The 57,671-nt window shown below is 44.0% G+C and carries 52 protein-coding genes and 1 tRNA gene (1 of these 53 running past the window's edge); 22 read left to right on the plus strand and 31 right to left on the minus strand.

The genetic code is table 11. The features are described 5' to 3' along the window. Positions 1-202 precede the first annotated feature (202 nt). Positions 203-1,822: a Na/Pi cotransporter family protein gene (locus AY607_RS04290; RefSeq protein ID WP_064101873.1), complete on the plus strand. Its 1,620-nt coding sequence runs from the start codon at positions 203-205 to the stop codon at positions 1,820-1,822. Here the strand turns inward: AY607_RS04290 and AY607_RS04295 are convergent. The 4 genes from AY607_RS04295 to AY607_RS04310 form a co-directional block, all read right to left on the minus strand. Continuing rightward, positions 1,788-3,167: a dihydrolipoyl dehydrogenase gene (locus AY607_RS04295; protein ID WP_064101874.1), complete on the minus strand. Its 1,380-nt coding sequence runs from the start codon at positions 3,165-3,167 to the stop codon at positions 1,788-1,790. The two genes, AY607_RS04290 and AY607_RS04295, sit on opposite strands and share 35 nt — an antisense overlap. 80 nt (positions 3,168-3,247) lie before the next feature. Then, positions 3,248-4,429 (minus strand): hypothetical protein, encoded by a 1,182-nt coding sequence (locus AY607_RS04300; RefSeq protein WP_064095241.1) that lies wholly within the window; start codon positions 4,427-4,429, stop codon positions 3,248-3,250. Between the two features lie 204 nt (positions 4,430-4,633). Then, complete coding sequence (locus AY607_RS04305) at positions 4,634-5,056, minus strand: beta-lactamase hydrolase domain-containing protein (protein WP_064101875.1); 423 nt, start codon at positions 5,054-5,056, stop codon at positions 4,634-4,636. Beyond that, positions 5,049-5,384, minus strand: coding sequence for a TIGR01244 family sulfur transferase (locus AY607_RS04310; RefSeq protein ID WP_064095239.1), 336 nt, complete (start codon positions 5,382-5,384; stop codon positions 5,049-5,051). The genes AY607_RS04305 and AY607_RS04310 overlap by 8 nt, the downstream gene beginning before the upstream one ends. Positions 5,385-5,511: 127 nt before the next feature. Here AY607_RS04310 and AY607_RS04315 point away from each other — a divergent pair, with 127 nt between their 5' ends. From AY607_RS04315 to AY607_RS04325, 3 genes are all read left to right on the plus strand, one after another. Beyond that, positions 5,512-6,408 (plus strand): alpha/beta hydrolase, encoded by an 897-nt coding sequence (locus AY607_RS04315; protein ID WP_064101876.1) that lies wholly within the window; start codon positions 5,512-5,514, stop codon positions 6,406-6,408. Beyond that, positions 6,409-6,840 carry a thioredoxin TrxC gene (gene trxC, locus AY607_RS04320; protein WP_064101877.1) on the plus strand — a complete coding sequence of 144 codons (432 nt, stop codon included), beginning with the start codon at positions 6,409-6,411 and terminating at the stop codon, positions 6,838-6,840. 74 nt (positions 6,841-6,914) lie between these two features. Then, positions 6,915-7,286, plus strand: coding sequence for an acyl-CoA thioesterase (locus AY607_RS04325; protein WP_218955192.1), 372 nt, complete (start codon positions 6,915-6,917; stop codon positions 7,284-7,286). A gap of 56 nt (positions 7,287-7,342) precedes the next feature. Here AY607_RS04325 and AY607_RS04330 read toward each other — a convergent pair whose 3' ends face one another. Then, entirely contained in the window at positions 7,343-7,846 is a 504-nt protein-coding gene (locus AY607_RS04330; protein ID WP_064095235.1) for a DUF4442 domain-containing protein, read from the minus strand. A gap of 25 nt (positions 7,847-7,871) precedes the next feature. Continuing rightward, positions 7,872-8,360, minus strand: coding sequence for a YajQ family cyclic di-GMP-binding protein (locus AY607_RS04335; protein ID WP_064095234.1), 489 nt, complete (start codon positions 8,358-8,360; stop codon positions 7,872-7,874). A 91-nt stretch (positions 8,361-8,451) separates the two neighbouring features. Between AY607_RS04335 and AY607_RS04340 the strand changes: the two genes are divergently transcribed. Then, the gene (locus AY607_RS04340) at positions 8,452-8,766 is read left to right on the plus strand and encodes a rhodanese-like domain-containing protein (RefSeq protein WP_064095233.1); all 315 of its coding nucleotides are present in this window, start codon (positions 8,452-8,454) and stop codon (positions 8,764-8,766) included. A gap of 96 nt (positions 8,767-8,862) precedes the next feature. Here AY607_RS04340 and mnmC read toward each other — a convergent pair whose 3' ends face one another. From mnmC to AY607_RS04360, 4 genes are read right to left on the minus strand one after another with little or no spacing between them, the layout of a single operon-like run. After that, the gene (gene mnmC / locus AY607_RS04345; protein ID WP_064095232.1) at positions 8,863-10,761 is read right to left on the minus strand and encodes an FAD-dependent 5-carboxymethylaminomethyl-2-thiouridine(34) oxidoreductase MnmC; all 1,899 of its coding nucleotides are present in this window, start codon (positions 10,759-10,761) and stop codon (positions 8,863-8,865) included. A gap of 39 nt (positions 10,762-10,800) precedes the next feature. Beyond that, a complete protein-coding gene (locus AY607_RS04350; RefSeq protein WP_064095231.1) occupies positions 10,801-11,310 on the minus strand; it encodes a hypothetical protein in 510 nt (169 codons plus the stop codon). Between the two features lie 5 nt (positions 11,311-11,315). After that, positions 11,316-11,618, minus strand: a complete 303-nt coding sequence (locus AY607_RS04355; RefSeq protein ID WP_064095230.1) for a YciI family protein — start codon at positions 11,616-11,618, stop codon at positions 11,316-11,318. A 28-nt stretch (positions 11,619-11,646) separates the two neighbouring features. Next, on the minus strand, positions 11,647-12,258 hold the full coding sequence (locus AY607_RS04360) for a septation protein IspZ (protein WP_064095229.1): 612 nt from the start codon (positions 12,256-12,258) through the stop codon (positions 11,647-11,649). Between the two features lie 44 nt (positions 12,259-12,302). Here AY607_RS04360 and AY607_RS04365 point away from each other — a divergent pair, with 44 nt between their 5' ends. Next, positions 12,303-13,154: a PHP domain-containing protein gene (locus tag AY607_RS04365; RefSeq protein WP_064101878.1), complete on the plus strand. Its 852-nt coding sequence runs from the start codon at positions 12,303-12,305 to the stop codon at positions 13,152-13,154. 80 nt (positions 13,155-13,234) lie between these two features. Here the strand turns inward: AY607_RS04365 and AY607_RS04370 are convergent, their stop codons facing one another. Together AY607_RS04370 and radC are read right to left on the minus strand one after the other, a co-directional pair. Then, a complete protein-coding gene (locus AY607_RS04370; protein ID WP_064095227.1) occupies positions 13,235-14,146 on the minus strand; it encodes a bestrophin family protein in 912 nt (303 codons plus the stop codon). Between the two features lie 64 nt (positions 14,147-14,210). Continuing rightward, entirely contained in the window at positions 14,211-14,912 is a 702-nt protein-coding gene (radC, locus tag AY607_RS04375; protein ID WP_064095226.1) for a RadC family protein, read from the minus strand. 113 nt (positions 14,913-15,025) lie between these two features. Here radC and coaBC point away from each other — a divergent pair, with 113 nt between their 5' ends. Both coaBC and AY607_RS04385 read left to right on the plus strand, forming a co-directional pair. Further along, on the plus strand, positions 15,026-16,300 hold the full coding sequence (gene coaBC, locus AY607_RS04380; RefSeq protein ID WP_064095225.1) for a bifunctional phosphopantothenoylcysteine decarboxylase/phosphopantothenate--cysteine ligase CoaBC: 1,275 nt from the start codon (positions 15,026-15,028) through the stop codon (positions 16,298-16,300). 233 nt (positions 16,301-16,533) lie between these two features. Then, a complete protein-coding gene (locus tag AY607_RS04385; protein WP_064101879.1) occupies positions 16,534-17,046 on the plus strand; it encodes a hypothetical protein in 513 nt (170 codons plus the stop codon). A 51-nt stretch (positions 17,047-17,097) separates the two neighbouring features. Here AY607_RS04385 and dusA read toward each other — a convergent pair whose 3' ends face one another. The 3 genes from dusA to aspT form a co-directional block, all read right to left on the minus strand. Beyond that, the gene (gene dusA, locus AY607_RS04390; protein ID WP_064101880.1) at positions 17,098-18,123 is read right to left on the minus strand and encodes a tRNA dihydrouridine(20/20a) synthase DusA; all 1,026 of its coding nucleotides are present in this window, start codon (positions 18,121-18,123) and stop codon (positions 17,098-17,100) included. A 468-nt stretch (positions 18,124-18,591) separates the two neighbouring features. Beyond that, positions 18,592-20,193, minus strand: coding sequence for a bifunctional aspartate transaminase/aspartate 4-decarboxylase (locus AY607_RS04395; protein ID WP_064095222.1), 1,602 nt, complete (start codon positions 20,191-20,193; stop codon positions 18,592-18,594). A 54-nt stretch (positions 20,194-20,247) separates the two neighbouring features. Then, positions 20,248-21,933, minus strand: a complete 1,686-nt coding sequence (aspT, locus tag AY607_RS04400; RefSeq protein WP_064101881.1) for an aspartate-alanine antiporter — start codon at positions 21,931-21,933, stop codon at positions 20,248-20,250. Positions 21,934-22,891: 958 nt separating this feature from the next. Between aspT and AY607_RS04405 the strand changes: the two genes are divergently transcribed. Then, positions 22,892-23,536 (plus strand): HEPN domain-containing protein, encoded by a 645-nt coding sequence (locus AY607_RS04405; RefSeq protein WP_064101882.1) that lies wholly within the window; start codon positions 22,892-22,894, stop codon positions 23,534-23,536. A gap of 13 nt (positions 23,537-23,549) precedes the next feature. On the opposite strand, the gene AY607_RS04410 is transcribed toward AY607_RS04405, so the two are convergent. Then, positions 23,550-24,737, minus strand: a complete 1,188-nt coding sequence (locus AY607_RS04410) for an MFS transporter (protein WP_064101883.1) — start codon at positions 24,735-24,737, stop codon at positions 23,550-23,552. A gap of 984 nt (positions 24,738-25,721) precedes the next feature. Here AY607_RS04410 and AY607_RS04415 point away from each other — a divergent pair. From AY607_RS04415 to AY607_RS04425, 3 genes are read left to right on the plus strand one after another with little or no spacing between them, the layout of a single operon-like run. Further along, positions 25,722-26,849 (plus strand): Re/Si-specific NAD(P)(+) transhydrogenase subunit alpha, encoded by a 1,128-nt coding sequence (locus tag AY607_RS04415; protein WP_064095218.1) that lies wholly within the window; start codon positions 25,722-25,724, stop codon positions 26,847-26,849. 11 nt (positions 26,850-26,860) lie between these two features. Further along, entirely contained in the window at positions 26,861-27,184 is a 324-nt protein-coding gene (locus tag AY607_RS04420; RefSeq protein ID WP_064095217.1) for a proton-translocating transhydrogenase family protein, read from the plus strand. A gap of 3 nt (positions 27,185-27,187) precedes the next feature. Then, positions 27,188-28,633 carry an NAD(P)(+) transhydrogenase (Re/Si-specific) subunit beta gene (locus AY607_RS04425; RefSeq protein ID WP_064095216.1) on the plus strand — a complete coding sequence of 482 codons (1,446 nt, stop codon included), beginning with the start codon at positions 27,188-27,190 and terminating at the stop codon, positions 28,631-28,633. A gap of 260 nt (positions 28,634-28,893) precedes the next feature. On the opposite strand, the gene rsfS is transcribed toward AY607_RS04425, so the two are convergent. The 5 genes from rsfS to AY607_RS04450 all read right to left on the minus strand — a co-directional run bounded on the left by rsfS (position 28,894) and on the right by AY607_RS04450 (position 34,820). Further along, on the minus strand, positions 28,894-29,301 hold the full coding sequence (gene rsfS, locus AY607_RS04430) for a ribosome silencing factor (RefSeq protein WP_064095215.1): 408 nt from the start codon (positions 29,299-29,301) through the stop codon (positions 28,894-28,896). A gap of 81 nt (positions 29,302-29,382) precedes the next feature. Next, positions 29,383-30,171: a hydroxypyruvate isomerase family protein gene (locus AY607_RS04435; RefSeq protein ID WP_064095214.1), complete on the minus strand. Its 789-nt coding sequence runs from the start codon at positions 30,169-30,171 to the stop codon at positions 29,383-29,385. A 39-nt stretch (positions 30,172-30,210) separates the two neighbouring features. Next, complete coding sequence (locus AY607_RS04440) at positions 30,211-31,080, minus strand: NAD(P)-dependent oxidoreductase (RefSeq protein WP_064101884.1); 870 nt, start codon at positions 31,078-31,080, stop codon at positions 30,211-30,213. A 36-nt stretch (positions 31,081-31,116) separates the two neighbouring features. Then, entirely contained in the window at positions 31,117-31,905 is a 789-nt protein-coding gene (locus AY607_RS04445; RefSeq protein ID WP_064101885.1) for a crotonase/enoyl-CoA hydratase family protein, read from the minus strand. Positions 31,906-32,012: 107 nt separating this feature from the next. Continuing rightward, positions 32,013-34,820 (minus strand): ATP-binding protein, encoded by a 2,808-nt coding sequence (locus AY607_RS04450; protein ID WP_064101886.1) that lies wholly within the window; start codon positions 34,818-34,820, stop codon positions 32,013-32,015. Positions 34,821-35,179: 359 nt separating this feature from the next. On the opposite strand from AY607_RS04450, the gene cysM reads away from it, so the two are divergent. The 5 genes from cysM to AY607_RS04475 all read left to right on the plus strand — a co-directional run bounded on the left by cysM (position 35,180) and on the right by AY607_RS04475 (position 41,423). Further along, on the plus strand, positions 35,180-36,100 hold the full coding sequence (cysM, locus tag AY607_RS04455; protein ID WP_064101887.1) for a cysteine synthase CysM: 921 nt from the start codon (positions 35,180-35,182) through the stop codon (positions 36,098-36,100). A gap of 16 nt (positions 36,101-36,116) precedes the next feature. Continuing rightward, a complete protein-coding gene (locus tag AY607_RS04460) occupies positions 36,117-36,935 on the plus strand; it encodes a 3'-5' exonuclease (RefSeq protein ID WP_064101888.1) in 819 nt (272 codons plus the stop codon). 6 nt (positions 36,936-36,941) lie between these two features. Next, entirely contained in the window at positions 36,942-38,330 is a 1,389-nt protein-coding gene (gene rlmD / locus AY607_RS04465; RefSeq protein ID WP_064095208.1) for a 23S rRNA (uracil(1939)-C(5))-methyltransferase RlmD, read from the plus strand. Between the two features lie 32 nt (positions 38,331-38,362). Then, complete coding sequence (locus AY607_RS04470; RefSeq protein ID WP_064095207.1) at positions 38,363-40,672, plus strand: RelA/SpoT family protein; 2,310 nt, start codon at positions 38,363-38,365, stop codon at positions 40,670-40,672. Between the two features lie 100 nt (positions 40,673-40,772). Beyond that, a complete protein-coding gene (locus AY607_RS04475; RefSeq protein ID WP_064101889.1) occupies positions 40,773-41,423 on the plus strand; it encodes a hypothetical protein in 651 nt (216 codons plus the stop codon). A 59-nt stretch (positions 41,424-41,482) separates the two neighbouring features. Here the strand turns inward: AY607_RS04475 and secF are convergent, their stop codons facing one another. The 7 genes from secF to queA all read right to left on the minus strand — a co-directional run bounded on the left by secF (position 41,483) and on the right by queA (position 48,867). Further along, on the minus strand, positions 41,483-42,457 hold the full coding sequence (secF, locus tag AY607_RS04480; protein ID WP_171254909.1) for a protein translocase subunit SecF: 975 nt from the start codon (positions 42,455-42,457) through the stop codon (positions 41,483-41,485). Between the two features lie 8 nt (positions 42,458-42,465). Beyond that, positions 42,466-44,364: a protein translocase subunit SecD gene (secD, locus tag AY607_RS04485; protein ID WP_064095204.1), complete on the minus strand. Its 1,899-nt coding sequence runs from the start codon at positions 44,362-44,364 to the stop codon at positions 42,466-42,468. A gap of 51 nt (positions 44,365-44,415) precedes the next feature. Next, entirely contained in the window at positions 44,416-44,745 is a 330-nt protein-coding gene (gene yajC / locus AY607_RS04490) for a preprotein translocase subunit YajC (RefSeq protein ID WP_064095203.1), read from the minus strand. 101 nt (positions 44,746-44,846) lie between these two features. Then, the gene (gene tgt, locus AY607_RS04495; RefSeq protein WP_064101890.1) at positions 44,847-45,977 is read right to left on the minus strand and encodes a tRNA guanosine(34) transglycosylase Tgt; all 1,131 of its coding nucleotides are present in this window, start codon (positions 45,975-45,977) and stop codon (positions 44,847-44,849) included. 217 nt (positions 45,978-46,194) lie between these two features. Next, on the minus strand, positions 46,195-46,764 hold the full coding sequence (locus AY607_RS04500; protein WP_064095201.1) for a LemA family protein: 570 nt from the start codon (positions 46,762-46,764) through the stop codon (positions 46,195-46,197). A gap of 23 nt (positions 46,765-46,787) precedes the next feature. Next, positions 46,788-47,816, minus strand: coding sequence for a hypothetical protein (locus AY607_RS04505; RefSeq protein WP_064101891.1), 1,029 nt, complete (start codon positions 47,814-47,816; stop codon positions 46,788-46,790). 16 nt (positions 47,817-47,832) lie between these two features. Beyond that, complete coding sequence (gene queA, locus AY607_RS04510; RefSeq protein WP_064101892.1) at positions 47,833-48,867, minus strand: tRNA preQ1(34) S-adenosylmethionine ribosyltransferase-isomerase QueA; 1,035 nt, start codon at positions 48,865-48,867, stop codon at positions 47,833-47,835. Between the two features lie 167 nt (positions 48,868-49,034). Here queA and AY607_RS04515 point away from each other — a divergent pair. Beyond that, positions 49,035-49,121: transfer RNA gene (locus tag AY607_RS04515), tRNA-Leu, on the plus strand. Between the two features lie 233 nt (positions 49,122-49,354). On the opposite strand, the gene AY607_RS04520 is transcribed toward AY607_RS04515, so the two are convergent. Further along, on the minus strand, positions 49,355-51,592 hold the full coding sequence (locus tag AY607_RS04520) for an NADP-dependent isocitrate dehydrogenase (RefSeq protein WP_064095198.1): 2,238 nt from the start codon (positions 51,590-51,592) through the stop codon (positions 49,355-49,357). Positions 51,593-52,075: 483 nt separating this feature from the next. Between AY607_RS04520 and AY607_RS04525 the strand changes: the two genes are divergently transcribed. Both AY607_RS04525 and AY607_RS04530 read left to right on the plus strand, forming a co-directional pair. Beyond that, positions 52,076-52,585: a DUF1543 domain-containing protein gene (locus AY607_RS04525; RefSeq protein WP_064101893.1), complete on the plus strand. Its 510-nt coding sequence runs from the start codon at positions 52,076-52,078 to the stop codon at positions 52,583-52,585. Between the two features lie 136 nt (positions 52,586-52,721). Further along, positions 52,722-53,714 (plus strand): DUF2804 domain-containing protein, encoded by a 993-nt coding sequence (locus AY607_RS04530; RefSeq protein WP_064095196.1) that lies wholly within the window; start codon positions 52,722-52,724, stop codon positions 53,712-53,714. A 58-nt stretch (positions 53,715-53,772) separates the two neighbouring features. Here AY607_RS04530 and AY607_RS04535 read toward each other — a convergent pair whose 3' ends face one another. Next, the gene (locus AY607_RS04535; protein WP_064095195.1) at positions 53,773-54,651 is read right to left on the minus strand and encodes a metal-dependent hydrolase; all 879 of its coding nucleotides are present in this window, start codon (positions 54,649-54,651) and stop codon (positions 53,773-53,775) included. A gap of 142 nt (positions 54,652-54,793) precedes the next feature. Between AY607_RS04535 and AY607_RS04540 the strand changes: the two genes are divergently transcribed. Then, positions 54,794-55,831: a helix-turn-helix transcriptional regulator gene (locus tag AY607_RS04540; protein WP_064095194.1), complete on the plus strand. Its 1,038-nt coding sequence runs from the start codon at positions 54,794-54,796 to the stop codon at positions 55,829-55,831. A gap of 49 nt (positions 55,832-55,880) precedes the next feature. On the opposite strand, the gene AY607_RS04545 is transcribed toward AY607_RS04540, so the two are convergent. Next, complete coding sequence (locus AY607_RS04545) at positions 55,881-57,215, minus strand: Na+/H+ antiporter NhaC family protein (RefSeq protein ID WP_064095193.1); 1,335 nt, start codon at positions 57,213-57,215, stop codon at positions 55,881-55,883. Between the two features lie 365 nt (positions 57,216-57,580). On the opposite strand from AY607_RS04545, the gene trpA reads away from it, so the two are divergent. After that, positions 57,581-57,671, plus strand: partial view of a tryptophan synthase subunit alpha gene (gene trpA / locus AY607_RS04550; protein ID WP_064095192.1) — the beginning only. It continues 713 nt past the right edge of the window; the window shows 91 of its 804 coding nt (coding positions 1-91); its start codon is at positions 57,581-57,583; the stop codon falls past the right edge of the window.

Here is a 57,671-nt window from a genome sequence, read left to right on the forward strand (position 1 = left end):
CCCATGTGAGAGTAAGTCATCGCCAGCTCATTATTCGAAACACCCCCGGTCTAAAGGCCGGGGGTGTTTTTTTAGGCCTGGAGTTTATAGTAAAATTAAATATAGTAAAAATAATATTCTGAATTTACTCAAGGTTATTTACTATTTTTAAACTAGCCTGATTGTGTTTTAATCGTTTAAAGCTTAAAACCTAGGAATCTGCGTGTTGGAGGTATTTGCACAGCTATGTGGCGGGATTGGTTTATTCCTGCTTGGCATGACTTTAATGACCGATAGTCTTAAAGATATTGCAGGTGAAACATTAAGACAGTGGTTAGGGCGGTTTACAGGTTCTCCTTTTAAAGCAATGATTTCAGGGATTGCTTTAACCTTGATAGTGCAATCTTCTACAGCCACAACTTTAGCAACTATTGGCTTTGTCAGCGCGGGAGTTCTTACTTTTTCGCAGGCCATTGGTGTCATTATTGGCGCCAATATCGGTACTACCAGTACGGGCTGGATGGTGGCTTTTCTGGGGTTAAAGTTTTCTATCGGGCAAATAGCTTTACCTCTGATTGCCATAGGTGCTTTACTTAAAATATTAGCCCATGGACGTACAGCACTCACCGGCCTGGCACTTGCAGGCTTTGGACTGATTTTCTTTGGAATTGACTTGCTTCAGGTCGCAATGTCAGGTGTCGCAGAGCATCTTGACCTTTCAGTTTTCTCCACCAAAAGCGTTGCTTCCAAATTATTGTTGGTACTTTTTGGTTTGATCATGACTGTGGTTTTACAGTCTTCCAGTGCTGCGATTACGGCGACACTTGCTGCATTGGCAAGTCAGGCCATTCAGCTTGATCAGGCTCTAATGCTCGTTATTGGCCAAAATGTTGGAACTGTCGCAACTGCAGTGCTCGCATCTTTTGGTGCAAATGCGAATGCAAAACGAACTGCTGCTGTGCATGTCTGTTTTAATGTCGTGAGTGCAATTTTTGCATTTTGTATTTTAGTTCCTTTATTTTTATGGTTTCATCAACCGCAGCATTTTTTATCCAGCTGGGATAATGTGGTAATTGTGGCTGCCTTTCATACTGCTTTTAGTGTATTTGGTGCCTTATTTTTTATGCCATTGATCGGGCCTTTTGAACGGCTGTTGGTTAAATATATTCCTGCACATGAAGATTCATTATTACAAGCTTTGGATGATGCCAGTTTGGCTGTACCTGCAGTAGCCATTAATACAGCAGAAAAAGTAATTTTTAAAACAATAGCAACCCAATATTTTTGGATACTCAAGGCCATCAAGTCGGCTGAACTGGTTTCGGCGAATGAATTAAAACAGCAGGATGAATTAATTTATAAGTTACAAGATTATTTAGAAAAAATTATTGTGCCGGAAAATAGTCAAGATCAAGCCCGGCTATTTAGCTTGTTGAGGATCCTGGTTTATCTAAAAGTATTACGTAGTGACCTAGAAAATCTGGAGTATGTTTTAAATATCCGAACCCAACCTGCAATCTATCAGATTGCCCTGGATTTTATCCAGATAGTAGAAAATGAAGGAAATATTCGGCTGGGCCTGTCTTCATCTGATGATCTTCAACAACTCTATATAGAGCTGGAAAATTTAAAGCAATGGAGTAAACAGCATCATGCTGAATTACGAGAAAAAATAAATAGTTATGCCTCTACTTATCAGCTGAATGCAGTCAAGACCTTGGAGTTGTTGGCTGCTCAGCGCTGGTTGGAACGCCTAATTTCACATAGTCTCCGTCTGGTGAATGTGCTAAAAGAGCGCCAACAATCTCTTAGGGTTGCTGAAGCTGACGACGAGCATGTTTAAGTGCAGATCTGAGACCTTCCTCTAGCGTCGGGTGGTAAAAAGGTTTGGCAAGGATTTGATGAATATCCTGATCGGCATCTATGGTCCAGGCAAGAAGATGGGCAAGATGTTCGGCTTGAGAACAGAACAGTTCTGCGCCTAATAATTTGCCTGATTTTTTATCAATATAAACTTCAATGCCTCCCTTATTTTCAGCAAGTACCAGTGCACGACCTTGATTTTCATAGGAGGCAAATCCTCGAATAAACTCAATATTTTGTTGTTCTAACTGTTTAAAACTTTGCCCGACAATAGCCATTTCTGGGTAACAAAATACGATTGCCAATGGGGTGAGCACTGGAATCGGTTTGACTTCAGGATAATTTAAACAGTTATGAACCACCTCTTTACCGGCATGAGCAGCCTCGTGTTGAATGGGGGCATCAGGGGCGGCATCACCCACTATAAATATTGGCATATCTGCGAGTTGTTTGGTTTTTTTATTAATGGGCAGTTTCTTTAGATCAGTAAAGCTCGGGTCTAACTGGTCTAAGCCCAAGCGATCCAGATTACTCTGACGTCCTGTAGCACCCAGAACATAGTCAACCTCAATACTTTGAACTTGATCATTTTCGGTAAAATCAATCTTAATGTGACTCGTCTGTTTTTTAACTTGGTCTGGTAAGATTTTAAACTTGATGTTGATTTCTTGACTGAGTTCTTTTTGGGCTAATGACTGTAAAGTAGGGCTGCTTAGAGCACCGACTTTCTGACTACGAGCAAACATCGTGGTTTTTACCCCCAGTCGTTGCATAGCCTGAGCCAATTCAATGGCAATCACGCCACTCCCGATCACTGCTAAAGACTTGGGTAATTGAGAAAGTTCAAAAATTTCGTCAGAACTTAAATATTTATTTCCTAATTCTTCCTTTAATGCTTTATCGATATGCGGTCGTGAACCCACTGCAATAATAAAACATTTAGCTTGATAAGACTGTCCATTAACTTCAACTGTATGAGAATCAATAAACTTCGCATGACCAGAAATTTTATGTGAATTATCCCATTGGTCTATGCCTTTCAAGGTTGCTCGAATAAAACGTTCTCTTAAGTGTTGTAGACGTTGCATGACGCTTGAAGTATTAACCGTAACATCCTGAAGTAAACCGAGATCTTTCGCAGATTGAATATCGTGCATACGATTTGCAGATGAGATCAGCAGTTTACTTGGCATACAGCCTACACGGGCACAGGTCGTATCCCACGGACCATCATTGATAATTAAAATATTTTTGGTGTATTTAATGGCTTCGTTATAAGCGCTGATGCCTGCAGTTCCGGCACCAATGATAATAAGGTCGTACATAAATTTTTTAATCTTAAATGTAATACTTTTAATCTAATATAAAAAAACCTCCTTTCGGAGGTTTTTTCAATTCGTTACATTTAATACTTAATTAGGCTTGGAGAAGTGAATTCTGTTACGACACCATTAGCCGTATTTTTAGATTGTCCTTCATATGTAATGCCATTAATAATATGTTTAAACTTCAATATCGAATCGGCAGCAGATTTTTTAAAGTTAAGAAGATTAGGTCCTTCTAGGTAAATACTCCCAACAAATTCTTTAGCATTCAGTGTTGGTACTTCATGCTCAACACGTGTACCGGCAATTGAAACGCTTGGTAAGTTCAGTGTTTCAATACCATTAAGAACTTTATAAGTACTTGGTAATACACCTAAAGTAGAATCGATAAGGAAATTAATAGGTTCGGCAAATGCAACATTAGTATTGTCATTTACTAAGGTATTAAAGCCTGAACCTGCTTCTGTTACATAGTATTCACTATTATCTGAGGTTTTAGGTACTTTATAGATGCTTAAAGCCCCCATTTCGGTGCCTACTGTTTCCCCGAGTTTAGTTACAGTTACTTTAAAATTACTAGTTTCATTATTAATGAGAATAAATCGTTTTTGTAAACCCTCAGCCTGTTCAAATGGATGTGAAAATGAACCAGCAATAGTAATATCTTGTAAGTCTTTTAATTTATTCTCATTTTCAAATACAAGTAGATATGTTTCACCATAATATGATTCTAAACTTGGAGTGATATCATCAGATTTTAAACGAATATTTGCTAGATCATCTCCAGTAATACGATCATTCTCATTAATATCGCCTTTATCAATAACAAAATCCCAAGAATCATAGTTAGATCCTAGTAATTGATTAATTTGATTTCCTTTAAAAATATAACAAGCACGAAAGTCAATTTTACTTTCTTCAAAGCATTTTTCTTTGCGGTTAGTCGCTTTAAAAGACTTAAAGTCAACATTCCGAATATCTTGTGAAATTTTCAATATACTTTGAGCATAAGCATCCAGTGCGTGATCGACATAGCCTTTTTGCTGAGGTTCGGCTTGGCCAAATAGTGATGCTGCCTCAACTTTGAGTGCATTGAATGTTTTTTGAGCATCTGCAGGCGTTATATTGTCATTGGGGCTAGGCTGATTTGATCCTGGGGCATTATTACTATCTGTATTGTAATATCCTTCGCTACCACCGCCCCCACATGCGGCTAAAAAACCTGATAAAGTGATAACAAGCACACTTTTATTAAACTTCATGTTTTACCCCAAAATAATTATTTACAAAAACTATAGTTATACTGTTTTAAGATTATCATAGATAAAAAATGGCGCAAAGAGCGCCATTAGTTTTTTTATAGGCTGACTTATAAGGGAGTTCCCACATTCACACCCACAGTCGGCTTCAAATTCATCGAGCTACAGCCTGTAAAAGCCAAACTACAACATACAATAATCAATAATTTATTCATGAATCAATCCTTGAGATTTAGCTTGGTTAAACAAAGCTGCTGAACGTGTACCACTACGGCAGACCATTAAAATAGGCTTTGGCAGCTCATTGTAATATCGGGCAAATTCCTCAATATTGGCCTGAGAAATATGACCACTTATTACTGGCTGATAAATCACACTGACTTGAGACTTTTCTGCAATCGAGCGTAATTGACTTACCGTAACGGCATTACCAGACTCCTGATCAGGGCGGTTTACAATCACGGATTTAAAACCCTGCTGAATCAATTGCTCAAACTTATCCAAGGTCATTTGACCGGTAACACTCACCGTCGCGGTCAGAGCACGACTCAAATTCTGCGCAGCAAAAACAGGTGAAGTACAGCTAAAACAGATTGCGAGTACTACACCTTTCCAAAATGACTTAGTCATCCAGCAAGTCCATCTGTTTTGCCAGTTGATATAAATTATTTGAGCGGTTTCCAGTACGGCAAAACATCAAGATTGGTTTGGGTAATTCATTATAATGATTGGCAAAAGTGCGGACATCAAGCTCGGTAATCTGACCGGCAACCACCGGCTGGAATACATAATCCAGACCTGCTGCACGTGCAGCCTCTTCGATTTGTGCACTGGTTGGCTGCTCAGAACCACCTTCCATATCTGGGCGGTTGTTGATAATCGATTTAAAACCTTTTTCAACTATTTGAGAGATATGTTCAGGACCAATTTGGCCAGTAAAGCCTACATTTTCGCTCATGATGTCACTCCATTATGTCATTTATCTAGATATGCTTTATGATAGCATTAAGCTGAAAACATGACGGCTTAGTTCTGAAAAATTTATAAATACGATTACAATTATAAAATAATGCAATGGAGCGCATATGTACGCTTATACAGTCGAACCACTGTATGTTAAAAGCGGTCAGGAAGTGATTGCTGCGGATTTTTATCATCCTCAACAGGTCGATAAACCGGCTGTGATCCTGATGGCCCATGGTCTGGCAGCTTTACGTCATTTTAAACTGGTGCAGTATGCACAGCGCTTTGCCAGTGCTGGCTATGCTGTGGTGCTGTTTGATTATCGCTATTGGGGCGGGAGTACAGGACGTCCACGTGAACTGGTATCTATTAATGCTCAGCTTGAAGACTGGCGGACTATGATCAGCCATTTAGAGGCACGTAAGTCGATTGACAGCAAAAGAATTGTACTTTGGGGCACTGCGTTAAGTGGCGGTCATGTACTGACACTTGCGGCAGAGCTTTCAAATATTCAGGCAGTAATGGCACAGGTACCGTTTGTTGATGGAGCAGAAAGTGCCAAACTTTATCCTTTGCAGCAATTGCCTAAAGCTCTGAAAATTTCCAGCCAAGACTACATGGGTGCCAAGATTGGTATGGCACCGAAAACCTTACCCGTAGTAGACCCTCATGAACTCTGTTTTATGCCAACCCAGGACAGTTATCAGGGATATATGTCCATCGTGAACCCGGATTATTACTGGAGTGGTCATATTCCTGCACGCGCATTCTTTAAACTGATGCGTTATCGTCCCATTCTGGAAGTACGTAAAATCACGATTCCAGTTCTGTTCATTGCAGCAAAACTGGATAGTCTGATTCCCATTGAATCCAGTCGGGGAACTGCCACCAATATTGCACCATTTGTACAATATCATGAGTGGAATATGCGACATTTTGATATTTATCATGGCGAATGGTTTGAAAAAGCAGTTTCGACCCAATTAGAATTCTTACATCAACATATTGGAGTGCGCTAGATGATTATTGTATGTCCGGAATGTCTGGCCAAAAACCGTGTTCCTGAAGAAAAACTAACCGCTAACCCTGCTTGTGGTCAATGTCATCAAGCATTGGTTCCATTGGCACCGATTGAATTGAATGAGCAGAATTTCAGCCAGTTTGTCACGCATAGTGATTTGCCGATCCTGATCGACCTATGGGCGGACTGGTGTGGGCCATGTAAAATGATGGCGCCGCACTTTACCAATGTTGCCAAACTCTATCCCAATGTGGTTTTTGCCAAAATTGATACAGAAGCAAATCCACGGCTAAGTGCAGCATTTAATGTACGCAGTATTCCGACGCTGGTTTTAATGAATAAAAGTAACGAAATTGCTAGAATAAGCGGTGCATTACGCTCAAGCGAGCTGCAAAAGTGGCTTGATCAGCAGTTAAATGCCCCATCCTAATTCACAAGCCTGGAGTTCAAGTGTCAGATTCTCATAATAAACCAGAGGGAATTCTTTCCCTGCAGACCATTGCGATGCCTGCGGATACCAACTGGAGTGGAGATGTATTTGGTGGCTGGATTGTTTCACAAATGGACTTGGCGGGAGCAATTCATGCAGAGCGCTTTAGTAAAGGACGCTGTGCGACAATTTCGATTAACCAGATGACCTTCTTGGTTCCGGTGAAAGTCGGTGATGTGATTAGCTGCTATACCAAAATTCTAAAGGTCGGCAATACCTCCATCCAGATGGAAATTGAAGTATGGGATAGCCATGACGACTCACGTCCGCCTGTACGCGTGACTGAAGGGGTATTTACCTTTGTGGCAGTGGATGTGAAGGGCAATAAACGTCCGATTCCAGAGGAAGCAAAACAGAAGTTTCTAGAATCTCAGCAGAAGTCATAATTCGTCTCATAAAAATCCCAGATTAATGATCTGGGATTCTTTTGTCTGTATTGCTATCAGGTCTGCTTCAATTGCTTTTTGGAAATCCAGGCCCAGAGCATCTCGCATTGAATGGGTGCTTCCCCCGATTCATCACTTACCATAACTTGAACCAGTGTTTCACCTTTGTCTGAACTTTGCATAAGCTGTTGCTGTTCAGCAGTCAAGGTAGCAACTGCCGTCAGGGCACCTTTGGTCGGACGTTTAAAGTCTACTTTTAGACTTTTAATCAAAACCACTGCGCTATCTGGTACATTCATTGCGGTTACAAACCCGGTTGCTGTTTCTGCCAGCAGGGCCATTGCACATGCATGAATTTGTCCAATATGGTTCTGCATGGCTTTATGATTGGCCATACTGACTACCACTTTGGACGCACTCATTTCCTCATAACGAATCTTGGCAGAGCCGACCATCGGGACCACCCGGCCAAAAGTTTTACTTAACAAAGCAGTACGAATACCTTGCGGTAATCGTGCAGTGGCTTTGACTAATCTGGCTAATCGGTTGTTCTTTGCCATAATTCCTTCTACAGACGTTGCTGACTTAGTCTTTAAAGTTATTAAACTGTAAAGGCAGACCGAATTGCTGTTCTTTCAGGTATGCCATCACTTGCTGCAAGGTATCGCGTTTTTTGTCAGTCACACGAATCTTGTCGCCCTGAATAGAAGATTGCACTTTAATGCCACTTTCTTTAATGGCCTTATTAATTTTTTTTGCAGTATCAGAGTCAAGACCATCTTTAAGCTTGATCACCTGAATCACATTTTTGCCTGAAGCGGTCATTTTTTGTGGATCAAGTGCCTGAATGTCAATCTTACGTTTGAAGAAATGGTTTTCCAGCATGTTATATACCTGTTCACACTGAAAATCACTTTCTGTACTGATTTTGATTTCCTTGTTTTTTTCATTCAGTTCAATAGAAACGTCCTGACCACGGAAATCAAAGCGGGTTGCAATCTCTTTTTGGGTATTTTGAACTGCATGATTTACTTCAAAAATTTCTAATTCAGAAACAATATCGAAAGAAGGCATAGTTTAGACCTTTACAAAGGGAAAGAATATCTGAGATGCTAGGGATGTTTTCTTCATTTGCCAAGTGTTGTTTACATCAAAGGAGTGCACAATGATCCGTAAACAAGAAATTACAACATTTGAGTTCCCAGAAAATGCCATTATCTGGGATGTACGCGATGCAAGTGCTTTTGCTGAAGCACACGTGAAAGGGGCGGTAAATCAGCCCATTAACGATCTTTCAGCAGATAGCCTGACTCAGGTGTCAGCGGATCAACCGATTTATATTTTATGTGGTGGTGGGAGTAAAGCTCCACGTGCAGCTGAAAAATTAGAGGGTTTTGACAGCTCACGTGAATACGTCATTCTGATGGGTGGTACTCGTGCCGCTCGTGATGCCGGTATGCCGCTGGAGCAAGGTGCCTAATAACCTTGTGAAAAAAAGCGCCGTCAGGCGCTTTTTTAATGGGGGTAATATTTTTCCCTCTCTCATAGGGAGAGGGAACACCTTTAAAATAGGATTCTATATTTGAGGTTTTAAATACGGTTTTTTCATTTTCACTTTCTTTTGAAAACGGGTCACGCTGAGTTTTTTCACTACATGAGATGGAACCAGACAGGCTTCTCCCAGAATCTGGGCGGCCAAGATTTCACTACAGAGTGGTGCAAACAGAAAGCCTTTAGACCCGAGACCAGCAAAGCTATAAACTTCCTCATCTACTTTCATTTTACCGAGTAAAGGGAAATAATCCTGACTTTGCGCACGTAGCGATGCACGGCCTTGCCAAGTCTCGATGGAAGGAAGAGATTTCGCATATTCAGGAAAGACACCATGGATAAGTTCATAATTATGCATATGATCTTCTGCTAATACCTCTGTATCATCCCGGCCTGGATAAAACGAAGCCCCGAGAATGAGTTGGTCGGCATTGAGTTGCATACAGTAGCCGCCATAGCTATAGGCAGTATTTTGACTTAAAGGCTGGGCTTGATTATTTACCCAGCTGACTTGTCCGCGAATCGGTTTCAGGGGAGGATGATCTGCAAAAAACTGCTGGGTTTCTCGTGCAGTACAGACAATCACATGATCAAACTTGCCTAAAGATTGCTGATCTACAAATAACTCAGGTTGTATAGTCGTTTCAAGATGGCTAATTTGGGCCTGTTGATATTGAATATGAGGATGCTGCAAAATTTCATCACGTAACTGATGCGGTGAAACCGCGCCAGCTGCTAACAGTTTTAAACTTGGAAATGCAGTTTGTATCTCCTGATCTTTTACTGTTTGTGTAGCCAGAATTCCTTCGGGATATTCGTCTGCCAATCCTAAAAGCTGTTCAGGATTTTTTAAGGCGAGTTGATTGACCTGAATCGGGCGGAAAGCCTTAAATTTCCGATAATGATTTAAGGCATGTTGCCAAGACAAGGTCATCAAATGTTCAGCACTTTGCTCAACCGGACAGAGTTTGGGATTGAGCAAGGCCAGTGGATTGCCAGAACCTCCGGAGAGAGGCGCCGACCGGTCGTAAATCGTGACTTGATGACCACGTTGAGCGAATGCCCATGCCGTACTCAAACCTGCGATTCCTGCGCCAATCACAGCGATCTGGCGAGGCCTGGCGTTTATCTCTAAAGCTGACTCAGTTTTTTTTTGCGCACTTTCCTGAGTTGAATATGGGGTACTTTCTTCAGTCGGATTCCAGATTGCTTTCAACATTTCACGTTTATGGCCAAAACCACGTGGACGGGAAATTGAAATCCCGTGATTTTTTAAGCCACGCTTTAAGACACCCGCGACACTAAAAGAGGCAAATGTCGTTCCGGTTTCTGACAAGCGCACAATATGGTTTAAGACATTTTCTTCCCACATATCCGGATTACAGGAAGGCGCAAAGCCATCCAGAAACCAGGCATTCACCGCTGCAGTTTTTTCAATGACCGGGAAGATATCGTGGGCATCGCCTAGCCATAGATCCAGACTGAAACGTTCTTCAGGAAAACTGAGTCGATGACAGCCAGCAATTGGCATTGGATATTGAGAAATCAGCTGATCAGCCAAAGGTTTTAACTCAGGCCAGGCATTCAGGGCACGGATCAGATCTGCTTTAGAGAGCGGAAATTTTTCCACTGAAATGGCATGCAAATGACTGTGATTATCCGGACGCACCTGTTGCCAGAGCTGCCACAGGGCCAGAATATTTAAACCAGTACCAAAACCCGTTTCACCGACACAGAAATATTCAAAAGGTTTTAGGTTTGTCAGGCGAGTGCTGAGATCATTGCCATTTAAAAAGACATGCAGGGTTTCCAGCAGGCCATTGTCTTTGGAAAAATACACATCACCAAATTGCTTGGATACAGGCACATCGATGCCATCCACCAATTGCCAGTCCAGATCGGCAGTTTGAATTGCGTGCGACAAAACGGTTACAACCTTAAAGATATCGGGAAGAACTATAGCTTACCACTGACGGCGGCGTTTGGTATAAACATAGCTCGCTATCAGGAAGCCCAGCAGTACACCTACTGCCAATGTTGCTGCGCCGTAGAGGAACATCTGGGCACTACGTTCACTTTGTAGTACCTGTACCTGAACGCCCAAGTTATCATTCTTGAGCTGTAATTCCTGGTTTTGCGATAGGGCATCCAGATTGGCTTTTTCCAGTTGCTCTAAACGGGTGGCCTGATCTTTGACCAAGGCTTTTACTTTGGCATCTTGCTGGGCTTTTAGCTTGGCGATTTCTTCTGCGGTTAACGGTTTATTTTCAGCAGGTGGCACCGGCTGGGCAGAAGTTGCTACTGCAGGAATAATGGCAGGTTTTGGCGGCGACTGGTTTGGTGCAGTCGCTGCTGTCGCTCGAGATGGTGCTGTCTGATTTTCCGGAGCCACAGGAGCAGGCGTAACTTCGACTGCCCATAATGGAGAAATCATGAAACATAGGCCAATGATACTGGCAGTAACAACACGCATGGACCTTATCCTTGAGGAAATGCTTTATTAAATGGTTTGACATCGATATGTTCGTACACACCTTCTTTTAAAAATGGCTCATCCTGTAACCATGTATCCAGTGCTTCACGACTGTCAAAATCGACAATAATGGTACTGCCGTAAAAACCGGCTTGTGGATTGGCCGGATCTTTAGGCATGGCACCTGCAACAATCAGGCGACCTTCAGCATTTAAATGTTCCAGACGTTCAAGATGTTGTGGGCGAATCGCGAGGCGTTTTTCCACTGTACCTTCCCGATCGGTACAGCTAACGACGAATAATGGCATGATGACTCTCAATCGTTTGTAGTTGGACTTATTCAGCGGTCTTAAAGTATTTGCGCAATACAATAAACTGAATAATGATAAAGGAAAACATCACGATCATGTCACCGAATGCGGTAAATTCGCCCCAATATTTTCCATCCATCCACAAATAGGCGAAAAAGGTATGCAGAAATGACATCAGCACAAACATCGCCACCCAGGCATAGTTCAATTTAACCCAGCCTTTTTCGCTTAGGTTGAATACCGGACCAAACAGACGCTGAATCAATGGCTTTTTATCCTTGCTAAACCAAGGGGATAATAAAAAGGCACCGGCAAAGACCAGATTCAGTAATACCGCTTTTAAACGGATATAGAAATCATCGCTGAGCATCAGGGTAATGCCACCAAAAATCACGGTCATAAACAAGACAATCCATTGCTGCTTGTCCAGGCGGAATTTTTGCATGACAAATAACGCACCATAGACGACCAGCATGGAAATAATCAGACCTGTGGTTGCAACAAGAATATTATTATTGTCGACACCCCCCGCAGAACCGATCAATTGCAGCAATTGATGGTCAGTGTCTTTTGGATCTACAGTTTTATATAAATAAAAGAAAATAATGAGTGGCACAAAGTCTAAAAGTGCTTTCATGTTAGAGTATCTAAATCTGATCAAATAAATGTCATAGTATAGAGATGCACGGCGTAGATTTACATACACATAGTAATATTTCTGATGGAACTTTCAGTCCTCAGCAACTGGTCGAAGCGGCTGTGGAAAAACTCATCCATACTTTGGCACTGACCGATCATGACACCATGGACGGTTTGGTATTGGCGGAGGAAGCTGCCAAAAATCATGAGATTAAGATTATCTCCGGCGTAGAGATATCCAGCCAGTGGTCGCGGCCTGCGACCAAAAAAAACTATGGTGTGCATATTGTGGCACTTAATATCCAGAAGCCTGAGCCGTTACAAAAAGCCCTCAATCAGCAAAAGAAAATCCGGGCTGAACGTTCTAAGCAAATCTGTGATCTGCTGCTTCCTTTAATTGGGGAGGATATTTATGCTGATGTACTGACCAAAGTGGAGAATATCCCTGATCGGGTGACACGAACGCATATTGCCAAAACACTGGTAGAAAAGGGTATTGTGACCCGGCCGCAACAGGCCTTTGATAAATATATCAAGGAAGGCAAAAAGGCCTATGTCAAATTTGATGGCTTGAGTCTTGAAGAAACGATTCAGGTGATTCATGCAAGTGGCGGTTTTGCAGTACTGGCACATCCGACCAAATATGATTTATCTGCGACCAATATCCGTTATCTGATCGAGATCTTTGCCAAGTTTGGTGGAGATGCGGTGGAACTGCCACCGGCGATTGAGCCAAGTTCCACCCGGCAGATGGTAGATCGAATGATTGCAGAACATGGTCTGAAAGTTTCGATTGGTAGCGATTTTCATGGCGACCATATGCCTTGGATTAAACTGGGTAATGTCCCGAGCCTGAAACCGGGTCAGATCGGGATTTGGGAGAGTTTTACCTAGGGATTTCTTTATTTTGATCTTCTTTATTTGTAAGGAGAGTTAGCTATCACTGATAGCAAAGGATGAGTGAGGCTAATCTTTTAAAGCAAATTATGATCTTTGGCCTGAATTGGTGGAGGTGTTGGTTTGCCCAAAGTTCCTAACAGTTCAATTTCAATGGTACGTACCATCGAGTCCAGTGGCAAGTCATTGCTCTGGGTACCAAAGGGCTCTTCAATTTCCGAACTTAAAGCATCTAATCCTAAAAAGGTATAGGCCAAAATGCCGACCAGAAAAGGCGTAAACAGACCGAGCGTTGAACCCAGACTAAAAGGCAAAATAAAACAGAAAAAATACACGGTGCGGTTGAGCAAGACTGAATAGGCAAAAGGCAAAGGCGTCGTCGCAATCCGGTCACAACCAGTTTGGACAATACTCAGTTCTGCTACATGATTATTCATCTGCATATAGATGATGTCGGAAATTTCACCTTCTTTAAGTGCCTGCATCAACTCCCACTGAATCAGACTTAAAGTATATTGCGCTGCATTTGCCTGCTGATAGAGTTGGGTCACAGCCTGTTGGCTCATGCCACTGGTTTCTACCAGCTCAGTCGGATTGGCTGTCTGGTGGCGAAGGCGATCACGGAGTACATTGGCAAAGACAATCACATGCTGAATCACACGTTCCCGACGACCTTGAGACAGCATCCGGCAATCACGGTCAAAGTGGCGTGAATTAGCAATCAAAATGCCCCAAAGTTTACGCGCTTCCCACCAGCGGTCATAACAGGCCGAGTTTTTAAATCCGAGAAAAATCGACAGTACTACCCCAATCAGGGTAAAGCCGACCAGCGGTAATTCTGGAAAATGAAAATAGCCAATATGTGACAAGCCACCGATGATGGCCGAAATCAGCATGACCACGCCCAAAGGTGGCAAAACTTTAGGCAAAATCGTCCCTCGCCAGGAAAACAGCAGTTTAAAAACACTCGGCTGGTCACGTACGATCATTTATTAGAATCATCACAATTTTTCCATGATCTTGTTGAGTTGTGCCTGCTTTGTCAAGTGCTATTCAATACTGTACTTCCGGTTTGATGAGTTGCTGTTCCGCAAAGGAAAAACTGCCTTCCAAGGCGATAATACAATGGTCAATCAGATGGATATCTACCAGTTGGCAGGCCTGCTGAATCTGACGGGTCAATGCCAGGTCAGCCTTGGACGGAGAGGGCCGGCCCAGCGGATGATTATGCGCAATGACAATTGAGGTCGCCTGCTGGCTAATGGCATAACGCAATAACTGATTAATGGAAATATCACATGCATTGATTGATCCATAAAACAGTTTTTTAAATGCAATTTTTCTTAAACTGGCATCCAGACACAGCACAGAGAATACTTCCTGTGTTTCACCGAGCAGTTCAAAGCGTAAATAGTCTCTCAAGCGCTTGGAATTGGTAAGTTCCAGTGCATCCTGCTTGAGGTGTTCGGCAATATAACGTCGTCCAAGTTCCTTGACAGCCATCAGCTGCGTGTATTTGCTGATGCCCATACCATGAAACTGACTGACTTCCTGTAAAGGGGCATCGAGTAGAGCAGTCAAATGACCAAAATGCTGAATCAGCAAACGCGCCAGATCAACTGCCGAATGTTGCTGTGAACCTGAACGTAGAAATATGGCCAGTAGCTCGGCATCGGATAGACTCTCAGCCCCATATTGAATCAAACGTTCCCGCGGCCGCTCTTGCTCCGGCCAGTTTTTAATAGAAAATTGCATGATGATTATACTTTTTTATTATGAATTATCAGTTTTCCCGCAAGCCGATCTCTTGGGAATGCGATTATTTAATGCTATTGTGAGCCTCACTGCAACAGCAAGGTAATCTGTTTGTGAGCTTTGATCTAAGTGTAATTCCCCATAAAAATATCATTCTGGCCGTCACTGGCGGTATTGCCGCCTATAAAAGTGCGATTTTGGTCCGCCGTTTGAAAGATGCCGGCTTTGATGTGCGAGTGGTAATGACCCATGGTGCACAGGCTTTTATTACACCTTTGACCTTCCAGGCCTTATCGGGCAATCCCGTGCATACCGAATTACTGGATCCTGAAGCAGAAGCTGGAATGGGGCATATCGAGCTGGCGCGTTGGGCTGACCTGTTGCTGGTAGCGCCTGCCAGTTGTGACACACTGGCAAAATTTGCTGCAGGTCTGGCAGATGATCTGCTCAGTACTTTATATCTGGCAACAAAAGCGCCGGTCTGGGTGGCGCCAGCCATGAACCAGCAAATGTGGGCGGCGAAAGCAACGCAGCGCAATCTTGCGACACTGATCGAAGATGGTGTGCATGTGATCATGCCGAATGCTGGTTCACAGGCCTGTGGGGATGTAGGTTTGGGCCGTATGCCTGAACCGGAAGATTTAGCCGGACAGGTGACTGAATATTTTCATAAAGCCCAACGTGCGATTGCGGAAAAATTTGGCTTGCTTGCGGGTAAACAAGTCACGATTACCGCAGGCCCAACCCGCGAAGCGATTGATCCGGTACGTTATATTTCCAATCACAGTACCGGGAAAATGGGCTTTGCACTGGCTGCAGCCTGTTATGCGGCAGGAGCGAATGTGACCCTGATTGCAGGGCCGGTCAGTCTGGATACGCCGAATGGCGTAAAACGTAAAAATGTCTCTTCTGCCGTACAAATGCTGAATGAAAGCATGCACATGCTGGAGCAGGGTTGTGACATTTTTATTGCCACCGCTGCGGTAGCCGATTATCGTGTGGCACAGGTTGCCGAACATAAAATCAAGAAAGCCGGAGATGAACTGAATGTGGCGCTGGTCAAAAATCCGGATATTGTTGCCACTATAGCCCAACAGGAAAAACGTCCGTTTATGGTCGGTTTTGCTGCAGAAACCCGCAATATTGAAGAATATGCTGCCGGAAAGCTGGTGGCTAAAAAGCTGGATATGATTGCCTGCAATGACGTTTCACGTGCTGATATCGGTTTTGCTTCAGATGAAAATGCCATGACGGTATTTTTTGCCGAGCATTACCAGCTGGAAAAACGTGATCTGGAAAAAGCCTCCAAGCAGGAAATTGCCCAGCAGCTGGTTGAAGCGATTCATGATGCCCTGCATCACGATCCCCTGGCAGAAGATGATTTCTAGACTGAATCAATATGAGAAAATTAAAAAAGCCCTGAGATGATCAGGGCTTTTTTAGATTATGCCTACTATTTAGTTAAATATCATCAAATTGGTTTCAAAATAGGCTGACTTTATAGACCAAGGATTTATATATTGTTTTATGGGAAAAAGTATAAAATAGATCACAGAATAAACCAAAGATAAAAAATGTGACACAGATAGAATGTGGTTGGAAACAACAAGGAGGGGGCGATATGAAAAAAATCATGATGTTATGGGTGATCGCCTGCCTGGCCGGATGCAGTTACTTTGTATCAATTGATGAGCTGGCCAGAAATATTCAGGAACAGATACAGCGGGAATTTAATGCTAATCCTGACTATCAGCATTATCGTCTCACTGTGCGGAATGTAAAAATTGTCCATCGCCAAGGCAATGAGTTTGAGGCAGTTTCACAACTGAACTATCAGGGGCATGAATATCCCGTTAATGTCAAAATTATCAAGGTTAATGGCGGCTATAGCTGGTCCATTGAAGATGATGCTTTTGCCTTCATTGATGAAATCGAAATTGAAAAATATCGCCAGCAGTTAGATCGTGAACTGGAGCAACTGTCTGCATCTCTAGACGATCTGGAATCTGTAGAAGAACCGGTAAGAGTTGAACTAAGCTCAAATATACGTCCAGCAATAGAGCCTGTGGTACAGGCAGCCTCTTATGATGAGGAGCCGATCCCCGTCGGTAATATTACGGCGTATACGCACTGATCAATGCGTCATCTTTATAAAAAAGCACCGATAACCGGTGCTTTTTGTTTTTTAAGATTCAATCTGCTGATGTTCACGTACGTAATCTTCAGTACGCTGCATCGCTTCCTGAATATTAAACAGGGCAGTTTCTACATCTTTCAAGGTTTTTGCATTCCCACCGCTTAGCGCTTGACGCCATTTGCGTGCGCCTGGCAAATTCTGGAACAGGCCCAGAATATGACGGGTAATAATGGATAAAGGTGCGCCTTCTGCCATACGCTGGGCAATATAAGGCAACATCTGCTGCATAATGTCAAAACGGTCTGGTGCATCCAGATTCCACAATTGTCCCAGTTCTGCCAGCAAATAAGGATTGTGATAAGCTTCACGGCCAATCATCACGCCATCAACATGTTTGAGGTGTTCCTGCGTCTCGGCATAGGTTTTAATTCCGCCGTTGATCTCGATAAGCAGATCAGGACGATCCTGTTTTAAACGGTAGACATCTTCATAGCGCAGTGGTGGCACATCACGGTTTTCTTTAGGCGACAGACCTTTTAATAAAGCAATGCGTGCATGCACAATAAAATTGTTGCAGCCGGTTTTAGCCACAGTATCGACAAAATGTAGCATCTCTTCATAAGATTGCATGTCATCAATCCCGATCCGATGTTTTACCGTTACTGGGATCTCCACTGCATGACGCATTGCATCAATACATTCTGCCACTAGATCAGGTTCTGCCATTAGACAGGCACCAATTTTATTATTCTGCACCCGGTCACTCGGGCAACCTACATTTAAATTAATTTCGTTATAACCCCAATCCTGGGCCATTTTGCTGCAGGTTGCCAAGTCTTGCGGATTTGAGCCACCTAGCTGTAAAACGATCGGATATTCTTCCTGATTGAAATCCAGGTGTCGTTTGGCATCACCATGAATGATGGCACCCGTTGTCACCATTTCAGTGTACATAATGATATTCGGGTTAAACAGACGGGCAAAGAAACGATAGTCCTTAGTCGTCCAGTCCATCATCGGTGCGACACTGATTCGTGGAGATTGAGCAGTTTCAATGGGGTTGGTGAGAGTCATTAAAAAATCATGCCTTTAATCATGGTGGTGCAATCTGCGGAAAATCTATATTTAGCCAGAGTACGCAATTTGCATGTAGCGCCAAATTTTACACCATAATGAAAAAATAATTCATGTTATAAATTGATCAAGAAGGTTGATGCTAAAAAAGAGCATTGAAAGGTGCGGGTTTAAAACCATGACAATATTGGAATGAATCGGAAACGAAGTCTTTTTTAGAGAAAAACAAGAAAGTAAACAGATTTGGCCTGCTCAGTCTATAAATATAGAAAAATAGGAAAAGCCAGTATCATGATGAAGCCCTAAAAGATCAGTGAGATCTTTTAGGGCAGAGGTGGAATATTTACTTTGCTAATTTATATTCATACTGTTCGTACTTAACAAGAATGATCAGCTATTCATTAAAAAAGAAATCTGCCAAGGTAGGGGAATAAACCCAGATATGGCTTCAGTTCCTTCATTTGAATATTATTTTTTCTTTTTACCTTCTTTTTTGTATTCCTCATAAGCTTCAGCAGCCAGATTGCTTAAAGACATGCCTATCGCAGCATATTGATATTCATTCAGGTTTGCCAAGGATGCACGGGCTGAAGGATGTTGAACACCAAAGCCGGAACCAGGCAGAAGCACTACACCGGTTTCATCTGCGACCCGGAACAACAGTTCAGTCGGATTTTTGTTTTTCATGATCCAGTCTGCAAAGTCATCACCATACAAAGTACGTGCAGTATTTTCCAGGTTTACCAAGGTGTAATAATCCACACTATTTGGATCTTGTGGAACGTCTACTCCTAATTGGCGATACAATGCTGCATCCCGTTCACGTACAACTGATTGAACCGCTTTTTTATAATTTTGACGTGAATCCATCATATTAAACAAGGCGAAAAGAACCATCTGTACCTGTTGAGGTGTCGATAAGCCAGCAGTGTGATTTAAGGCTACATTTCGGCTATCTGCTACCATCCGGTCAATAAGTTTGATACTTCCAGGATCCGTGGTAATGGATGAATAGCGTTCTGCAAGTTCCTCCTTATCCTTCTTGGAAAGTGCTGCAATTTTTTGATCCAGAATATTATTTTTGGTGAGTGCAATGATACCAAGACGCCAGCCTGTTGCGCCAAAATATTTCGAGAAGGAATAAACCAGAATGGTGTTATCAGGACACAGTGCAAATAATGATGTGAAGTTATCGGCAAATGTTCCATACACGTCATCAGTCAGAATAATCAGGTCAGGACGTTTCTTGACAATATCTGCGATGATGGCCAGTCCTTCATCATTTATTTTCACGGAAGGAGGGTTACTTGGGTTAACCAGAAAGAATGCCTTAATAGACGGATCCTCTAATTTACGCAATTCAGATTCCGGATACTGCCAGTTAAGCGCTGGATCAGCCTGAATCATCACTTCTTCAAGCTGATAATCGTTAAGTTTAGGAATTTCGATATAGGGAGTGAAAATAGGCGCACCTAGGGCAATGCGGTCACCATAGGAAATAATTTTATTTTCTTTTAAAGAGTTAAAGATGTAGGCCATTGCAGCAGTACCACCTTCCACTGCAAACAGGTCCAGTCCTTCCTTAGGCATACTTTGTACGCCCATCTCTCGAAGTACATATTCTTTAATGATTTTTTCACTGATTCTCAGCATCCGGTCAGGCACAGGATAATTACATCCTAAAACACCTTCTACCATTTCAAGCAAAAAAGCGTCCGGATCCAGTCCCAGTTGGTCACGTACATACGAAATCGCTTTACCCAAGAAAACCACACCTGGTTTATCGCGATTTGCCAGGATAAATTGTTCAAAGCGCGACTGTAATCCTTGTGAACGTGGAAATCCACCTAGGCCTTCAGGCATATATGAAAATGAAAATTCTGATTCAGTAGCAGCAAATAAACCGAGTTGAAAAAAGGCACGCCGTGGCACAGTCGCAAGAAAATTTGGATTACCGCGACCGGCATTCAGCATCATGCGATCCGTTCGGCTGGTTGCCAATGCAATTAGTTCATCTTTAAGTTCAAATGGACTGAGTTTTGAGTATTTTGAATAATCAACGTTTCCCATGGGGAATCTCCAAAATTATTGTAAGCTGGATCAAATTAAAATTTATTTGTGTATTTAAGCCAGCGCCACAATGAGTGGACCAAGCAAGGTTAAAAACACATTGGCTAATGCATAAGTAATGGCAAATGGAACTGTTGGAATAGAGTTTCCGGCTTTATCCAAAACCGCACCAAAAGCAGGGTTGGCACTTCGGGCACCTGATAATGCTCCGGCCATTACTGCGACGTTGTCATAACGCAGGACATAGCGGGCAAAAAACATGGAGAGAATGAGTGGGACCACTGTTATCACGACTCCAATCATAAACAGGGATAGGCCACTTTGCATAATCGTATGATAGGCCTGCAAGCCAGATTCCAGACCTACGGCCGCCACGAAACCGGCCAGACCTAAATCTTTGAGAATTTGAGAGGCAGCCAGAGGCATATTGCCTCGTGTCTGATTGCGGCTATGCAGCCAGCCAAACAATAAACCGGATAAAAGTGCTCCTCCGCCTGCACCTAGCGTTAACGGCATGTTGCTAATACGGATAACAATTAAACCGATTAACAGACCAACAACCAAACCTAGGCCATGGAAAACCCAATCTGTTTTTATGCTTTGGGATATAGCACGACCACCCTCTTTGACCATCCGGTCAAGATCATTTTTTGTACCATAGACAGTAATGACATCTCCTTTACGAAGAACAGTATTATCATCCATGGGTACTGATTCATTATTTCTTTTAATTCCAATCACATAAACACCATGTTTTAGATACTCTGGGGTGTTAGCCCTCACATCTCCTAAGGTGCGATTGATGTATTTGGAGTTTCTGAGAATCATATCTGTGGTAGACATGACTATTTCCATGCCTTCGGAGGATTCCAGTTCAGTCCCGATATGTTGAGCAATTGAAACAACACCGGCTCTACGACCAATCACCAGAATAATATCATCTGTCTCGAGCTTGGTTTCTAGAGAGGCATCGATAAATTGAGTGCCGCGTTTAATCCGTTCAATGGTAATGTTGGGGATTTTTGACTGAAGCTCTGCAATTGTTTGTCCTGAGGCCTGCTGGACTCTATAAATACGCCCAACAATTTCAGGCATGGCCGGTTCCTGCCCAGGCGCCAGTTGATAAGCACCTTTGAGCTGTTCAGCTTGAGCCTTGAGCGCATCATCACGAATACTACGGCCCATAAATTTTGGCACGGTGCTTGCGCAGATAATGATGGCACCGAGTGACCCAAAAATATAGGTTAATGCATATCCAACCGCGACATTTGACTGAAGCTTCTGGATCTCGGCAGCAGGCAAGTCGAGACGGGAAATTGCATCGCCTGCTGTACCAATAATTGCCGACTGGGTCAGTCCGCCTGATGCCAGACCTGCTGCCATCCCTTTATCTAGATGGAAGATTTTTGCCATGATGAGCACGGTAGCCAGTCCGCAAACTGCCAAAAATACCGCTAACAGAACTTCTTTCATAGATTTTGGTCCCAGCGATTTGAAAAATTGGGGACCACTTTCAAAACCGACTGCATAAATAAACACTGCGAAGAGTATGGCTTTGACGCCATTATCAACAGTTACACCAATAAGACTGAGTACAGCGGCAGCAAGCAATGAGCCAGCAACGCCGCCAAGCTGGAATTTACCGAATCGAAATTTACCAATCCAAAAGCCTATTGCCAAAGATAAAAACAATAGAATTGAAGGGCTTTGACTTAATTCATTTTGTATCCATTCCATCATTTTATAGACTCACTATAAATTGTGTTAATTGATCTATTTTTTTTGATTTGATATATTTTTGTGACTTTATAAAAATATTATGCTTGATTGAGAAAAATGCAAATCATGTTCTTTAATATTGAACTTAATTTAATCAAATATTTAGTGTTTATAATATTTTTTTTAAAGAAGTTTTTGAGGGTTAGTTACATTTTGGAACAAAATATGATTTTTATTTAAGTCTATATTTTATTTAATGAAAATATTGTTTTATTTAAACTTGGTTTTATTTAATTTTTTTAAAACTTTGTAATTAATAGTCTTTTTTTAAAAGTGTTTTAAGGTCAATATGTTATTTTTCACATATTAAAGAGTAATTGTTACTATATATTTAATCCTGGTATTATTTGGAATTTAAAAATAATTTATTTTTAATGAATATTAACTTAAATATTCATTAATTTTAATTCTTGGTGTAATGTGGTTTTCTTATATTAGGTTTTAATTTTTATATTAAATTGTGGTGTGTATTTTTGATATTATAACCGTTTATTTTATTGTGACGAAAATAATATAATGTGGGGTTGGATTAATTCCTGAGCTATTTGCTTTAAATAATGGGCTTTTGAAAATATTAATTGAATAAGCCTATATAGATCTCACGCTCAAAAATCAGTTTACAACCTTATTTATTTTTCATTTTTAATACACTTTCCATTCACTCTTTTTCGGCAAAGAGGCAAAAACTAATGCCTTGGCACCTGGTAGGTACGGTTGATGTACTCGTACTGAATTGCAGATATTAAAAAAAAGAGGGGGAGGAAAATAAAATTAAAAAAACAAGCCCAGTAGGGCGAGCTTCCTGTTGAGCTCTGCCAATGTCAGCTAAAAATGAAATTGGAATTCCCAGTCATTTCTCAGTGGTATATTTTGATAGTGAGAGAGGAATAAAAAAACGCTATAAATAAGGAGAACAATGATGCTGTTACTGGAGGAAATTTACAAAAGCTATAAAGCACAAAATTCGGCACATTTTAATTTAAGAATTCATCGTGGAGTGGGCTGGTTTAAAAAATCACTGGAGCTGGATCGAGATCTGGATTTTAAATTTATCAGCCTGTGGATCAGCTTTCAGTCTATTTATGCAGAGGAGGGCGATCTGATTCAGGAACAAGACAAGTTACATCAATTTTTAGAAATACTTTGCCAAAACGATACAGAACAGAAAATCGGCCATATTGTCTGGGAAAAATATAGCCAGCCGATTCATTCACTATTAGATAGCTCATATCTAAATCAAAGCTTTTGGGATTATCGCAATCAAAAAATTAGTCTGGAAAACTGTCAGGCAGTACTTGAGAACCAGAAGCAACAAATACAGAATGCCTTGCAGGAAAAAAATTCAGTTGAAGTTCTAAAGCTGTTATTTCATCGTTTATATACCTTACACCATCAGCTCACGCATGGCGGCATGACCTACCAAAGTTCATTGAACCATAAGTCATTCGAGAAAAGTTGCCGAATTCTGGCAGCATTATTGCCAGTTTTTATCTTTATTTTATTGGAAAACTCAAAAATACTGGATTTGAATAAGCCCTATTATCCGGCAGCGCAAGTCAGCTAAATAGGATTAAGCATCATGCCAACTTCCGTGCATGATGCCATTGATCCAACAGGGTGAATAAGGCAGCACTTAGAGCCAGCCCGAGCCCTGCCAGACAGGTCATGCTCCATCCACCATGATGCCAGGCATATACGCCTAAGGCCGAACCACAAGCACCCCCAATAAAGTACAAGGTCATGTAGAGTGAGTTCACCCGTGATTTGGCATCCGGGCGCAGGCGAAAAATCACGTTCTGGTTGCAGCTATGAGTAATTGCAAGTCCCAGATTTATCAGCCCGTAACCCAGGATATAACTCAACAAGGACACTGCACCAAAATACAGGAAGATCCAGCTTCCAATCAGGATAAAGCAGCCGGTCCAGCTGAGTATTTTGATATGGCCACGATCGGCCCATTTGCCAATAAACTGCGTAGAAAGCGCGCCAAATACACCCACCAGAGTGACCAGTCCGACCATAACATCAGAAAGCTGAAAAGGTTCCTGGGTCAATAGCAGGGCGATGGTCGAGAACAACATGCTCATGGCAGCAAATGCACACGCACCTGTAAGTGAACGCAAAACCAGACGCGGCTCCTGCTTGAGTAATGCTGCCATGGATTTAAAAATTGCGGCATAGCTGATTCTCAGACGTGGCAAGCTCGGTAACTTTCCTTTTAGGTAAAAGCTTAAGGCCAGCATAATTATACCACTGAGGATATAAATCGTTTTCCAGTGAAACAGGTCGGAAAGTAACCCGGCAATACTGGTCGAGAGCAGAATGCCTACCAGCAAGCCACTCATCAGAAAGCCGACCACTTCTCCAGTTTTTTCCGGTTTGACCGCCATCGTAGCCAAGGGGATTAGAATCTGCGCCGCGACAGAAAACAGCCCTGCAATGATGGTACCGATCCAGAGCATTGGCAGATTCACTGCACTGGCACAAATAAATAATCCTGCTGCCGCACCCAGCATGAGAAAGGGGATCAGTTTGGTTTTATTTAACATGTCGCCCAAAGGCACAATAAACAGTAACCCCAAGGCATAAGAAATTTGAGCAAAGGTCACAGTGAGTGCCACTTGTGATTCAGGTACCTGATAATACTGCTGAATCGATGAAATCAGGGGCTGGGAATAATAGTTAGCGCCGGCACATAAACCGCATGCAATCGCCATCAGCCATAATAAGGGCTTGTTTTGACTGATATCGAGAGGCGTGTTCATAGGGTTAACCTTGTATTTAAGCTGGAAGAATTTAAATGAAAAAAGAATAATGTAGAAATTGAAGGCACTATAGGTCAGAAGTTATTACTTTAAAAGTAAAGAAATATTGTCATTATGAAAAATTGCCAGAGTTCAGGCAGATTAAGTAAAGGCTAGCAAGCTCACCTCGAAAATATGAGTGAATAGTTATGGAGTTTTTTAGCTTTTAATAAGAGAGCTGCTTCATTAAGACGCACCTCGGTGCAGATAAGGGTAAAAAAGGGGCATGAGGGTGAAAATAGTTGAATATTTACTCTATTTTGTTGCGCAAATATGGTGCAAAACCTGATTTTTCAATGAGTAAGTCAGATCCATACATTAATATAATAAATGGTCCTTAAGGTTTTTTTTGACCCTTTATCTGACGGTTTGAGACTTGAATCTTATAAGTGTTTAAAGATCTGTTTCCAGAACATAGCCCAATTTGGTCAGCTAAAGATCTTCTCAACAAACACTATCATTTTATAAAATATGTTTTGAATATCTAAAAAATTATTGTTTCTGCTTAAATATTAAATCTGTCAGAAAAGTCAAAACTAAAAAAGTGGTTCAGCTCAGGTCCTGCTATGAGTAGTCAGCAGATAAATCAAAAATCTGTACTTGTACCAAAAGATGCAACGATAATTGTCAGAATGATCAATGTAACAAAATAAATCAGAAATGTGTCTGTCTACCATCCAGTTAAATCTGGGTTGATTATCCAATGGAATGAATATCGTTTATAAATTCATCACCTATGAATCTCCAGCAAATGAAATAAATGTGCTATCACAGCGAAATTTTTTATGAATCATCAGTTCAAAATATAGGTATTTATTAAATAAATAGTGGGTAGTAATTTCAAACAGTTTGATTAGAATCCAAAAATTCAACAAAAACACATCCTGTGGGGAAACATCGTAAATCACGATGTTTACTTAAGAAAAATTAGCTTGAGGGACGCTCATGCAGATTGGAATTCCAGCCGAAACTGTCGTCGGTGAAAATCGCGTCGCTGCGACGCCTGAGACAGTAAAGAAATTGATCAGCGCTGGTCATAGTGTGGTGATCGAACGTGGTGCCGGTGTTAAAGCTGCCTACATCGACAGTGCCTATGAGCAAGTTGGTGCCAAAATTACGGATGATGCCTATACCGGTAGCCAGATGGTTTTGAAAGTTCGTGCACCCAAGGGTGAAGAAATTCAGAAGCTGTCTGCCAATACCACGGTGGTGGCGATGTTTGACCCATACCGCAATACCGAGCTTGACCAGTTCGCGGCGCAGAATGTGACTGCATTTGCTCTTGAGTTGTTGCCACGGACCCTGTCACGTGCGCAAAACATGGACGTATTGTCTTCGCAAGCCAACCTGGCAGGTTATAAATCAGTGCTTTTGGCTGCTGCTGAATACCAGCGTATGTTCCCGATGCTGATGACGGCTGCGGGTACAGTTAAACCGGCTCGTGTGGTGATCATGGGTGTCGGTGTAGCGGGTCTGCAAGCGATTGCCACTGCAAAACGTTTAGGTGCCATCGTTGAAGCCACGGACCTGCGTCCAACTGCAAAGGATCAGGTTGAATCTTTAGGCGGTAAATGGTTAGACGTACCGATGTCTGCTGAAGAGCAGCAGAAAGCTGCAGATGCTGCCAAAAATGGTTATGGCTGGATGCCGGGTGAAGAATACATCCGCGATCAGGCTGCAATTGTTGATAAAGCGGTATCGAATGCCGACATCGTGATTACCACCGCACTTTTACCAGGTCGTGATGCACCGCGTTTAATCCGAGCTGAAACTGTAGCCAAGATGAAACCGGGTTCAGTGATCCTGGATATGGCGGTGGAATCAGGTGGCAATGTTGAAGGTTCGAAATGCGGTGAAACCGTTGTCACTGAAAATGGTGTGAAGATTCTGGGTATTCCAAATATTCCATCGACGGTATCGACTGAGGCATCAGCCCTCTATGCACGTAACGTCTATAACTTTGTTGAAACACTTTTTGATGCAGACAAGAACTTTGTCCTGAATCAGGAAGATGAAATTCAAAAAGCCCTACTTGTCACTCACGGCGGCCAAGTGCTGTTAAAACGTGGTTAAGGAGCAGACTCATGGTTGAAACAATTACGATTTTCGTCCTGGCCATCTTCGTGGGTTACTACGTGGTTTGGGGAGTGACACCAGCACTACATACGCCGTTGATGGCGGTCACCAATGCCTTGTCATCGATCATTATTGTCGGTGCGATGATCCAGACTGTTGGTTTGCCTGTAATCGGCGTTGAAGGTGGCGTGGATTTCCAGACTATTAACGTGGTGAGCGTACTGGGTGCGATTGCAGTATTCCTGGCCAGCATTAATATTTTCGGTGGCTTTGCTGTAACTGCACGTATGCTGGAAATGTTCAAACCTAAGCAAAAGAAAAAAGAGGGTTAATACATGGAATTTATTCGAGATTATGCGGATTGGTTCTACCTGATTGGCGCCGTTCTTTTTATCTTAACGCTACGTGGTTTGTCTGGTCCTAAAACTGCGATTGCAGGTAACCGTTACGGTATGATCGCGATGGCGATCGCTGTAGTGACCACATTCTTTGTTGCCGACAATCCAGTGGTCTGGATGATTCTTGCGGCAATGGCAGCCGGTGCGGTGGTGGGAATTGCACGTGCACGTACCGTTCCAATGACCCAGATGCCGGAAACTGTGGCACTTATGCACTCACTGGTTGGTCTGGCTGCAGTCTTGATTGCAGTAGCGGCGATTATCCATAACAACAAGCTGATTGAATTAGGTCCAGACTTGTTGGCAGCGAATGGCGTTGCATTCCATGCGATGAGCAAGGTTCACTTGTTTGAACTGTTTGTGGGCTGTTTCGTGGGTGCAATTACCTTTACAGCATCAGTTTTTGCTTATGGCAAGCTGGCTGCAAAGAAATGGGCAAAAACTATTTCTGGTGCGTGGGTAAAACCGGTTCAGGCAATGATTTTTGTTGCAATGCTGGGCTTTGGGATTCATTTCTTCCTGACGGGTAGCATGACTTCTTTCTGGGCGATGACGGGTCTTGCACTGGCATTTGGCTGGGTGTGGATTGCACCGGTAGGCGGCGGCGATATGCCAGTTGTGGTTTCACTGTTGAACTCATTCTCAGGTTGGGCTGCAGCAGGTATTGGTTTCACTTTAGAAAATAACATGCTGATCGTTGCCGGTTCACTGGTCGGTTCTTCAGGTGCAATTCTGTCTTACATCATGTGTAAAGCAATGAACCGTTCCATCATCAACGTACTGTTTGGGGGTGCGATGGGTGGTAGTGCAGCACCGACAGCAGCAGCTGGCGAACAGGTGCAGCGTAATTACCGTTCAGGTTCAGCAGATGATGCGGGCTTCCTGATGTCGAATGCGGACAGCGTAGTCATTGTACCGGGTTATGGTATGGCACAAGGTCGTGCACAGAATGCGGTAAAAGAACTGGCAAACTTGCTGAAAGAGCAGGGCGTAACGGTTCGCTTCGCGATTCATCCGGTTGCAGGCCGTATGCCTGGTCATATGAACGTACTTCTTGCTGAAGCAGATGTTCCTTATGAGGACATCCTGGAAATGGACGAGATCAACTCGGACTTCCCGGCAACTGATGTGGTTCTTGTCATTGGCGCAAACGACGTGGTTAACCCTGCTGCGAAAGATGATCCAAGTTCTCCAATTTATGGCATGCCAATTCTGGAAGCACATAAGGCGCGTACCATCATGGTGATCAAGCGCTCTATGGCAACCGGTTATGCAGGTCTGGACAATGACTTGTTCTATAATGACAAAACCATGATGATCTTCGGTGATGCCAAGAAAGTTGTGGAAGACATGACCAAAGCGATTAATGGTACCGGTCACTAATCATTTAAATCATTAGAATCCCCCTGAGTCCCCCTTTAATAAAGGGGGATTTTTTTATATCTTGAAAAAGCATTATTCTGTGGTCATCAAACTTCTATGTTTATGATGAATTGATCCTAAAATACCAATCAAATCGGTGCATAGGACAAGATGAAAATTAAAGAAAAATAGCTGATTGAGTTGTATTAATGCTTATAAAGTTGGATGAACAGGCAATAAAAAAGCGACCTACACAGGTCGCTTTCTTGAATATTCGGTTTTTACGCTACAGAATCAGTATCTGTAGGATTGCGCCATAAGCTTTCTAGGTCATAGAATTTACGTGCTGTTGGAAGCATGCAGTGAACAACCACATAACCGAGGTCGAGCAGGATCCATTCAGCATCACGTTCGCCTTCTATACCTAGAGGGCGAAAGCCAGCTTTACGTGCTTCTTCAGCAACATTATTGGCCAGTGATTTGATATGACGAGTCGATGTACCACTTGCAATGACCATAGCATCAGCTACATTACTGATACCGCGAACATCAAGCTCAACAATTTCTTTTGCTTTTACATCTTCAAGTGCAGCATGTACGACTTTTAAACAATCCTGTACAGCTTGAGAATTTGAATTCATAGTAAGATCGTGAGAATTAGAAGCGCTGGGCGATGGTTCTAAATTCATGGGGGGTGTAATTTCCTAACAATTATGCATGATCTAATATAGCGGTTTTAGTCCAAAATTTCAAATCAGACCACATTCTACTCAGTCATGCTCCGCAAAGAATTCGTCTTTCCAGGCAAAGGAATCACAGGAGTGTCCGCTGGGTTTATACTCGGCAGCCACGTACCCTTGATAATGGTTATGTTTTAACCACTGAAATATATCATGATATTGAATTGAGGCCGTATTGGGTTGATGTCGTCCCGGACAATCCGCAAACTGGATATGGCCAATCGACGCAATATTTTCTTGCAAAGTTTCCAATACATCTTCGCCCATCATCGCCATGTGGTAGCAGTCATACTGCATTTTTAAGGCCGGATGTTGAACTGCTTCGAGCATTTCCTGGGCCTGAGCAACATTTTGAATCAAGAAGCGTGGCATATCGATGCCATTGATCATTTCAAAGACCGGTTCAATTTGATGGTCAAGCAGCATTGAGCAAGCCATTTTCAGATTACTTGCTAGCGTACTTAGGCAGGGCAACAGGTCACAATCCACAGGCTGTTTTCCTGCCAGAATGTTCACCCGGGGTACATTCAGTGCGGTAGCATACTGGATGGCCTGCTCAACCGCATGACGAAACTCGATTTCCCTTCCCGGAATGCCAGCCAGGCCATGACCACCCTGCATTAAATCACCTGCCGGTACATTAATCAGGCACAAGTTCAGCTGATGGGTGCTGAGCTGGTTTTGAATCTGGCCAATACTAAGTTCATAAGGAAACTGGATTTCCACATGATTAAAACCCTGCGCACGAGCCAGCGCGAAGCGTTCGATGAGTGGCACTTCAGTAAAAATCATCGACAGGTTGACGGCAAGTTTAATCATGTCTTTCTCTTCAATATTCAAGGCCGCATAAATCAAGCGTTATGAATGTTTTAGTTGCTGGATTACAGTGGCTAGATCTGCTTCGGCAAATCCTTGAGCCTGATGGGCCTGTAACTGTGAAAGTGCCTGAGTTGCGACCGGAACATCCAGCTCAAAGCTTTGGGCCAGTTGTACGGCATTATTCAGATCCTTGGACAAGGTCTGGACTTTCCATTGCACTGGTACAAAAGTCTGCGTGGCCATACGCGGCGCCAGAATCTGGAAAGGCTTGGAGTCGGCAAAACCACCTGCCAACGCTGGCGCCAGTAAGCGTGTATCTACCCCGGCAAGGCCAGCCAAGGCTACGGCTTCTGCAATCAGGGTACTATTGGCCGCGACAATCAGCTGATTACAGATTTTGGTTGCCTGACCGGTGCCCGTATCCCCCATACGGGTGACACGCTGGGAAAGTGCTTTATAAATCGGGTCAAGTGATCTAATTGTAGCGGCATCACCACCAGCAAAAATCACCAGACTGCCTTGTTCGGCCCCGGCGGTACCCCCTGACACTGGAGAATCAATCCAGGTTACTTTTTTGGCCTGTGCTTCTGCGGCAAGTGCTTGAGTTTGCTGTACCGAAAGGCTGGAGAAATCTACAATGACTTGATCAGCGACCAAATATGGCTCAATTTGCTCAAAGACAGATTGCATCGCCTGATCATCTGCCAGGCAGGTAAGAATCACCGGATAATTGGAAATCTGGTCTAGAGACAGCGCAGTCGCACCCTGATCCAGCAAGGGATTACAGGCCGCAGGTGTACGGTTCCAGACCGCCACCTGAAAACCTGCCTGAAGCAGACGCATAGCCATGCGAGTGCCCATTAATCCCATCCCTAAGAAGGCAATTTTAGTATCAAGATTCAACTGCATACTTTCCTTTATTCCTTGCTTTGACTCAGACTCGACTTATTTGTATTGGCGTGGCACAAATTGAACCTCTGGGTTCTTGTCTTTTTTACGGGCCAATTGACTGTTTTTACCCAGTAATAATTTCAACTGCCAGATTTTTTCCATACGCAGGGATTTATTCGGACGATGCTGCATGGCATCCAGTACAAATTTAGAGGCCATCAGCGCATCTGGAGAACGCTGCAGCATTTCCTCAGCCAAAGCCTGTGCTCTCGCCAATGGCTGTTGATCGACATGGGTGATCAGACCGATTTCTTTGGCATATTTGCCCTCAAAAATCCGGGCAGTCAAAGTGAGCTCTTTTGCCAGATCAATCCCAATCAGGCCTTTCAGTGAACGGCTGAGTCCCATGTCTGGCACCAGTCCCCAACGGGTTTCCATAATCGACATTTTGGTGTCAGGATGAGCAATACGTATGTCTGCGGCCAGAGCAAGCTGCATGCCGGCACCAAAACAGAAGCCCTCCATCGAAGCGATCACCGGAACTGGCAATTCCTGCCAGACCAGAAATGCTTTTTGAAACAGGCTTTGACCGGGGCGGATCAGTTCCCATGCGGCATAAGCACGATTTTTAGGATTATTTAAATCGGCCAGATCAATACCGGCACTAAAGACCTGGGCTTCACCGGTTAAAATCACACAGCGGATGCTTTTATCTTTTTTGATTTTCTGTGCAGTCGCGACCAGTTCGCGCAGCAGGGCAAAGCTCATGGCATTGCGTTTATCTGGACGATTCAGTGTAACCGTGGCAATGCCGTTATTTTTTTCCAAGCGTACAAGTGACATGGCATTCTTCCGTAATTTTTCCTGGCTTGAGCATAGCATGCAGCCTTTGGGCTTGCATGACAGCCCAGTCACACTTCTCAAATCATGAGCTGAGCCGCTTCAAATCTTTAATTCAAATGTTGCTTCAAAATTTGCTGGGCAGCCTGTTCAACCTGTTCAACCACGGCTTTGAGTTCATCAAAATATTTCAGTACATCTTGCACAAAACTTTCATCGGCCTTACGGCGTTCTTTGCGCAGGGTCGAAACGAACTGCTCAAAGCCACCCGTGACTTTCTGCAAAGTCGGTGCTCCGACATAGCGGGTCGCACCGTAAAGGCGATGCAGCACATGTTCAAGTTGTGGAAAATCTTCCAGTTCAATCAGTTGCTGCATTTCAGCGAGTTCATCCGCAAAGCTGTCTACTAGCATGCGTAACAGGTCTACCGCCAGGTCTTCCTTATTGGCTGCCAGTTGCAGGCTTTGCTGCCAGTCCAGAATATTCGGATCCAGGGCATCAATCACATTGGCACGTTCCAGTACCGGAATCCGTTTAAAATGCTCGGTGGTCCAGTGTGTCAAAATTTGGATAATCTGCTCGATCTGGATCGGTTTGGTAACATAGTCATCCATGCCATTTTGCAGCAGTTTATGTTTTTCATCAGAAAGCGCATGCGCTGTCAAAGCAATAATCGGCAGGCGGTTATGATTTTCAAAGGTCGATTCCAGCGAGCGAATGGCGCGGGTGGTATCAATTCCCGACATCACCGGCATCTGGATATCCATAAAGACCAGATCAAAAGCGGGCTGTTTCTGCTCATAACGGCGCTGAATAATATCGATCGCTTCCTGTCCGCTGAGGGCTTTGGTCGTAGTGACATTCAGTTCGCCCAGCAAGGCTTCCAGAACAATCAAGTTGGGCAAATGATCATCCACGGCCAGAATATGCAGACCTTGGCCATTAAATTCTTCATGCTGTTCCTGATCAAAGATCGGCTGATTACCGAGTAACTGAATCAGCGCGCTGCGGCTGAGAGGCTGATGCAGGGCACGGGCACGATAGTCATTAAGCATGCTCGGATCCAGCTGCATCTGATAACCATATACCGCCAGATGTCCCTGATAACGTGAACGGATTTCACGTAACAGAACCTCACTGTCACCACTATGATCGACAATCAGCCAGGTATTTTCGCTATCCTGCAAATGGTTCAGACGGCTGAACAGATCCAGAATTGATGCACATTCAATGTGTTTGACCTGATAATTCTCTAGATACTGCCGTAGCACGTTCGCAGTTGCCGGATGTGCAAGATAAGAAATGACAGTCAATTCGCTGAAATTTGGATGCTCAATCATGTTATTTTCATCAACCAGGAACTGGGCAGTAAACCAAAACGTCGAGCCTTTTTCAGTCGGGGCACGTTCCTGATTGTCTTCAAACCCGATCTGGCCATGCATCAGGTTCACCAGCTGTTTGGAAATTGCCAGCCCGAGACCGGTACCGCCAAACTGGCGGGTCACCGAGGTGTCGCCCTGAGAGAAGGATTCAAACAGTTTTTTACGGTCTGTACCACTCAGGCCAATACCGCTGTCCTGCACACTGAAATGCAGCAAACACTGATCCTTGCCATCGTGTTCCATGCGAGTCCGGACAATGATTTCTCCATCCGGGGTGAATTTGATCGCATTGGAAATCAGGTTGGTCAGAATCTGCTTAAACCGCAGCGCATCACCAATAATGTGTTTTGGCACGCCGTCAGCATAATAAAAAGCCATATCAATATGTTTTTGTGCTGCCAGAGGCGACAACATGTCCATCACATCAAAGATCGCTTCTTCTAGGTCAAAAGGTGCCGTTTCCAGTTCCAGTTTGCCGGCGTCAATTTTGGAAAAATCCAGGACATCATTAATCAGTGCCAGTAAATGCGCAGAAGATTTACGGATGGTCTGCAAATACAGGCTTTGCTCGTTGCTGAGATTGCCCTGACGTAATAACAGATGAATAAAACCATCAATACTGTTCAGTGGAGTACGCAGTTCATGGGAGATATTGGCCAGAAACACAGACTTGGCCTGGTTGGCCGAGATCGCCTGGTCACGTGCCTGACGATAGGTAATATTCTGGACTTCTAAAGTATCAAGGGTGCGGCGCAAATCATCTTCGGTCTGCTCGGTATGTTCACGCAATTCCAGAAAGCTAAAATGCAGACGTTTCACCACATTGGCAATATCACGTTGCAATAAACGCAACTCTCCGGTGCTATTAATCACCATATGCTGGCCGAGGGTATCGGCATTCAGGCGTTGCAACTGCATGCGAATTTCATACATTGGCGCAATCCAGCGCCGTGAATAAAAATTCAGACAGAGAAGCAATAATAATAAGGTCAGTAATCCGGTTGCAATCAAGACAATCATTACCCGATAACGGGCAATTTCCAGAGGCTGATTATCCAGTTCAATCGCCAGCCAGCCGGGAGAAAAAGTGTTTTCATTTATTTTAAGGGCATAGACATGATTGTTCTGATACAGGATCGGACCGACAAAATTGCCGCTTTTCTCAAAATTGGGCCAGGCAGCCTTTTCCTGAAAGCCGATCCCTAAACGTTTTTTGCCATTTTCGTCCAGAACCGCTGCCCGTAACAGATGCTTTTCATTCAGCATGTTCTGCATGGCATTGTGAGCCTGGTCATATTGCCATGGATACAGATTCAAGATATCCAGTGCATATTCTGCAGTCCCTTGGAAGCGGGTCAGAATCGCGATGGCCATCTGCTTCTGCTGCGCACGTGCAGCATTTGAAGTTTCAGTCAACACCAGCATGGCGCCAACACAGGCCAAAATGGTAATCGGCACAAAAATCAGCGCAATCAGCTGTCCATAGGCATGATTTAAGTGTAAGCGTTTAAACAGCTTTTTGTTGATAGTTGACATGATTTAAGCAGTATTTTCTTTATGCCTGGCATATTAACATGCTTTAAATCTACAGTTAAAATTTAAGCACTATTTTTATAAATGTTCGGATTAGAGGCTAAAAATATAAAAGATTTGAGTCAGTTTTGCTCAAGCAGGCCTAGGGCAAGAACCCGGAACTTTCAGGGTGAATAGTGCAGGGCGGAATAGTACTTTTATCATATAAGCTGACCGCTTCATCTGAGCAGATCACAGGGAAATGTCGTGGATGACTTGATACTTGACGAGTTTTGGCGAGTTTTCTGAAAAAGCCCTGCTAAATGAGTGCAGGGAAAAGCATTTTTTCATACAATAGCCGCACCTCGATATAGGTGCAAATAATGAGTAATACCACCCCTGATTTTCAAGCAGATGAATTTTTGTTGGACCATTATGTAGGCAAAACGCCACTGGTGCGTTTGCAGCGTCTGGCAAGTCACACTCAAGCTACAGTACTCGCGAAACTCGAAGGCAATAATCCGGCAGGTTCGGTGAAAGACCGCCCGGCCTATAATATGATCATGCAGGCGGAAAAACGCGGTCAGATCAAACCGGGTGATACCCTGATTGAGGCAACGAGTGGGAATACAGGGATTGCATTGGCCATGGTGGCTGCAATGCGTGGCTATAAAATGAAGCTCATTATGCCTGCAAGCTCAAGCCAGGAACGTAAAGATGCCATGCGTGCCTATGGTGCAGAGCTGATTGAATCTGAAAGTATGGAACATGCCCGTGATTTGGCACAGCAAATGGGAAAAGACGGCATCGGTCTGGTGCTGAACCAGTTTGGTAACCCGGATAATCTGGAAGCACACTATTTGACTACGGGTCCTGAAATTTGGGAGCAAACCGGTGGCAAGATTACGCACTTTGTGAGTTCGATGGGCACGACAGGTACCATTATGGGTATTTCTAAATACCTCAAAGAACAAAACCCGAATGTGCAAATTGTCGGTTTACAACCTTCAGAAGGTTCAAATATTCCGGGTATCCGCCGTTGGCCGAAAGAGTATCTACCTACGATTTTTGATGCCAGCCGTGTTGATGAGATCATGGATATTCCGCAGATTGAAGCAGAGAAAACTGCACGTCAACTGGCACGTCTGGAAGGAATCAGTGCAGGCGTATCTTCTGGAGGGGCAGTATGGGCATCTCTCAGAATTGCTGAACAACACCCGGATGCAGTGATTGTATGCATTGTGTGTGACCGCGGTGACCGTTACTTGTCTACAGGGTTATTCTCTGTAGAAGATACTGAATAATTTCTGAGACCTATATATGCGCTTGCCTGTTTTAACTTTCGATATTGAAACCCAAACCGATCTCAAATCAGGGGCGCATCTGTTTGGTCTGGACTTGCCTGAGGCAGATCTGGATCAGGCGCTGACCAAATTACGCCGTCAGGATTCAGGTTCGGATTTTCAGCGTTTGCCGCTGCATGAAATTGTCTGTATTTCCGGTTTATGGATCGATGAGCAGGGCATGAAGCTGTTTTCGTTTAGCCGGGAACAGCATTCTGAAGCAGAAATTTTGAAAAAATTCTTGTCAATTTTTGACAAGCGCCATCCGACTCTAGTGAGTTGGAATGGCTCACAGTTTGATTTACCAGTAATTTTATACCGTGCCATGTATCATGGGCTCTCTGCACCGAGTCTGTTCGATCAGGGCGAAATTGATACGCAAAAGCGTTATAATAACTACCAGAATCGTTACCATCATCGTCATGTTGATTTGATGGATGTGATGGCCATGTTTCATGCCCGTCATTTCCAGAAGCTGGATGATGTGGCACATTTGCTGGGTTATCCAGGCAAACGCGGTGACGGCGTTTACCGTATACCCGAATATGTCCGCAATCAGCAATGGACCGAACTGACCTCTTATTGTGAAGGGGACGTTCTGAATACCTGGCTGGTGTATATCCGCTGGCTGTTACTAAAGGGACAGCTGTTGCTGCCTGATTATCAGCATCTGGTCCAAAGTACCATCCAGTATTTGCACACCCAGCCGCAACATGCAGAGTTTTTATCAGTCTGGCGTGAAACTTCACAACGCACTGAATTTACCCAATTTGATTTCCCCATCTCCATACCCTAGGTTTTCATGAAATATCGAGCACAAGCACGTCCTACCCAGCAACCCGAGTACATTTTTCAGGTTGAAGCACTTTCACATGAAGGACGTGGCATTGCTCACTATGGTTCGCATCCGGATCATCCGCTGGAAAAACATGGCAAGAAAGTCTTTATACGCTATGCCTTGCCAGGTGAAACCGTGCGTGCCCGCATTACCCGTGAAGTCAAAAAACTTGAAGAAGCTGACAGCCTTGAATTGCTGGGCGATGCTTCTGAAATTCGCGTGGAACCCATCTGCCCGCATTTTGGGTCTTGTGGCGGTTGCAATATGCAGCATATCGCGCCAGATGCCCAGATTGAGTTGAAACAGAATGTCTTAAAGTCACATTTACAGCATTTTGCTGGAATCCAGCCTAAGCAATGGCTGCTACCCTTACGTTCACAACGTGAAGATTATCGTCGCAAGGCCCGAATCGGTGTGCGTTATCTGCCTTCCAAAAAACAGCTAGTGGTGGGCTTTCGTGAGAACCAGTCCAACAAACTGATCCCAATTGATCGCTGCATGATTCTGGATCGAGAGTTTGGTTCGGTTACGCGTCTTAAACAATTACTGCAAGGTCTTAACGGTAAGGCGGACATCGGTCATATAGAATTGGCGATGGGAGATCAAGAGATCGCACTGCTGGTGCGCGAAACTGCAAAATTATCTGCAGAAGATGTCAACCAATTGCGAGAATTTACGTTACAGAAAGGTTGGCAACTGTATGTTCAGCCTGCCGCTAAAGATGGGCTGTTGCGTATAGATCAGCCAGAGGACGCTGCACGCTTACACTATGGTCTTGATGACTTTGATGTAAAATTCGGTTTTAATCCACTGGACTTTACTCAGGTGAACTCAAGTATCAATCCGCAAATGGTGCGATTGGCATGTGATTTGCTACAACTGCAACAGGGAGAGCGGGTTTTAGATCTGTTCTGTGGATTAGGAAACTTTTCGTTGCCGCTTGCGCGCTGTGTTGGTGCATCGGGTCAAGTGATTGCAGTAGAGGGAAGTGAGGAAATGGTTCGACGTGGTGCGGAAAATGCCAAAAACAATGGTATTGCACAAATATCGTTCTATTCACAAGATTTAACCAAAGATTTCTCGCACCATGCTTGGGCAAATCAAGGTTTTGATGCATTATTAATCGACCCGCCACGTGCCGGCGCAGAAGAAGTAATGCACTATATTCCTAAGTTTGGAGCAAAAAGAATCGTTTATGTGTCATGTAATCCTGCGACACTCGCCAGAGATGCAGGACTATTGGCACAACAGGGCTATCGTCTCACCCGGGCGGGAGTGATGGATATGTTTACACATACTGGACATGTGGAATCAATCGCATTGTTCGAAAAAGAAAATCAAATAAACGATTAAAGAAATGATGTTTTTAAAAGTAGGAGAAGGGTATGGTCACAGTACGTGAGCAACTCCCTGGACGACTTAATGAGTTGTCGCAGGAGACGACTGTAGAACATGCCGAACAAGCACACCAGGATCTGACTGAATGGTTGGATCGGGTTCGTGGCATATTAGATGGCGCACCTTTAACGCAGCTCGAAGAAGTCGCCCACTTAACATTAGAAAGAGAGCTGCAAAGTACGGTCCAGCACCGCTCCAATACCTTTTATACCGGTATTGAGATGGCGGATATTCTAGCTCATCTGCATGTAGATGAAGATACTTTGTCCGCAGCCATGCTGTATCGTGCTGTTCGTGAAGGCGTCATGCCACTCGGTGAAGTACTGGAAAAGTTCGGCGAACAGGTGCATAGTCTGGTCAAAGGTACGCTTGCCATGGGTAAGCTGTCCGAGCTGATCGAAAAAAATAAGCGTCTGGAAGATCATTTTAACAATAACCAGCGCGAGCATCTGTCTGGCATTTACAAAATGCTGATCTCTGTCACCGAAGATGTGCGTGTCGTTCTGGTCAAGCTGGCCGAACGTACCTATGCGTTGCGTGAACTGGCCAATTCCTCGCGTGAGCGTCAGGAACGGGTTGCCCGAGAAATTCTGACCATTTACTCGCCACTGGCACACCGTTTAGGTATTGCCCAGCTAAAATGGGAGCTGGAAGATCTGGCTTTCCGTTATCTTGCGCCGGAACGTTATAAAGAAATTGCTTCCTTACTGAATGAAAAGCGTCTCGAGCGTGAACAGTATATTCAGTTTGTGATTGAAAAATTACGCAATGAATTGTCCGAGCATGGCATTGAAGCCGAAATTAACGGCCGGGTGAAGCACATTTATTCGATTTATCGGAAAATGAAAAGCAAGAACCTGAGCTTTGACCAGCTCTATGATATTCGTGCTTTACGGGTACTGGTGAAAAGTGTGCCGGAGTGTTACCACACTTTAGGTATTGTGCATCAGATCTGGCGCCACATTCCGCATCAGTTTGACGACTATATTACCAATCCGAAAGCCAATGGCTATCGCTCCCTGCATACTGCGGTCATTGCCGAGAACAAGTCACTTGAAGTGCAGATTCGTACCCATGCAATGCATGAGGAAGCTGAACTTGGAGTATGTTCACACTTTAATTATAAAGAAGGTGCAAAAACCACAGATCGCTCCTTTAACCATCGTCTGCATTCCTTGCGTGCGGTGCTTGAGCATTATCAAGAACGTAATGAAAGCAGTGCACATAAAGAATCTGAAGATGAAATAGAGAATTTTGAACATATTCAAGATTTCGAAGGTTTTGAAAAGATCTATGTGTTTAGCCGTGATGGTGATATCAAAGAGCTGCCGCGTGATTCGACGGTGCTGGACTTTGCTTATCATGTGCATACCGAAGTCGGGAACAAGTGCTATGCCGCACGGGTAAATCAGCGCTATGTGCCGCTGACCTATACTTTGAAAACTGGTGAACAGGTCGAGATTCTGACCAAAAAAGACCGGGAACCGAACCGAGACTGGCTGGTTAATTCGCTGGGTTATATCAAAACTGCCCGTGCGCGGGACAAGCTGCGCCACTGGTTCCGCCAGCAAGATCGCAGCAAGAATCTGGAAGTTGGCCGTGAAGTACTGAACAAGGAACTATCACGTCTGGCAATTCACCCGAAATCGATTGATCTGAATGATTATTGTAGTCACTTCAATGTCAAAACTGGCGATGACATTCTGGTCAATCTGGTCAATGGTGATATCAGCCTGCATGCCCTGATTAATCAGGTGAACCGTCACATGCATCTGGATCAGGATGAGCCTGAGCTGGTGCTGAAACCTGCCCTGAACCCGCGTGCCAGTCATACGCTGTCAGCGCACGGTATTCTGATTGATGGTCTGGATAACGTGGAATTGCATATTGCCCAATGTTGCCAACCCGTGCATGGCGAATCGATTGCCGGCTATATCACTTTGAATCGGGGGGTTAGCATCCATAAGGTCGCTTGTCCGGACTATGTGCGTATGATTTCTCAAGAGCCTGAACGTGCGGTAGAAGCAGACTGGGAAATGCAGCCAACCCGTGGTCAGAGCGTACAGATTGTGGTGGAAGCTTATGATCGACGCGGCTTGCTGAAGGATCTGACCCAAGTCATTTTCTCGGATCAGATCAACATCCGTCAGGTGAATACCATTTCGGAGGCGGACGGTATTGCCAATATGAAGCTGTTGATTGAAGTCAAAGGTCTGGCACAACTTTCCAAACTTTTGGCCCGTCTTGAACAACAACCGGGAATTATCAGTGCACGTCGTCTGGTGCAAGGTACTTAATTTCCATTATGTAAGTTTAAAAAGCCTGCAATTCATTTGCGGGCTTTTTTATTGTAATCTAACTAAATCATATGCATAAAAAATAGACCAGCAGACCGAGATGAGTGTGACTGAAATATTTGAACGTAGACGGAATAACTTGGCCAAGGTCATTGATCTGTTGATCGAAACGCAGCAATTTAAAACTGGCAAAGAGATCTGTGAGCATTTCGGCTTGTCTGCGTCATATATCGCACAATTACTGAATAGCAAACGCCAGATCGGCGAGAAAGTAGCAAGAGAGTTGGAGCAACAACTGGGTCTAGATGCGCTCATTCTAGATCAGTCAGCTGAACCCAAAGTAGAGTTATCTCCACTTTCAGAGCAAGGTGGACTATTTCAGATGCAGGTGGTGCAACAGCAGGCATTCGCACTTATTCCTATAGATTTAGCGCTCTCATTCAATCAGGATATTTTTTATCTGCAAGCACAGCATTACGCGATTCAGGTAGCAGGACCGTATTATGTCCCCAGCTTAAAACCGGGCTGGTGGCTGATCTGTGACAAACATGCAGAGGTGGCCGGATCGGATATTCTTTGTGTGTATCTGCTTAATGGCCTGCAGCTCATTTTGCAACTGGTCAGTGACACTCAGGATCATTATGAGTTTCAAAGTCTGGATGAACACCGACAGGTGATTTTCCAAAAGACTGATATTGAGAAAATTCATCCCGTCATTGCGATTATTCCCACGGCCAGTATGTTCAAATAGCAGAAATAATTCAGCCCATCTTAAGACGGGCTGAACAATGAACATGCAAACAGAACTGATTATGGAATCGGGTTCTCGTCTTCAAATTCTGGCTTCACCTGAACAATAAAGTCCTGACGGTTTAGACCACGCCACAAGGCAAAGGCCGTACCGATATAGATGGATGAATAGGTCCCGACAAAGACACCGACAAACATCGCGATCGAGAACCATTTCAGACCATCACCGCCTATCAGCATCATGGCAAGCACCACCAGCAATAAGGTCATAGAAGTATGAATGGTACGACGCAAGGTTTCAGTCAGGGCGATGTTGACAATTTCGACCGGCTCTGCACCACGAATCTTACGGAAGTTCTCACGGATACGGTCAGAGACCACGATATTATCGTTGAGCGAGAAACCGATGATTGCAAGGAGTGCTGCAAGTACAGTCAGGTCAAATGGCCACTGCATCATCGCAAAAATCCCGAGGGTGACGATAATGTCATGGAATAGTGACAACACGGCGCCCATGGCCAGTTTGAACTCAAAGCGGATGGTGACATAAACCAGCATTAGCAGAAGCGCCAGTGCTACAGCACCAGCAGAACGAACATAAAGCTCGTTACCCACCTGACCACCGACCACATCGACCTTTGGTACTTCTGCCGGATTATTTGGCAATTGAGCCGCTGCTGTAACCGCTAGAGTCAGGTCTTCAGCTTCGATATCGTCCTGTACGGGCATACGCACCATCAGATCACGTTCTGAACCGAGGGTTTGAACCACGGCATCATTAAAACCGGCTTTGCTGAGTGCTTGGGAAACCTGTTCCGGTTTGACCGGATTGGCATAATTCAGTTCAGCTGCCACACCACCAGTAAAGTCCAGACCGAGGTTCAGACCTTTGGTGGCAATAAAGAAGATACTCGCAACCGTTAAGAGGATTGAAAACAATGCCGCAGGCATTGCAATCTTCATAAACGGGATAATGCGTTCGTCTTCCGGGCGACCATACTGTTTTTGATCCAGTTGAGTATTTTCAGTCATCATTGATCTCCTTAAATGCTCAACTTTTTCAAGTTACGTTTTTTGCCATAAATGATCTGTACGATTGCACGTGTTACTGTAATGGCAGTAAACATCGAGCAGACAATACCAATCATTAAGGTCACGGCAAAGCCTTTGATCGGACCTGTACCAATCGCGAACAGAATGAATGCTACCAGGAAGGTGGTCAAGTTCGAGTCAAAAATGGTGTTATAGGCCCGGTCATAACCGGCCACAATCGCCTGTTTTGGCGAAGCTCCCCATTTCATTTCTTCGCGTATTCGTTCACAGATCAGTACGTTGGCATCGACCGCCATACCAATGGTAATCACAATACCGGCAATACCCGGCAGGGTCAGGGACGCACCAATCCAAGACATGACTGTCAGAATCATTGCCAGGTTAAATATCAGGGCAAAGTTGGCAATCAGGCCAAATACGCGGAAGAACACCACCATCCAGATGGCAACCAAGAGGAAACCGATCTGAGTTGAAAGCACCCCTTTGTCGATATTCTCTTGACCCAGACTTGGACCAATCACACGTTCTTCAACAAAGTACATTGGCGCAGCCAACGCACCTGCACGAAGCATTAATGCAAGTTCAGCCGCTTCCTGTGGCGAGTCCAGACCGGTAATACGGAACTGAGAGCCTAATACCGCCTGAATGGTCGCAGCATTAATCACGACAGCTTCAGTATATGGCGTACGGACTTCAGTTTGAGTGCCAGTTGCCGGGTCTTCCACATAGTTAATGCGCTGTTTGTTTTCGATGAACAGCACTGCCATACGTTTACCAACCGCATTACGGGTCGCATCCGACATCAGCTTGCCGCCTGCGCTGTCCAGCGTAATGTTCACTTCTGCACCGCCAGTGTCCTGGCTAAAACCACTGGATGCATTTTGAACACGTTCACCAGTTAAAATACGGTTACGGTTCAGAAGGAGCTGACGACCACTGTCCAGTGATTCATAGGCAAAGACTTCTGTGCCCGGTGGTAATGCACCTGTAGCCTGACCGGTATATGGATCGATGTATTGATCATTCAGGTCAGATACCAGACGGAACTCGAGGTTCGCGGTACGGCCAAGGACACGTTTCGCTTCAGCTGTATCCTGCACACCCGGAAGCTCAACCACAATACGGTTACTGCCTTGGGTTTGAACCAGTGCTTCAGCCACACCTAACTCGTTAATACGGTTACGTAAGGTGGTCAAGTTCTGGTTGACTGCATAAGATTCAATTTCTTGCTTACGCACATCGGTATAGTTCAGACGTAAGGTCGAACCGGTACTGGTTGCAACAGCCTGCTGGGTAAACTCATTGCCGTTACGGCGCAAGAAGTCCATCACTGCAGCACGATCATCATTGTTGGCAAACTGCATCACAATGGTGTTGTTGCTTAAAGTCAGGCTATTAAATTTCAGGTTGTTATCACGTAACTGACGACGGAGATCCGTCGCAGAGGTTTCCATACGCTGGGCAATGGCCTTGTCCATATCCACTTCAAGCAAGAAGTGAACACCACCACGTAAATCCAGACCAAGCTTCATTGGCTTGGCACCAATTTTTTGCAGCCATTCTGGGGTGGTTGGGGCGAGGTTAAGTGCAACCACGTACTCATCACCTAAACCACGACGTAAAGCTTCTTTGGCTTTAAGTTGCGCTTCACTTGAATCTACACGTAATAGGGCCGCATTGTTGCTAAAGCTATTGTCATGAGTGGCAATATTTTCAGTTTTTAAAATTTGCTCTGCTTTTTGTACGATGCTTGCATCAATTTGAGTACCGGCTTTGGCACCCGAAATCTGTACAGCAGGTTCATCTGGATACAAACTTGGCAGGGCATATAAAGTACTGATCACCAGAACAACCAGGATCAGTACATATTTCCATGCTGGGTAACGCATTCGTTTTCTTCTTAAAATGAAAAAGTCGTGCGAGGGCACGACTATTTTTGATTAAAGGTTATTTAAAGTGCCTTCAGGTAGAACTGAGATTACACTTGCACGTTGAACTTTGACTTCTACACCGCGGCTCAATTCAACCACTGCGAAGTCACCTTCAATCTTGGTGATCTTGCCCATTAATCCGCCTGCAAATACTACTTCACTGCCAACGCCCAGACTTTCAACCAAAGCACGGTGTTCTTTGGCACGTTTAGATTGAGGACGCCAGATCAAGAAATAGAAGATTGCAATAAAAACAGCAATCATCAAAAGGTTCGCTATCATGCTTGGTTGTTGTGCAGCTTCACCTGCAGCGTGAGCAGTCGAAATAAAAAGGCTCATTACATTTTCCTAAAATAAAAAAACTGGTGATCAACTGGATAATAAATTGACATATTCCTGCAATTTACATTGTCTTTTTCCTCAGCGCAAATGCTGATGGATTAATCTTGCGGACAAGGTGGCACTTCCAGACCACGGCGGGTATAAAAGTCATGGACAAATTCGTCAAATGTACCGTTGTCTAATGCATCACGCATGGCTTCAGTCAAACGCAGGTAATAGCGCAGATTATGAATCGTACCGAGCATCGAGCCGAGCATTTCCCCACATTTCTCAAGATGGAATAAATAGGCACGGGTAAAATTCTGGCAGGTATAACAGTCGCAATGCGGATCGAGTGGACTCTGGTCATGACGATATTTGCTGTTACGGATCCGCACCAAGCCGTCTGTCACAAAATAGTGACCGTTACGTGCATTTCGGGTTGGCATCACGCAGTCAAACATATCGACACCGCGACGCACCGCTTCCACAATGTCTTCTGGCTTACCGACACCCATTAGATAACGCGGTTTATCTGCCGGCATTTTTTCTGGAAGATAATCCAGTACCTTGATCATTTCCTCTTTTGGCTCGCCCACGGACAGACCGCCAATCGCATAACCATCAAAGTCGATTTCTAGCAGGCCTTTTAAAGATTCATCACGTAAATCTTCATACATGCCGCCCTGAATAATACCGAATAAAGCATTCCGGTTTTTCAGTACGTCATGATGCTGGGTTTTACAGCGTTTCGCCCAGCGCAAAGACAGCTGCAACGATTTTTGCGCTTCTTCATGTGTGGCCGGATAGGGTGTGCATTCATCAAAAATCATCACAATGTCAGAGTTCAGCGTGTGCTGAATATCCATTGAAATTTCAGGAGATAAAAATACTTTTGAACCGTCGATTGGTGAACGGAAGGTTACGCCTTCTTCTTTGATTTTACGCATTGCGCCCAGACTGAAAACCTGGAAGCCGCCTGAATCGGTCAGAATAGGATTGTTCCACTTCATGAATTCATGCAGGCCGCCATGTTCACGAATCACATCAAGGCCTGGACGTAAATACAAATGGAAAGTGTTGCCCAGAATGACCTGAGACTTGATCTCTTTGACATCACGCGGCAACATGCCTTTGACCGTACCATAAGTACCGACAGGCATGAACATTGGAGTTTCTACCACACCATGTTCAAGCGTCAAACGACCACGACGGGCACGACCGGATTGCGCTAACTTTTCAAACTTCATAGGAGTTCCACATCAAGGCGAAAAAACAGTTCGCTGATTGTTCAATGTAAAGGGCGCTATTTTCCTTGATTCTTATGCTAAACGCCAGCATTGTAGAGCATTCGCTCTGTAATTTTATTTATCGATTAATAAATGAAAGATCAGGTGAAATGCGTAAGTTCACAGAAAGCTGCGATAAAGAGCAAATAATCTCTTCCCGGATCAAGGTGCTGCTCATTCAGTGAAAGTTCGGACGGTAATCAAAATTCTGGGTCACACTTTGATCGCGGAAAGGGCGTACCACTTTTTTTCTGAGCAGCATATTGTTAATGATGTTGTGCGGAAAAATCTGGATCTGGTTATTAAACAGCTCGACATTACGGTTATAAATGGTAATCGCAGCACCGACATTTTCATTCTGTTCTTCAATTTCAGCCATCATTTTCAGATAAATATCATTGGCTTTCAGCTCCGGATAATTTTCAATCACCACATTCAGGCTATGCATCAGCTGTTTATTCAGGCTTTCAATGCGCTGTAACTGTCCAATGTCAGCATCCTTGATATTCAGGTTCATGATGTTTTGACGCAGCTCGGTCACTTTTTCTAGCGTGCCTTTTTCGAAACTCGAGTATTGTTCAACCAGTGGTTGCAGCCCGTCCAGAATTTTCAGTTTTTGCCGTTCATAACTGGCAACATCTGACCAGGCCCGAATCGTGGCGTTATGATGACGGACAATACTGTTGCGGATCATGATAATGGCAACAATCACCAGAATCGGGATAATGACAAAAACAATAAATCCCATAAAAGCAGTCCCCAGAAAAATAATTATTTTAAAAACTGAACCAAGTCAGTTTGTAGTTTTTCCAATTCTACTAATTTAAACGTTCTCAGGTGTCCACGCAATGCAGAAATATCTTGGATATTTTGCTTGCGTTCAGGCGCATTAAAAATGTCATGTGGCCCTAAATAGCACAGCACACGTTGTTGGGGATGAAAAATAAGATCGCCTTCACGGTATTGGAAAAATTGACTTAATCGGAGCACAAAACCTGGACTAAGCTGTTTTGCCATTTGCATGGGATCTGTGCCATAAAATTTTAAACGCTGATTGGTGCGTATATCACTGCTATGCCAAGGATGGCGATAAGGTGAGGGGAAGGGACGTCTTGATGTGCTAATGGCAAGCCCTTGCACAGAGACATCAAAGACAAATGCACCCCACAAATTTTTATGTTGTTCAATGAGTTTGACGGTATTGCCATTTTTGTCGATGGTTTTAATTTCATCTACATAGTGGTATTCAAACAACAAGACTTGGTGTTCTTGTTCATTTTCATCTAACCATGTGGTACTGGCATAACGTGAGATGTCATTGCGTAATGAGCCACGTTCAAAAACAGGAAAAAGGCGTTTTAAATTGCCAATAAATTGCCGAGGATTAAGTGGCATTGAAATATGTTGTGGCTGTTGTTGAAAGTGGAGATGATATTTATGTGTCAGCACACGTTCTTCTAAATATTCAATTACATCATTGATGTAGCGCTCTTTTTCATAAATCAGATAGGCCCAAAACAACATGCCAAAACCCAAGGCAAAATTGCATTGCAGCCAGAAATTGTGCGGTGCAATGATAAGGCTGAATACTTGCATCAAACCAAAGAGTGCCAAGAACCATGGTAGGGTGTTTTCAAATTTTAGAGAAATTGAACCTTGCCATGGATGCAAGCCATTAAGAATGTCCTGATGGCTTTTGGCATCACTCGTTAAGTGCCACAGCCGATCGATATTTTTAAACACCACTGCATTTTTCTTGCGGCGAATATGAATGGACTGTTGTACAGACTCGATCGGCATGGAAAATAGTTCTCGCTTATTGTGCCTGATCAATCAGCATGGCATCGCCATAACTGAAGAAGCGATACTTGCTGTCTACCGCATGCTTGTAAGCATCCAGAGTATTGTCACGGTTAGATAAGGCGGATACCAGCATTAACAGGGTTGATTCTGGGAGGTGGAAGTTGGTAATCAAACGATCGACGACTTTGAACTGATAACCTGGATAGATGAAAATCTGGGTATCACCGGTCCAGCCTTTGAGTTCACCGCCATTGGCTTGAGCTGCACTTTCAGTTGCGCGTGTGGCTGTGGTACCTACAGCAATCACTTTATTGCCACGTTCTTTGGTAGCTTTAATCAGCTCCATAGATGCATCAGACACCTGGCACCATTCGCTGTGCATGATGTGATTTTCAATATCGCTGGTGCGCACCGGTAAAAATGTACCTGCGCCAACATGCAAGGTTACGAAAGTTTTTTGAATGCCTTTTTCTTCCAGCTTTTTCAATAAATCTTCGTCAAAGTGCAATGATGCGGTCGGGGCGGCAACGCTGGCAATTTTAGTCGGGTCGTTAAAGACAGTTTGATAGCGTTCTGTATCAATCGCCTCTGCTTCACGGTTAAAGTAAGGTGGAATAGGCAGGGCACCGTATTGATCCAGTACATCTAGAATCGGTTGAGAAAATTCAACAGTAAACAGGTTTTCATGACGACCTTGTATGGTTACTTTCACTGCATCGGGTCCGATAAACAGTTCTGCACCTGCTTTAGGTGAGTTGCTGGCTTTGATATGACAGTGTGCAATGAACTGATCCATCATACGTTCAACAAGAACTTCGACTGCACCCCCTGAGGCACGTTTACCTTTGAGGCGGGCTTTCATCACTTTAGTATCGTTCAGGACCAATAAGTCGCCTTCATTCAGTAAATCGAGAATGTCAGTAAACTGATGGTCATGATATTGGCCTTGGGCATCGAGGTGAAGCAGACGGGAGGCACTACGGGTTTCCAGTGGATAACGAGCAATCAGCTCATCGGGGAGATCAAAATTAAAATCAGAAAGTTGCATGATGATTTACGCTAAAAAAACTGCGGCTAGTATAAACTTTTTTCTTTTTTATGGCGGGAATTGCTCGATTTTAAAACGAAAAAATGCCATTTGTTTTAAAATTAAACAAATGTAAATATTCTGCGTTGACAGTGCTGAGAAATCGCGTATTATACCTTTCATCCACTCCCGAGGTGGTGAAATTGGTAGACGCGGCGGACTCAAAATCCGCTGTCAGAGATGACGTGTCGGTTCGAGTCCGACCCTCGGGACCAAAATTCTAAAAAACCCCAAGCATATTCAGTCTTGGGGTTTTTTATTGCCTGAAATTTATAAAAATTAAAATGATGCATCATTTCAACTGTACCTTTTAAATTGTTTGTGTTTTGGAATATCCGATTACTTTGGCAAATAAGTACCTGCATAAATCCCTAGGTGAAAAACTCAAGATATAAAAAAACCGGCCCCAAGGACCGGTTTTTTAAATCATCTTTAAGCTTTCATGCGATTACGCAGCAAAAGACTCAAGGATTGAGTTTAATGTAGCGCTTGGACGCATTACTGCACCCACTTTCGCTGGATCTACTGCGTAGTAACCACCGATGTCTACAGATTTACCTTGAACTTCGTTCAGCTCAGCAATAATCTTCGCTTCGTTGTCAGCAAGTGCTTGAGCAATCGGCGCAAATTTCGCTTTAAGTTCAGCATCTTCGTCTTGAGCAGCCAGTGCTTCAGCCCAGAATTTAGCAAGGTAGAAATGGCTGCCACGGTTGTCTAGTTCACCAGTACGGCGTGAAGGAGACTTGTCGTTGTCAAGAAGTTGACCTGTTGCCTGGTCAAGTGTCTTCGCAAGAAGTTTCGCACGTGCGTTGTCTTCTTTGATGCCAAGCTCTTCAAGAGATACAGCAAGAGCCAAGAATTCACCTAAAGAATCCCAGCGTAAGTGGTTTTCTTCTACAAGCTGTTGTACGTGTTTAGGCGCAGAACCGCCTGCACCTGTTTCGTACATGCCGCCACCAGCCATCAAAGGCACGATAGAAAGCATTTTCGCAGAAGTACCAAGTTCCATGATTGGGAACAAGTCAGTCAGGTAGTCACGTAGAATGTTACCAGTTACTGAAATAGTATCCAGGCCACGCGCAACACGCTCAAGTGTATAACGCATCGCACGTACTTGAGACATGATCTGGATGTCCAGACCGTCTGTATCGTGATCTTTCAAGTAAGTTTGAACTTTCTTGATCAATTCGTTTTCGTGTGGACGGTACGGGTCTAACCAGAAGATTGCTGGCATGCCAGAGTTACGTGCACGCGTTACAGCAAGTTTTACCCAGTCGCGGATTGGTGCGTCTTTCACCTGACACATACGCCAGATGTCGCCTTGCTCCACGTTTTGAGACATCAACACTTCGCCAGTTTCAAGGTCAGTGATGTTTGCAACACCCGCTGCTGGAATTTCGAAAGTTTTGTCGTGTGAACCGTATTCTTCAGCTTTTTGAGCCATCAAACCAACGTTAGGCACAGTACCCATTGTACGTGGGTCGAAATTGCCGTTCCACTTACAGAAGTTGATCATTTCCTGGTAAATACGCGCGAATGTAGATTCAGGCATTACCGCTTTACAGTCATAAGGCTTGCCATCGGCACCCCACATTTTACCGCCAGTACGGATCATTGCAGGCATAGATGCATCTACAATAACGTCGTTTGGAGAATGGAAGTTGGTGATGCCTTTTGCTGAGTCAACCATCGCAAGAGCAGGACGGTGTTCTTGACACGCATGTAAATCTTCGATGATTTCTTCACGTAAAGAAGTCGGAAGCGTTTCGATTTTTTCGTAAAGACCCGCCATACCGTTGTTCACGTTAATGCCGAGTTCGTCGAATAATTTCGCATGCTTTTCAAAAGCGTCTTTGTAGTAAATCTTCACACAGTGACCGAATACGATCGGGTGTGAAACTTTCATCATGGTCGCTTTCACGTGTAAAGAGAACAAGATGCCAGCTTCTTTACAATCTTCTAATTCTTTTTCATAGAAGTCGCAAAGTGCTTTTTTGCTCATGAACATTGAGTCGATGATTTCGCCGTCTAGAAGCGCAACTTTTGGCTTAAGAACGATGGTTTCACCAGAGGTAGTGATCAATTCCATTTTCACATTGCGTGCACGGTCTAAAGTCATTGACTTTTCACCATGGTAGAAGTCGCCTTCTTGCATGTGAGAAACGTGAGTTTGTGACCAAGGCTTCCATTCACCCATAGAATGTGGGTGTTTTTTCGCGTAGTTTTTAACTGCAGCTGGTGCACGACGGTCAGAGTTACCTTCACGTAGAACAGGGTTAACTGCTGAACCTAAACATTTGCTGTAACGTACTTTAAGTGCCTGTTCTTCTTCAGTTGCCGGATTCTCAGGATAGTCAGGAATCGCATAGCCTTTCGATTGAAGTTCTTTGATACAAGCAGTCAGCTGCGCAACTGACGCACTGATATTCGGGAGTTTGATAATGTTCGTGTCTGGATCTTGTGTAAGACGACCTAGTTCTGCGAGGTTGTCAGTTACCTTTTGCTCATCGCTGAGATAGTCAGAGAATTCTGCGAGCACACGTGCAGCTACAGAGATGTCAGTTTTAACAATCTCTACACCAGCAGGCTTAGTAAAGGTCTCAATGATCGGCAGCAGTGAGTAAGTCGCCAGTAGTGGCGCCTCATCAGTCAGTGTGTAAATGATTTGTGACTTTCCACCAGCCATATATAGCCCCTTGCGTTGGATTGAGTTTCTGAGGCCCGAACTTTTGGCTCAGCCTCGTTGAACCGATTTGCTTAAATAAAAACATTGAGAGTATCGTCCTTCAGCGCTTTTCAGTCAACGAAATATGCTTTCATATTGAAATTCGGGCGAAAATTCGTACAGATTTGTGCAGTTTAGCCGTGTTTGTGTTTTGTACAAAAAATAATCCTTCTGCGGCTGCAAATCCCGATGTAAATGCTTGGAAATGAGCCACTAGCGAAATGTATCCCCTGAAAAAGACTTTTTTAGCCTGAGAGTGAATTGAGAAGGAATAAAGCTGATCTTGTATAGATAACGATTCCGGAACCTGTTTTGCATAAATTCATACCTCAGTCTGTCAATCTAGCTCTGGAAGATGACGCCATAATTACAAAATGGCTTTGCGCTATACTGGTCGACATACATCCACTCATTTTGAAAGATCGACTCGAATAAGGAAATACTATGCCCAGCCTGTTTATTGTGATGCTTGGTGGCCGTCATGCCCGTGCCAATACAGAAGTTCATGATGTGGTTCTGGCTGTAGGAGAGAGTCTAGAAGATACTTATCTGCAATTGAAAAATGCTTGGTTTGCGGAGCAGAAAGGTCTGCATATTGATGCTTGGGCAAAAATTAACGGGCTGGAGTTCGAGGGTAAATCCTATGCGTTGCAATTCACTGATGCTGCTCCGAATCCGGCCGATGAAAAACTTTGGCTGATTAATCTGGGTGGTTATGATTCACGCGAGTTTGGCGAGCTGCATCGTTATGTGCTGGTGGTTGCACAGAATGCCATGGTGGCTAAACAGCGCGGTAAAGCCTACTTCGCCCGGCACTGGCAAAAACAGCATACCGACCGTGTACTGGATGTAGATGACTGTCTTGCAATTGATCAGGTCTATGGCCGCTATGTCCAACTGGTAGAAGGCAGCTTTAGTGACAATCACTGGGAAAATACCTATCTCACCATTTAAAGTTGTCTATAAAAGAGAAAGTTTCTTCCGGCTGAAGGATTCGATAAGCGGTTTAAAAAATAACTTTATCAAAATTTAATAATTGGCATAATACTGTCAAGGAAAAAACAGTTTTGACTGAGATGGAATGTCTTAAATGGATTTAATTCAGGCAAATGGACAACCGCGTTATGGACGTTTCAAGGAGCTTCCAAAAAGTATTGACTATCAGGCATATCAATACAAAAATCCTTATGGTCATGTGCTGTCAGGCTGGCGTAAGCATTTAAAATATAAGAAATTCAAATTCTGTAGTATTCAGCACGAACATTATACCATTGGACTGGCGATCGCCGATATTGCATGGGCAGGGCATGGCTTTGTTTATGTCTATAACCATATGACCAATGAAGTGCTGGAATGGAATGCGATTAATTTCCTGTCCCGTAACACTGTGCTGGATGAACAGCCGCTGTTTAATCATAGTTATTTTCACAAGTCACCTTTTCAGATCGATATTCAGCATGCCAACGGCGTGCGTTATATCAATGTCAGCAAATATGGTGAAATTAAACTCAGTGCCCGAATTTTCTGTGCTGGAACCGATCCACTGAGTATGTGCAGTCCGACTGGCATCAATGGCTGGACCTATACCCAGAAACTGACCACTTTGGGCTGTGAAGGCTTTTTCATTAACAAGCAGGGACAAACCATCCAGTTTAATGAACGCAGCTTTGCCTCATTAGATGATACGTGTGGCTTTTTACGCCCGGAAACCGCCTGGTTCTGGCTGTCCTGTAATTTCTGGGATGTGAACCATAACCGGATTGGGCTTAATCTGGCTTCGGGCGTGAATGAAAGTTTTGGCAACGAGAACTGTCTGTGGGTCAATGGAAAAATTTATCCACTGGCCGATGTGCTGTTCCAGCAGGAATCGGAAAACCAATGGACGATTCAGTCGCTGGATGAAAGATTGAATCTGATGGTCAGCACAGGCTGGCGCCGTTATGAAAATCTAAACCTGCGTCTGGTCGGGAGCCAGTTTAGTCAGTGGCAAGCCAAGGTTTCCGGAACGATTCAGCAAGATGATCAGGAAATTATTTTACTAAATGAATATGCCTTGCTTGAACAGCATTATGCCAAGTGGTAAATGTACAGGCATAAGACATAAAAAAAGCCTTCAATTTTGAAGGCTTTTTGATTTGAACTTAATCTTTGGCAGCCTGCCAGAAGGCTTCACCGGCCTGAATAGGATCATTGGTTTCGGCTAGAGTTTTTACCCAGACATCATATTGGGCAATTACCGGATGCTGGGAAGGGTGGAAATCTTTTTTAAACCAGTCCCGATATTGTGTACCCATACGGGTCAATTTCCCGTTACGGCCAAAAAACCAGGGCAGTCCTTTTAAGTTCATTTGTAAACGTTGTAATGGCGTGAATCCATCATGTTTAAGCATGATATTGGCGCGGTATATGGTAAAGCTGAACATGAGCAGGGTAGTAATCACCAAGCTATATTTTCGCAGAAGCTCTGGAGTTTTTGCTACATCTTTCATCACATCAAAAGCCACATCACGATGTTCCATTTCTTCAATGGCATGCCATGCAAACATGGCACGAACAAAAGGATGGGCATCTCTTAACGTATCTTTCTGTCCAAAAAAAGTCTCGGCCATTAGCGCAGTCAGATGCTCTGCGGCAGCAGTTACCGCGATATTGTATTCAGGTGAGCGGTTTTTCAAGTCGTAATTCATCATGTAATTCAGGCGCTGAATGAACTGATCTACGGGCATGCCTTGCTCGCGCATCAGCTGATTCATTTTTTCATGGGTCATGCCATGCTGCGCTTCCTGACGAATAAAATCTGCAACACGCTGCTGCAGTTCCGGGTCTGTGATCTGATCGCGGAACAGGCGTACACTCTGAATAAAATAGCGCTCACCATCAGGAAAGGTCAGGCTCAGGGCATCGAACATGCGGGTCAGAAAGGGATCGCCGCCCAACCAGTAGCGTGGAATTTCATCCAGTTTAAAATCAAGCTGGGTCCGTACTACGGGCTTTATCAAAGATTTTAATACTGCATTCATCTTGTACGTTCTTTTTTATGATGATGCGAACAGTATGTCGGGGAATCCTGTAATTGTTTTGACATAGCTTGCCAATTTTTATACATTTTATGCCAAATGAAAATAAAACTGCTCAGACTAAAGCAGGCAGCGAGAAGTGCGCATGCAAGAAATTAAAATATCCAATGGTTATATTCAACTCTGGGCGACCTATCTGCGCGGTCTGCAAATTGAGCCTTTGGAAGCTGACTTTCTGCAAGAACTACATGAAGTGCTTGTCCCCCTGATTGATCAGCCTTTTGCCACACAAGTGCCTCTAGAATTATTGAATCAGCTTCTTTTAACAACCCGGCAGTATTTAAACTGTCCGCAGCTGATTTTCGAGATTGTACAAGTCATTCGCCCAGAACATTTTGGTGTGCTCGGTTATATGGCTTCGCGGAGCAGCAGCGTTGCGGAAATGATTTGCCATATCATGCGTTTTCAACGACTGGTGGTTGATGGCGGTGAGTTTGTACCTTTGCAGTTGAAGCAGCATGAATGCAGTATTGAATTATACTGGGCCTATCTGGACGAAAAATATAATCTGCTAAATGAACTGACCATGGCCGCGATGGTGCAGTTGGGACGTGTCATTTTACAGGATCATCAACTGTTAGTCCGTTGTGTACGCTTTGTCCATGCGCCCGATAGGGGACAAATGCATTATCAAAAGTTTTTCGCCAGCGAGGTGAAATTTTCCCAAGCCTACTACGGCATAGAACTGGATTTACAAGGACTGGCACATCGGTCTGAGCAGGCAGATCCTATGCTGTTACAGTTGCTGGTGCATCAGGCAGAACAGGCCATTGCAGCCAAGCCACTAGTTGAGAATCATCTGGAACAGGCCCAGCAAATGATTGCCGAACAGCTCCGTACCCGGCATCAGGCCATTAAAGTTGAACAGCTTGCCCGGCAGTTGCTGATGTCGACACGGAGTTTGCAACGCTTATTCAGCACACATGGCACCTCATTTAAAAAACTGCTGGAACAGCAGCGGATTAAACGTTGCGAGCTGCTGTTGCAACAGGGAATGGGGTTGAGCGAGATCGCTGAGCAGCTGGATTATTCTGACCAGTCGGCATTGGCACGGGCCTACAAGGCAGCCACCGGACAGACATTGTTAGAGCGCAAAAGGCAGTTACACCAACAGCGCAGCTAAAAAAAGCGACCCAAACAGGTCGCTTTTTTATTTGAAGAAAATGGTGAGGTTAAGCGCTGGCTTTGATCTTGGGGAATCTAAATGCAATCGCCGCAATCGCAAAAATGGCCAGAATCCAGCAATAGTACACACCACCAATCAGTTCAACCGGTGAGATTTTTGCAATAGAACAGGCCAGTAGTAACTGTGCGCCATAGGGAATCAACCCTTGCACCACACAGGAGAAAATATCCATCAGTGCCGCAGAACGCTTGGGATCTACACCGTATTCTTTGGCAACTTCACGTGCCATATCTCCAGACAGAATAATCGCCACGGTATTATTGGCCACAAAAATATTCGAAAATACTACCAAGAAGCTGATCCCGATTTCGCCAGCACGTTGCTGACCGACTTTAAACAGACGGGTCAGGCTATAAATACGCTCGATCAGCCAGCGTAAACCGCCTTCACGTTGCATGATCGCCGACAGGCCACCCAGGAACATGGACAATAATGCCACTTCAAACATGCCGACAAAGCCATCATAAATTGAAGTATTCAGTTTGAGCAGATCAAATTCAGCTGTGGCAAACAGGCCAAACAAGCCGGAAAGTAGTACCCCAATGGTCAGCACAGCCAGAACGTGTAAACGGCTAAAGGCTAAAATAAATACGGCGATATAAGGTAAGACCAGAAGCCAGTTGAAGTCCTTGTATTCCACTGCATTGCTACTACCGCTACTCAACACGTAAATCAAAATAGTCACGATTGAGGCAGGAACCGCAATCCAGACATTGACTCTGAATTTGTCACGCAGTTGTACGCCCTGACTGGTCGTTGCAGCAATGGTGGTATCCGAGATCATTGAAAGATTGTCACCGAACATGGCACCACCAACGACCGCACCAACCGCATAAACTACATTGATCTCGGTGACCTCGGCAAATCCAAAAGCGATCGGCGCACAGGCTGCAATGGTGCCCATGGAGGTACCCATAGCCGTGGCAATAAAGGCCGAGATCACAAACAGCATCGGCAGAATAAATGTGGGTGGAATCACCGACAAGCCCATCTGCACAGTGGCATCCACACTGCCAATGGCACTACTGACGCTGGCAAAGGCACCGGCCAGCATAAACACCATAAACATCAGGATTAAGTTCGGATGACTGGCACCTCTGATGAATTCCTCAATGCCTTGGTTAAGTTTACCGCGATACACTAATGCAGCCAAGATAATCGCAGGCAGGGCAGCCACAGGCGCTTTCACCTGATAGAACGCGAACTCGGTTCCGATCAGGGAATGATAGATTCCGCTACCCAAAAATATGGTTAAAAATACAATAAGCGGCAGCAGTGCAATGGCGCGTGCCTGCACTGTCGCCTCAGAATCAGTCTGCATAGGAGATAAAAAAGTAAGAGAATAGGACTAGTATAAAGCAGGTTTTGCAATTTCAGAAAACTTTATATGAATGCGCTAACATCTGCATTTTTATTAATTTTTATATGATAAAAATAAGTTTATCTAAATATTCAAGATTTTAGGTAATAGCAAAATTAGGCATCTTTGATCATTGTGAAAAAAATCAAAATAATCGTAAATAGACCCTTCCGAATTGTTTTGAAATCTTCGCACAGGAAATGAAGTACTCGAGGTCGGTATCGCAGACTGTTCATTGGACAAAAAATAGCGTTACAATGCGATGTCTTGTATTTCTACATAGTCAATGCCTCAAGTTTGAAACACGTTAAGGAAAATATCACCCTATGTCACGTTTAGCCGCCCGATTTGCACAACTTAAATCTCAACAGCGTAAAGCTTTAGTTTCTTATGTAATGGCTGGTGATCCGCATCCAG

The organism is Acinetobacter sp. SFA (assembly GCF_001647535.1).
Lineage (GTDB): Bacteria > Pseudomonadota > Gammaproteobacteria > Pseudomonadales > Moraxellaceae > Acinetobacter > Acinetobacter pecorum.

Coding starts and splice junctions, on each gene's coding strand:
- AY607_RS04295 (WP_064101874.1), bottom strand. CDS start 3,167: ATGTACGACCTTATTATCATTGGTGCCGGAACTGCAGGCATCAGCGCT.
- AY607_RS04340 (WP_064095233.1), top strand. CDS start 8,452: ATGATCCGTAAACAAGAAATTACAACATTTGAGTTCCCAGAAAATGCC.
- rsfS (WP_064095215.1), bottom strand. CDS start 29,301: ATGAATTTAGAACCATCGCCCAGCGCTTCTAATTCTCACGATCTTACT.
- yajC (WP_064095203.1), bottom strand. CDS start 44,745: ATGAGCCTTTTTATTTCGACTGCTCACGCTGCAGGTGAAGCTGCACAA.
- trxC (WP_064101877.1), top strand. CDS start 6,409: ATGATTATTGTATGTCCGGAATGTCTGGCCAAAAACCGTGTTCCTGAA.
- AY607_RS04520 (WP_064095198.1), bottom strand. CDS start 51,592: ATGGCTGGTGGAAAGTCACAAATCATTTACACACTGACTGATGAGGCG.
- AY607_RS04370 (WP_064095227.1), bottom strand. CDS start 14,146: ATGATCGTACGTGACCAGCCGAGTGTTTTTAAACTGCTGTTTTCCTGG.
- tgt (WP_064101890.1), bottom strand. CDS start 45,977: ATGAAGTTTGAAAAGTTAGCGCAATCCGGTCGTGCCCGTCGTGGTCGT.
- AY607_RS04535 (WP_064095195.1), bottom strand. CDS start 54,651: ATGAATGCAGTATTAAAATCTTTGATAAAGCCCGTAGTACGGACCCAG.
- AY607_RS04330 (WP_064095235.1), bottom strand. CDS start 7,846: ATGGCAAAGAACAACCGATTAGCCAGATTAGTCAAAGCCACTGCACGA.
- AY607_RS04530 (WP_064095196.1), top strand. CDS start 52,722: ATGGATTTAATTCAGGCAAATGGACAACCGCGTTATGGACGTTTCAAG.
- AY607_RS04540 (WP_064095194.1), top strand. CDS start 54,794: ATGCAAGAAATTAAAATATCCAATGGTTATATTCAACTCTGGGCGACC.
- AY607_RS04365 (WP_064101878.1), top strand. CDS start 12,303: ATGCACGGCGTAGATTTACATACACATAGTAATATTTCTGATGGAACT.
- AY607_RS04335 (WP_064095234.1), bottom strand. CDS start 8,360: ATGCCTTCTTTCGATATTGTTTCTGAATTAGAAATTTTTGAAGTAAAT.
- AY607_RS04415 (WP_064095218.1), top strand. CDS start 25,722: ATGCAGATTGGAATTCCAGCCGAAACTGTCGTCGGTGAAAATCGCGTC.
- dusA (WP_064101880.1), bottom strand. CDS start 18,123: ATGACTCTCACCAACCCCATTGAAACTGCTCAATCTCCACGAATCAGT.
- AY607_RS04440 (WP_064101884.1), bottom strand. CDS start 31,080: ATGCAGTTGAATCTTGATACTAAAATTGCCTTCTTAGGGATGGGATTA.
- AY607_RS04305 (WP_064101875.1), bottom strand. CDS start 5,056: ATGACTAAGTCATTTTGGAAAGGTGTAGTACTCGCAATCTGTTTTAGC.
- AY607_RS04545 (WP_064095193.1), bottom strand. CDS start 57,215: ATGCAGACTGATTCTGAGGCGACAGTGCAGGCACGCGCCATTGCACTG.
- AY607_RS04310 (WP_064095239.1), bottom strand. CDS start 5,384: ATGAGCGAAAATGTAGGCTTTACTGGCCAAATTGGTCCTGAACATATC.
- AY607_RS04500 (WP_064095201.1), bottom strand. CDS start 46,764: ATGGGATTTATTGTTTTTGTCATTATCCCGATTCTGGTGATTGTTGCC.
- queA (WP_064101892.1), bottom strand. CDS start 48,867: ATGCAACTTTCTGATTTTAATTTTGATCTCCCCGATGAGCTGATTGCT.
- secF (WP_171254909.1), bottom strand. CDS start 42,457: ATGATGACTGAAAATACTCAACTGGATCAAAAACAGTATGGTCGCCCG.
- AY607_RS04505 (WP_064101891.1), bottom strand. CDS start 47,816: ATGCCGATCGAGTCTGTACAACAGTCCATTCATATTCGCCGCAAGAAA.
- aspT (WP_064101881.1), bottom strand. CDS start 21,933: ATGATGGAATGGATACAAAATGAATTAAGTCAAAGCCCTTCAATTCTA.
- AY607_RS04350 (WP_064095231.1), bottom strand. CDS start 11,310: ATGCGTGTTGTTACTGCCAGTATCATTGGCCTATGTTTCATGATTTCT.
- radC (WP_064095226.1), bottom strand. CDS start 14,912: ATGCAATTTTCTATTAAAAACTGGCCGGAGCAAGAGCGGCCGCGGGAA.
- AY607_RS04475 (WP_064101889.1), top strand. CDS start 40,773: ATGAGTGTGACTGAAATATTTGAACGTAGACGGAATAACTTGGCCAAG.
- AY607_RS04425 (WP_064095216.1), top strand. CDS start 27,188: ATGGAATTTATTCGAGATTATGCGGATTGGTTCTACCTGATTGGCGCC.
- AY607_RS04435 (WP_064095214.1), bottom strand. CDS start 30,171: ATGATTAAACTTGCCGTCAACCTGTCGATGATTTTTACTGAAGTGCCA.
- AY607_RS04405 (WP_064101882.1), top strand. CDS start 22,892: ATGCTGTTACTGGAGGAAATTTACAAAAGCTATAAAGCACAAAATTCG.
- AY607_RS04360 (WP_064095229.1), bottom strand. CDS start 12,258: ATGAAAGCACTTTTAGACTTTGTGCCACTCATTATTTTCTTTTATTTA.
- AY607_RS04445 (WP_064101885.1), bottom strand. CDS start 31,905: ATGTCACTTGTACGCTTGGAAAAAAATAACGGCATTGCCACGGTTACA.
- AY607_RS04395 (WP_064095222.1), bottom strand. CDS start 20,193: ATGGGAAACGTTGATTATTCAAAATACTCAAAACTCAGTCCATTTGAA.
- AY607_RS04385 (WP_064101879.1), top strand. CDS start 16,534: ATGAAAAAAATCATGATGTTATGGGTGATCGCCTGCCTGGCCGGATGC.
- secD (WP_064095204.1), bottom strand. CDS start 44,364: ATGCGTTACCCAGCATGGAAATATGTACTGATCCTGGTTGTTCTGGTG.
- AY607_RS04470 (WP_064095207.1), top strand. CDS start 38,363: ATGGTCACAGTACGTGAGCAACTCCCTGGACGACTTAATGAGTTGTCG.
- AY607_RS04300 (WP_064095241.1), bottom strand. CDS start 4,429: ATGAAGTTTAATAAAAGTGTGCTTGTTATCACTTTATCAGGTTTTTTA.
- AY607_RS04460 (WP_064101888.1), top strand. CDS start 36,117: ATGCGCTTGCCTGTTTTAACTTTCGATATTGAAACCCAAACCGATCTC.
- AY607_RS04525 (WP_064101893.1), top strand. CDS start 52,076: ATGCCCAGCCTGTTTATTGTGATGCTTGGTGGCCGTCATGCCCGTGCC.
- AY607_RS04450 (WP_064101886.1), bottom strand. CDS start 34,820: ATGTCAACTATCAACAAAAAGCTGTTTAAACGCTTACACTTAAATCAT.
- AY607_RS04355 (WP_064095230.1), bottom strand. CDS start 11,618: ATGCCATTATTCGTCGTTAGCTGTACCGATCGGGAAGGTACAGTGGAA.
- cysM (WP_064101887.1), top strand. CDS start 35,180: ATGAGTAATACCACCCCTGATTTTCAAGCAGATGAATTTTTGTTGGAC.
- rlmD (WP_064095208.1), top strand. CDS start 36,942: ATGAAATATCGAGCACAAGCACGTCCTACCCAGCAACCCGAGTACATT.
- AY607_RS04315 (WP_064101876.1), top strand. CDS start 5,512: ATGTACGCTTATACAGTCGAACCACTGTATGTTAAAAGCGGTCAGGAA.
- AY607_RS04420 (WP_064095217.1), top strand. CDS start 26,861: ATGGTTGAAACAATTACGATTTTCGTCCTGGCCATCTTCGTGGGTTAC.
- AY607_RS04410 (WP_064101883.1), bottom strand. CDS start 24,737: ATGAACACGCCTCTCGATATCAGTCAAAACAAGCCCTTATTATGGCTG.
- AY607_RS04325 (WP_218955192.1), top strand. CDS start 6,915: ATGCCTGCGGATACCAACTGGAGTGGAGATGTATTTGGTGGCTGGATT.